The 57,671-nt window shown below is 48.8% G+C and carries 56 protein-coding genes and 2 riboswitches (2 of these 58 only partly in view); of the genes, 31 read left to right on the top strand and 25 right to left on the bottom strand.

Going from position 1 to position 57,671, the window contains the following annotated elements:
- The 5 genes in view from QMA13_RS35425 to QMA13_RS35405 are tightly spaced (at most 5 nt apart) and all read left to right on the top strand, a layout consistent with a single transcriptional unit that may run on beyond the window.
- Positions 1-775, top strand: the 3' portion of a protein-coding gene (locus QMA13_RS35425; protein WP_282938451.1) for an electron transfer flavoprotein subunit beta/FixA family protein. Its footprint begins 56 nt before the window's first position; only the last 775 of its 831 coding nucleotides appear in the window; its start codon lies off the left edge, out of view; it ends in the stop codon at positions 773-775.
- Entirely contained in the window at positions 772-1,806 is a 1,035-nt protein-coding gene (locus QMA13_RS35420; RefSeq protein WP_282938449.1) for an electron transfer flavoprotein subunit alpha/FixB family protein, read from the top strand. The genes QMA13_RS35425 and QMA13_RS35420 overlap by 4 nt, the downstream gene beginning before the upstream one ends.
- Positions 1,790-3,085 carry an FAD-dependent oxidoreductase gene (locus QMA13_RS35415; protein WP_282938447.1) on the top strand — a complete coding sequence of 432 codons (1,296 nt, stop codon included), beginning with the start codon at positions 1,790-1,792 and terminating at the stop codon, positions 3,083-3,085. The genes QMA13_RS35420 and QMA13_RS35415 overlap by 17 nt, the downstream gene beginning before the upstream one ends.
- Complete coding sequence (locus tag QMA13_RS35410) at positions 3,085-3,381, top strand: ferredoxin family protein (RefSeq protein WP_442952377.1); 297 nt, start codon at positions 3,085-3,087, stop codon at positions 3,379-3,381. Before QMA13_RS35415 ends, QMA13_RS35410 begins: the two co-directional genes overlap by 1 nt.
- A 5-nt stretch (positions 3,382-3,386) precedes the next feature.
- Positions 3,387-3,536: a hypothetical protein gene (locus tag QMA13_RS35405; RefSeq protein ID WP_282938444.1), complete on the top strand. Its 150-nt coding sequence runs from the start codon at positions 3,387-3,389 to the stop codon at positions 3,534-3,536.
- Between the two features lie 106 nt (positions 3,537-3,642).
- Here the strand turns inward: QMA13_RS35405 and QMA13_RS35400 are convergent, their stop codons facing one another.
- The 4 genes from QMA13_RS35400 to QMA13_RS35385 are packed head-to-tail and all read right to left on the bottom strand — an operon-like array spanning position 3,643 to position 5,372.
- Entirely contained in the window at positions 3,643-4,176 is a 534-nt protein-coding gene (locus QMA13_RS35400) for a GNAT family N-acetyltransferase (protein WP_282938442.1), read from the bottom strand.
- A gap of 32 nt (positions 4,177-4,208) precedes the next feature.
- On the bottom strand, positions 4,209-4,667 hold the full coding sequence (locus QMA13_RS35395; RefSeq protein WP_282938440.1) for a GNAT family N-acetyltransferase: 459 nt from the start codon (positions 4,665-4,667) through the stop codon (positions 4,209-4,211).
- Between the two features lie 32 nt (positions 4,668-4,699).
- A complete protein-coding gene (locus QMA13_RS35390; RefSeq protein ID WP_282938438.1) occupies positions 4,700-5,149 on the bottom strand; it encodes an aminoacyl-tRNA deacylase in 450 nt (149 codons plus the stop codon).
- A gap of 28 nt (positions 5,150-5,177) precedes the next feature.
- The gene (locus tag QMA13_RS35385; RefSeq protein ID WP_282938437.1) at positions 5,178-5,372 is read right to left on the bottom strand and encodes a DUF6199 family natural product biosynthesis protein; all 195 of its coding nucleotides are present in this window, start codon (positions 5,370-5,372) and stop codon (positions 5,178-5,180) included.
- A 297-nt stretch (positions 5,373-5,669) separates the two neighbouring features.
- Positions 5,670-5,769, top strand: a riboswitch (purine riboswitch).
- Between the two features lie 179 nt (positions 5,770-5,948).
- On the opposite strand from QMA13_RS35385, the gene QMA13_RS35380 reads away from it, so the two are divergent.
- From QMA13_RS35380 to QMA13_RS35365, 4 genes are all read left to right on the top strand, one after another.
- On the top strand, positions 5,949-7,385 hold the full coding sequence (locus QMA13_RS35380) for an NAD(P)/FAD-dependent oxidoreductase (protein WP_282938436.1): 1,437 nt from the start codon (positions 5,949-5,951) through the stop codon (positions 7,383-7,385).
- 352 nt (positions 7,386-7,737) lie between these two features.
- Positions 7,738-8,865, top strand: coding sequence for a hypothetical protein (locus tag QMA13_RS35375; protein WP_282938435.1), 1,128 nt, complete (start codon positions 7,738-7,740; stop codon positions 8,863-8,865).
- Positions 8,831-9,568, top strand: a complete 738-nt coding sequence (locus QMA13_RS35370; RefSeq protein WP_282938433.1) for a glycosyltransferase — start codon at positions 8,831-8,833, stop codon at positions 9,566-9,568. Before QMA13_RS35375 ends, QMA13_RS35370 begins: the two co-directional genes overlap by 35 nt.
- A complete protein-coding gene (locus QMA13_RS35365; protein WP_282938431.1) occupies positions 9,565-10,680 on the top strand; it encodes a glycosyltransferase family 4 protein in 1,116 nt (371 codons plus the stop codon). Before QMA13_RS35370 ends, QMA13_RS35365 begins: the two co-directional genes overlap by 4 nt.
- Positions 10,681-10,686: 6 nt before the next feature.
- Here QMA13_RS35365 and QMA13_RS35360 read toward each other — a convergent pair whose 3' ends face one another.
- The 4 genes from QMA13_RS35360 to QMA13_RS35345 all read right to left on the bottom strand — a co-directional run bounded on the left by QMA13_RS35360 (position 10,687) and on the right by QMA13_RS35345 (position 17,122).
- On the bottom strand, positions 10,687-12,606 hold the full coding sequence (locus QMA13_RS35360; RefSeq protein ID WP_282938429.1) for a glycosyltransferase family 2 protein: 1,920 nt from the start codon (positions 12,604-12,606) through the stop codon (positions 10,687-10,689).
- A gap of 8 nt (positions 12,607-12,614) precedes the next feature.
- Positions 12,615-14,183, bottom strand: coding sequence for a glycosyltransferase (locus QMA13_RS35355; RefSeq protein ID WP_282938427.1), 1,569 nt, complete (start codon positions 14,181-14,183; stop codon positions 12,615-12,617).
- Complete coding sequence (locus QMA13_RS35350; protein WP_282938425.1) at positions 14,140-16,176, bottom strand: glycosyltransferase; 2,037 nt, start codon at positions 16,174-16,176, stop codon at positions 14,140-14,142. The genes QMA13_RS35355 and QMA13_RS35350 overlap by 44 nt, the downstream gene beginning before the upstream one ends.
- A gap of 79 nt (positions 16,177-16,255) precedes the next feature.
- A complete protein-coding gene (locus QMA13_RS35345; protein ID WP_282938424.1) occupies positions 16,256-17,122 on the bottom strand; it encodes a DUF6385 domain-containing protein in 867 nt (288 codons plus the stop codon).
- Here QMA13_RS35345 and QMA13_RS35340 point away from each other — a divergent pair.
- Positions 17,109-17,573 (top strand): hypothetical protein, encoded by a 465-nt coding sequence (locus QMA13_RS35340; protein ID WP_282938422.1) that lies wholly within the window; start codon positions 17,109-17,111, stop codon positions 17,571-17,573. The two genes, QMA13_RS35345 and QMA13_RS35340, sit on opposite strands and share 14 nt — an antisense overlap.
- A gap of 42 nt (positions 17,574-17,615) precedes the next feature.
- Here the strand turns inward: QMA13_RS35340 and QMA13_RS35335 are convergent, their stop codons facing one another.
- Positions 17,616-18,269 (bottom strand): DUF6385 domain-containing protein, encoded by a 654-nt coding sequence (locus QMA13_RS35335; RefSeq protein WP_282938420.1) that lies wholly within the window; start codon positions 18,267-18,269, stop codon positions 17,616-17,618.
- Between the two features lie 275 nt (positions 18,270-18,544).
- Here QMA13_RS35335 and QMA13_RS35330 point away from each other — a divergent pair, with 275 nt between their 5' ends.
- Together QMA13_RS35330 and QMA13_RS35325 are read left to right on the top strand one after the other, a co-directional pair.
- On the top strand, positions 18,545-19,075 hold the full coding sequence (locus QMA13_RS35330) for a hypothetical protein (protein WP_282938419.1): 531 nt from the start codon (positions 18,545-18,547) through the stop codon (positions 19,073-19,075).
- 25 nt (positions 19,076-19,100) lie between these two features.
- Positions 19,101-19,682 carry a hypothetical protein gene (locus tag QMA13_RS35325; RefSeq protein WP_282938418.1) on the top strand — a complete coding sequence of 194 codons (582 nt, stop codon included), beginning with the start codon at positions 19,101-19,103 and terminating at the stop codon, positions 19,680-19,682.
- A 95-nt stretch (positions 19,683-19,777) separates the two neighbouring features.
- Here QMA13_RS35325 and QMA13_RS35320 read toward each other — a convergent pair whose 3' ends face one another.
- From QMA13_RS35320 to QMA13_RS35305, 4 genes are all read right to left on the bottom strand, one after another.
- The gene (locus QMA13_RS35320) at positions 19,778-20,245 is read right to left on the bottom strand and encodes a hypothetical protein (RefSeq protein WP_282938417.1); all 468 of its coding nucleotides are present in this window, start codon (positions 20,243-20,245) and stop codon (positions 19,778-19,780) included.
- A gap of 142 nt (positions 20,246-20,387) precedes the next feature.
- Positions 20,388-20,565, bottom strand: a riboswitch (cyclic di-AMP (ydaO/yuaA leader).
- Between the two features lie 160 nt (positions 20,566-20,725).
- Positions 20,726-22,600 (bottom strand): ABC transporter ATP-binding protein, encoded by a 1,875-nt coding sequence (locus tag QMA13_RS35315; RefSeq protein WP_481858080.1) that lies wholly within the window; start codon positions 22,598-22,600, stop codon positions 20,726-20,728.
- Positions 22,593-24,359 (bottom strand): ABC transporter ATP-binding protein, encoded by a 1,767-nt coding sequence (locus QMA13_RS35310; RefSeq protein ID WP_282938415.1) that lies wholly within the window; start codon positions 24,357-24,359, stop codon positions 22,593-22,595. Before QMA13_RS35310 ends, QMA13_RS35315 begins: the two co-directional genes overlap by 8 nt.
- 29 nt (positions 24,360-24,388) lie before the next feature.
- The gene (locus QMA13_RS35305; protein WP_481858267.1) at positions 24,389-24,805 is read right to left on the bottom strand and encodes a MarR family transcriptional regulator; all 417 of its coding nucleotides are present in this window, start codon (positions 24,803-24,805) and stop codon (positions 24,389-24,391) included.
- A gap of 313 nt (positions 24,806-25,118) precedes the next feature.
- On the opposite strand from QMA13_RS35305, the gene QMA13_RS35300 reads away from it, so the two are divergent.
- Positions 25,119-25,544, top strand: coding sequence for an Rrf2 family transcriptional regulator (locus tag QMA13_RS35300; protein ID WP_282938413.1), 426 nt, complete (start codon positions 25,119-25,121; stop codon positions 25,542-25,544).
- 134 nt (positions 25,545-25,678) lie between these two features.
- On the opposite strand, the gene QMA13_RS35295 is transcribed toward QMA13_RS35300, so the two are convergent.
- Entirely contained in the window at positions 25,679-26,236 is a 558-nt protein-coding gene (locus QMA13_RS35295) for a GNAT family N-acetyltransferase (RefSeq protein WP_282938411.1), read from the bottom strand.
- A gap of 156 nt (positions 26,237-26,392) precedes the next feature.
- On the opposite strand from QMA13_RS35295, the gene QMA13_RS35290 reads away from it, so the two are divergent.
- The 9 genes from QMA13_RS35290 (at position 26,393) to QMA13_RS35250 (ending at position 35,180) form a co-directional block, all read left to right on the top strand.
- Positions 26,393-27,424 (top strand): LLM class flavin-dependent oxidoreductase, encoded by a 1,032-nt coding sequence (locus QMA13_RS35290; protein ID WP_282943694.1) that lies wholly within the window; start codon positions 26,393-26,395, stop codon positions 27,422-27,424.
- A gap of 10 nt (positions 27,425-27,434) precedes the next feature.
- Entirely contained in the window at positions 27,435-27,755 is a 321-nt protein-coding gene (locus tag QMA13_RS35285; RefSeq protein WP_282938409.1) for a hypothetical protein, read from the top strand.
- Positions 27,756-28,041: 286 nt separating this feature from the next.
- Entirely contained in the window at positions 28,042-29,586 is a 1,545-nt protein-coding gene (locus tag QMA13_RS35280; RefSeq protein WP_282938407.1) for a glutathione ABC transporter substrate-binding protein, read from the top strand.
- Between the two features lie 141 nt (positions 29,587-29,727).
- Entirely contained in the window at positions 29,728-30,648 is a 921-nt protein-coding gene (gene nikB / locus QMA13_RS35275) for a nickel ABC transporter permease (protein WP_282938406.1), read from the top strand.
- 138 nt (positions 30,649-30,786) lie between these two features.
- A complete protein-coding gene (nikC, locus tag QMA13_RS35270) occupies positions 30,787-31,689 on the top strand; it encodes a nickel transporter permease (protein ID WP_282938405.1) in 903 nt (300 codons plus the stop codon).
- Between the two features lie 42 nt (positions 31,690-31,731).
- On the top strand, positions 31,732-32,730 hold the full coding sequence (locus QMA13_RS35265) for an ABC transporter ATP-binding protein (protein ID WP_282938403.1): 999 nt from the start codon (positions 31,732-31,734) through the stop codon (positions 32,728-32,730).
- Positions 32,711-33,676, top strand: coding sequence for an ABC transporter ATP-binding protein (locus QMA13_RS35260; RefSeq protein WP_282938401.1), 966 nt, complete (start codon positions 32,711-32,713; stop codon positions 33,674-33,676). The genes QMA13_RS35265 and QMA13_RS35260 overlap by 20 nt, the downstream gene beginning before the upstream one ends.
- An 80-nt stretch (positions 33,677-33,756) precedes the next feature.
- Complete coding sequence (locus QMA13_RS35255) at positions 33,757-33,894, top strand: hypothetical protein (RefSeq protein WP_282938400.1); 138 nt, start codon at positions 33,757-33,759, stop codon at positions 33,892-33,894.
- A gap of 83 nt (positions 33,895-33,977) precedes the next feature.
- The gene (locus QMA13_RS35250; RefSeq protein WP_282938399.1) at positions 33,978-35,180 is read left to right on the top strand and encodes a M20 family metallopeptidase; all 1,203 of its coding nucleotides are present in this window, start codon (positions 33,978-33,980) and stop codon (positions 35,178-35,180) included.
- 150 nt (positions 35,181-35,330) lie between these two features.
- Here QMA13_RS35250 and QMA13_RS35245 read toward each other — a convergent pair whose 3' ends face one another.
- From QMA13_RS35245 to QMA13_RS35235, 3 genes are all read right to left on the bottom strand, one after another.
- Positions 35,331-35,531, bottom strand: a complete 201-nt coding sequence (locus QMA13_RS35245; protein ID WP_282938398.1) for a hypothetical protein — start codon at positions 35,529-35,531, stop codon at positions 35,331-35,333.
- Positions 35,532-35,572: 41 nt separating this feature from the next.
- The gene (locus tag QMA13_RS35240) at positions 35,573-36,472 is read right to left on the bottom strand and encodes a LysR family transcriptional regulator (RefSeq protein WP_282938397.1); all 900 of its coding nucleotides are present in this window, start codon (positions 36,470-36,472) and stop codon (positions 35,573-35,575) included.
- Between the two features lie 118 nt (positions 36,473-36,590).
- Positions 36,591-38,417 (bottom strand): sulfatase family protein, encoded by a 1,827-nt coding sequence (locus QMA13_RS35235; RefSeq protein WP_282938396.1) that lies wholly within the window; start codon positions 38,415-38,417, stop codon positions 36,591-36,593.
- Positions 38,418-38,580: 163 nt separating this feature from the next.
- Here QMA13_RS35235 and QMA13_RS35230 point away from each other — a divergent pair, with 163 nt between their 5' ends.
- The 3 genes from QMA13_RS35230 to QMA13_RS35220 all read left to right on the top strand — a co-directional run bounded on the left by QMA13_RS35230 (position 38,581) and on the right by QMA13_RS35220 (position 40,754).
- Positions 38,581-39,555: an aldo/keto reductase gene (locus QMA13_RS35230; protein WP_282938394.1), complete on the top strand. Its 975-nt coding sequence runs from the start codon at positions 38,581-38,583 to the stop codon at positions 39,553-39,555.
- A gap of 200 nt (positions 39,556-39,755) precedes the next feature.
- Positions 39,756-40,205: a MarR family winged helix-turn-helix transcriptional regulator gene (locus QMA13_RS35225; RefSeq protein WP_282938392.1), complete on the top strand. Its 450-nt coding sequence runs from the start codon at positions 39,756-39,758 to the stop codon at positions 40,203-40,205.
- A gap of 3 nt (positions 40,206-40,208) precedes the next feature.
- Positions 40,209-40,754 (top strand): glutathione peroxidase, encoded by a 546-nt coding sequence (locus QMA13_RS35220; RefSeq protein ID WP_282938391.1) that lies wholly within the window; start codon positions 40,209-40,211, stop codon positions 40,752-40,754.
- A gap of 93 nt (positions 40,755-40,847) precedes the next feature.
- On the opposite strand, the gene QMA13_RS35215 is transcribed toward QMA13_RS35220, so the two are convergent.
- From QMA13_RS35215 to QMA13_RS35195, 5 genes are read right to left on the bottom strand one after another with little or no spacing between them, the layout of a single operon-like run.
- Positions 40,848-41,957 carry a Ger(x)C family spore germination protein gene (locus QMA13_RS35215; RefSeq protein ID WP_282938390.1) on the bottom strand — a complete coding sequence of 370 codons (1,110 nt, stop codon included), beginning with the start codon at positions 41,955-41,957 and terminating at the stop codon, positions 40,848-40,850.
- The gene (locus QMA13_RS35210; RefSeq protein WP_282938389.1) at positions 41,957-43,054 is read right to left on the bottom strand and encodes a GerAB/ArcD/ProY family transporter; all 1,098 of its coding nucleotides are present in this window, start codon (positions 43,052-43,054) and stop codon (positions 41,957-41,959) included. Before QMA13_RS35210 ends, QMA13_RS35215 begins: the two co-directional genes overlap by 1 nt.
- A gap of 40 nt (positions 43,055-43,094) precedes the next feature.
- Positions 43,095-44,213 (bottom strand): Ger(x)C family spore germination protein, encoded by a 1,119-nt coding sequence (locus QMA13_RS35205; RefSeq protein ID WP_282938387.1) that lies wholly within the window; start codon positions 44,211-44,213, stop codon positions 43,095-43,097.
- The gene (locus QMA13_RS35200; protein ID WP_282938386.1) at positions 44,210-45,310 is read right to left on the bottom strand and encodes a GerAB/ArcD/ProY family transporter; all 1,101 of its coding nucleotides are present in this window, start codon (positions 45,308-45,310) and stop codon (positions 44,210-44,212) included. The genes QMA13_RS35205 and QMA13_RS35200 overlap by 4 nt, the downstream gene beginning before the upstream one ends.
- Entirely contained in the window at positions 45,307-46,848 is a 1,542-nt protein-coding gene (locus QMA13_RS35195; RefSeq protein ID WP_481858266.1) for a spore germination protein, read from the bottom strand. Before QMA13_RS35195 ends, QMA13_RS35200 begins: the two co-directional genes overlap by 4 nt.
- Positions 46,849-47,058: 210 nt before the next feature.
- On the opposite strand from QMA13_RS35195, the gene QMA13_RS35190 reads away from it, so the two are divergent.
- Together QMA13_RS35190 and QMA13_RS35185 are read left to right on the top strand one after the other, a co-directional pair.
- The gene (locus QMA13_RS35190) at positions 47,059-48,858 is read left to right on the top strand and encodes a sensor histidine kinase (RefSeq protein WP_282938384.1); all 1,800 of its coding nucleotides are present in this window, start codon (positions 47,059-47,061) and stop codon (positions 48,856-48,858) included.
- Complete coding sequence (locus QMA13_RS35185; protein WP_282938383.1) at positions 48,824-50,446, top strand: response regulator; 1,623 nt, start codon at positions 48,824-48,826, stop codon at positions 50,444-50,446. The genes QMA13_RS35190 and QMA13_RS35185 overlap by 35 nt, the downstream gene beginning before the upstream one ends.
- A gap of 250 nt (positions 50,447-50,696) precedes the next feature.
- On the opposite strand, the gene QMA13_RS35180 is transcribed toward QMA13_RS35185, so the two are convergent.
- A complete protein-coding gene (locus tag QMA13_RS35180; protein ID WP_282938382.1) occupies positions 50,697-51,824 on the bottom strand; it encodes an FtsW/RodA/SpoVE family cell cycle protein in 1,128 nt (375 codons plus the stop codon).
- Between the two features lie 208 nt (positions 51,825-52,032).
- Here QMA13_RS35180 and murI point away from each other — a divergent pair, with 208 nt between their 5' ends.
- Positions 52,033-52,800 carry a glutamate racemase gene (murI, locus tag QMA13_RS35175; RefSeq protein ID WP_282938380.1) on the top strand — a complete coding sequence of 256 codons (768 nt, stop codon included), beginning with the start codon at positions 52,033-52,035 and terminating at the stop codon, positions 52,798-52,800.
- Between the two features lie 95 nt (positions 52,801-52,895).
- Here murI and QMA13_RS35170 read toward each other — a convergent pair whose 3' ends face one another.
- Positions 52,896-53,255: a group I truncated hemoglobin gene (locus QMA13_RS35170; RefSeq protein WP_282938378.1), complete on the bottom strand. Its 360-nt coding sequence runs from the start codon at positions 53,253-53,255 to the stop codon at positions 52,896-52,898.
- Between the two features lie 308 nt (positions 53,256-53,563).
- On the opposite strand from QMA13_RS35170, the gene QMA13_RS35165 reads away from it, so the two are divergent.
- The 3 genes from QMA13_RS35165 (at position 53,564) to QMA13_RS35155 (ending at position 56,942) form a co-directional block, all read left to right on the top strand.
- A complete protein-coding gene (locus QMA13_RS35165; protein WP_282938376.1) occupies positions 53,564-54,922 on the top strand; it encodes an ABC transporter substrate-binding protein in 1,359 nt (452 codons plus the stop codon).
- A gap of 217 nt (positions 54,923-55,139) precedes the next feature.
- On the top strand, positions 55,140-56,039 hold the full coding sequence (locus QMA13_RS35160) for a carbohydrate ABC transporter permease (RefSeq protein ID WP_282938374.1): 900 nt from the start codon (positions 55,140-55,142) through the stop codon (positions 56,037-56,039).
- Between the two features lie 21 nt (positions 56,040-56,060).
- Complete coding sequence (locus QMA13_RS35155) at positions 56,061-56,942, top strand: carbohydrate ABC transporter permease (protein ID WP_282938373.1); 882 nt, start codon at positions 56,061-56,063, stop codon at positions 56,940-56,942.
- Positions 56,943-56,973: 31 nt separating this feature from the next.
- Here the strand turns inward: QMA13_RS35155 and QMA13_RS35150 are convergent, their stop codons facing one another.
- Positions 56,974-57,671, bottom strand: the final stretch of a protein-coding gene (locus tag QMA13_RS35150) for a HAMP domain-containing sensor histidine kinase (protein ID WP_349254190.1). It continues 721 nt past the right edge of the window; only the last 698 of its 1,419 coding nucleotides appear in the window; its start codon lies beyond the right edge, outside the window — the gene reads right to left on this strand; its stop codon occupies positions 56,974-56,976.

The following is a 57,671-nucleotide window of genomic DNA, read 5'->3' as shown; positions in this document are numbered from 1 at the left end:
GAACCCGAAGACGAACACGATGGATCGGGCCAGTGCCCCGGCGATTTTGAATCCGTATGATGCGCACGCGGTTGAAGAGGCGGTCCGCCTCAAGCAACGGTACGGAGGCACGGTTTCCGTTCTCACGATGGGCCCTCCCCCTGCGGTGAAGGCCATCAAACGCTGCATTGAAATCGGAGCGGACGAGGGGTACCTGATTACGGACCGAGCGTTCGCTGGAGCGGATACGCTGGCAACGAGCTACTCGCTCACCAAAGCGTTGGAGAAAATTGCCAAAACTCAGCCGATCGACCTGGTTATCTGCGGCAAGATGACGATTGACGGGGATACCGGACAGGTAGGGCCGGGCATTGCCCGAAGACTGGACATCCCGCCCCTTACCTCAGTGAACAAAGTGGTGGAGGTCAGCAAGGAGCAGGGCCACATTATCATTCACCGCAAGCTGGAGGACGGTTACGAGGTGATCCAATCGACGCTGCCCTGCCTGTTGTCGGTAGAAAAGGATATCAATGAGGTGCCCTATTCGCCCCTCCCCAACGTTATTAAGGCGGCGCGTTATCAGCCTCATATATGGTCCGTCAACGACTTGGAGGAGGTCGACCGTACCCAATTGGGCTTGAAAGGCTCGCCGACTATCGTCTCCTCGGTATGGGCACCGCAGAAGCCGCAGGGAGGCGACATTTTGCAGGGAACTTCGAACGAACAGGTAGAACGACTGCTCGGCATTTTGCTGGAGCGCAAAGAATTGTTCCAGGCTGGGGGTGGAGCGTCGTGAGTTTTGAAGATTACCGCGGCGTGTGGGTGTTCATAGAGGAGAAGGATGGCGCGATTGCTCCGGTTTCGCTGGAGCTTCTGGGAGCAGGCAGACGTCTGGCCGATAAGCGGGGAACAGAACTGGCGGGGATCCTAATCGGGGATAACGTGACGCAGCTGACCGCAACGGCTTTTGAATACGGGGCCGATACGATGTACGTATATGATGCGCCTATTTTCAAGCATTACCGTACGGAGACGTTTATGAAGGCCTTGCTCGATTGTACGCAAAAGTATAAGCCTGAGATTATTTTGTACGGTGCTACTTCCACGGGCAAAGATCTCGCGAGTGCGGTCGCAACCGACTTGCCTACAGGGCTGACGGCGGACACAACCATTCTGGATGTGGAGGAGGATACCGGCTTGCTGCTCGCCAGCCGCCCAGCGTTTGGCGGCAATATTATGGCGACGATTTTGTGTAAGAAGTACCGTCCTCAGATGGCAACAGTCCGTCCGAAAGTCATGAAAGCGTTGCCTAGAGAAGCCGGTCGTACCGGCAAGCTGATAGAGGAAGCGATTGCCCTCAAGGAAGAGGATGTGCGCACCAAGGTATTAGAGATTGTCCGGGAGACGACCCACAAGGTACGTATCGACGAAGCTGACATCATCGTGGCAGGTGGCAAAGGGCTAGGCAGTCCGAGCGGCTTCCAGCTCATTCATCAGCTCGCCGAGACGCTAGGAGCTGCTGTTGGCGCCAGCAGGGATGTCGTTGAGGCGGGATGGATTGAGCATCATCATCAGGTAGGGCAGACAGGTGTCACCGTGACGCCCAAAATATATTTTGCCATAGGGATATCAGGAGCCATTCAGCATATTGTTGGGATGCAGAACTCCGGCTTAATCATTGCCATCAATAAAGATCCGTCCGCTGCAATATTCCAGTCATGCCATTACGGCATTGTAGGCGACGCGTTCGAGATCGTTCCGCTCTTGATCGAGCAGTTCACAAAGGCACTGGGCAGAAAGGAAGACGGCTATGTCCGAAAAGTTTGAATGTATCGTCGTCGGGGCCGGGCCTGCGGGAATTGCCTGCGCATATGAGCTGGCCAAGGCAGGGGTTGATGTGCTGCTGCTGGAGCGAGGTGAATATCCCGGCTCCAAGAACGTAATGGGGGGCGTCCTATACCGCAAGATGATGGAGGACGTCATCCCTGAATTTTATAAAGAAGCGCCTCTCGAGCGCCCTATCGTAGAACAGCGCTTTATGATGCTGGATAAGGAATCCGCCGTCACTTTCGGGTACAAAGGGATGGAGTGGGGACGCGAGCCTTACAACAATTTTACCGTACTGAGGGCCAAATTCGACCAATGGTTCGCCCAAAAGGCAGTCGAGCAAGGAGCTTTGCTCATCAATGAGACGGTAGCGTTGGAGTGCATCATGGAGGATGGGCGAGTCGTAGGCGTTCGCACGGACCGTCCGGACGGAGATTTGTACGCGGATGTCGTTGTGCTGGCAGATGGCGTCAATTCGCTGCTCGCCAAGTCACTTGGATTTCACAAGGAATTTAAACCAGATGAAGTGGCGCTGGCGACAATGGAGATCATTAAACTGGATCGCAAAATCATTGAGGACCGTTTCAACCTGGAGGAAGGTCAAGGCTGCACGATCGAGCTGTTTGGCGACGCAACGAAGGGGATTTTGGGTACGGGCTTCCTGTATACGAATAAAGATACGCTCAGCATAGGCGTTGGCACACTACTGTCCGGGCTCATCAAGCATAAAATAAAACCATATGAACTGCTAGAATACGTCAAGCAGCATCCGATGATACGTCCTTACCTGCAAGGAGGCGAATCGCAGGAGTATTTGGCCCATCTCATCCCGGAGGGCGGCTATTATTCGATGCCGAAGGTGGTCGGTAATGGGGTTCTTGTCGTGGGTGATGCGGCACAGCTTGTGAATGCCATTCATCGGGAAGGCTCTAACATGGCGATGACATCCGGGCGCTTGGCGGCAGAGACGATTGTGATGGCCAAACAAGCGGGCAATTTCTCCGAAGCTATGCTGGATCATTATCGGCAGCGGTTGATGGAGAGCTTCGTTGGTGAGGATTTGAAAAAATATAAGGATTCGACGCATCATTTTGATAAATTTCCGCAATATTTCGACCAGTACATCCCGATGATGAACCGTGCGGCGAGCCAAATGTTCACGGTCGACGGCACCTCGAAGCGGGAGAAGCAAAAGAAAATATGGCGTGACATCGGCACGGTCAAGCAAAAGCTGAAAATAGCGCGGGATATGTACCGGGCATGGAAGGTGATAAAGTAATGAGCGATCAAGCGAAAGGCCAGTCCATCGAAGAAAAGCAGTATCTTCTGCGCTTTAACGCGGATACCAAATCTCATCTTACCGTCTTGGATGCGGATACCTGTCTAACAAAATGTCCAGATAAAATTTGCACGATCTTTTGCCCGGCGGAAGTGTACAAATGGGAGGATATCCGGATGCATGTGGGCTATGAGGGCTGTCATGAGTGCGGCAGCTGCCGTATCGGCTGTCCTCATCAAAATATTAAATGGGAATACCCGAAAGGTGGTCACGGAATCGTTTTTAGACTGGGGTGATCCTTATGTTTGAGGTTGGAGATCGGGTTGTGTTTAAGCTGGATGGAACCCGTGGCGTTATTATGGAGGCAGAGCAGGGCTTTTATCACATCATATGGGAGGATCATTTCAGCAGCTGGGAGAAGGAAGAGACTCTTGAGAAGGTGAAGGATTAGTTCTCACCGTACTATGCAAGATCAAGGGGCCATTCCAACGGTAGATGACTACTGGAGGAGGCCCTTTGCTATTGAATGGTACGCAGCCGCCCATCCAGATGCTGTACTATAGGGACTTGACCAAACTTACACGTATAACAGAGTCCCAAATGGGCCCGCGTCGCACTTCCGTATAGCCAAGCTTTTTATTAAGCTCGATGACATGATCATACTGTGTGTGAGTATAGATAAGATCAATCCCCCGTTCACGTGCTTCCTCTTCGAGCTGCTGCTTCAGCTTGGTGGCCAATCCCAGCCGTCTATACTCAGGCTCTACCCACAGGTTAAAAATCTCTATGAACCGCCCGTCTTCTTGAAACAAACTTCGCTCCAGCTCGTGGTATATGGTTTTCCAGGGATACTCTTGATCCCGATTGGCTATGGAATATACAATAGCCGCAATTTGCCTCTTTGAAGCTTCCTCTTCAAAGATCCAGGCTCCGCGACTAGGGTCGGAGACGAATTTGGCTATTTTCTCACGATGCTGAGTCTTTTCCTCAGAGGTCATTTCCACCTCAGGAAGGATGGCGGCTTCATCCATTAGATCGGTTCGGACCAAATAATCCAGATCGGCCGGTACAGCTTTTCGTAAACGTATCAACGAGTTCATCCACCTTAACAAGACTTGGTTGGTTATAATGCTTTGGTCATCACGACACTGTCGCCTTCGAACCGGTTCTGTTCGTACCCCTTGGACTGATAAAAGCCGACCGCATCCGCCCAATGAGCTAATGTTTTGAGCATAATGCCGGAGTAGCCCTGACGCGTGGCTTCCTCTTCTAATGCTTTTATAATTCGGCTTGCATAGCCGTGCCTTCGATAAGTCTTCTTAACCGACATGCGTACGATTCTTCCTGTATGATCATCATAGGGGATCAATGCTCCGCAGCATACGGCTTCATTTTCGACACATCCTACTAAAAAGACATGCCCTTGATTCGTATAATGGTCGATGATGTTATGAAGATCAGGATTTAGAGAGGTATCCAGGAACCCAAAATGCTCCGCTAAGCCATCAAGCACGAATTGCTTAACTTGGTCTTGATTCTGTTCGGAAATCGGTTCGATTCTTAGTGTACCTGTAGTTTCCATAGGTGCTCCTTCTTATAGCTCATTCAGTCTATTCAGCGATCATAGGCTATAATATGGTTCAATTTTTCTATATCTTGGGGTCCTATTTTTAAAGTGCTTGTAACTGCTCCGGTACCTCCGTAGACATAAGGATAACGATGAAGGCGTCTGTCAATGATAGTGGGCAAGCCATGGCCTATTAAAGGGACGCTTCCTACCGAGTATCCGGTAGCTTCTTCTACCTCTAGGGGCTTGGCAAGTTTTAGTTCCTCACATTGCAATAGTTGCTTGATTACGTCAAAATCAATCTTCCCATAGTCCCCAGACATAATAAAAGCATACATTGTCGTTCCGGACTTCAGTATCAATGTCGGTGCTGTTTGCCCGATCTCAATTCCAAAAAACGCAGCTCCTTCTTGAGCGGATCGAATTGGTTCGTTGTGGTCAATGATTTCGTAGTTGATCTGATGCTCCTCAAGAAGATGGATTAAATCGTCGTCCATAGTTGTTTGCTCCTGTTCCTGTTTATGTTCACAAGTTCAAAGCAATGATTCCCGCAATGCCAGCCAGAGAAAGCATGATCCCTCCAAAACGAGTGGATACAATGTACAAGTCTGAAGGTTCCGTCGCATCATTGGATTTCCAACTCTCGGTTATTATCCAAACAATAGAAGGCTTGCTTATCATTAGCACACCTAACAGCATAAGAATGACCGAAATAACCATCGAGGAAACCTCCCTTCACCAAAACATTGAATCATAGCTTAGCTCACTCCTGTACCACATGAGATACGTCATAAAATATTCGTGAAGTAAGTCGCTATTCCCTTTTTACTGGAAAAATAAATACAAACATATACTATTTCTTTATTTGTAAAAATAATTAATGTTCGGATTTTTCTCTATATAAAATGATATATTAAATTTATTAACTGGACTTAAGCACTAAATACGAATAAATAAGCTATATCCCCTTGACATATGTAGTGATTTACTTTACCATTCGTAGTGGCAATAGAATATGACATAGGTTGAGTAACTGTTCGTATATCTTCGGCAATACGGGTCGAGGGTCTCTACAAGGAACCGATAATTCCTGACTACGAGTGGGCGGGTTTTCCGCATCCATTCGAGGGTCGGGATTTTTTTATGCGCAGCTGAGCAAATGGATCCCACAAGGATAGCGGATGTTTCCCCAAGAGAATAGAGGTTGGTCAGATGGCATGCTTCACTTTTTTGGGGGATTAGGTATGCCCGCAAAGGCTGGCATAATTTTTCTTAAACTTTGGAGGGACAAAGAAGATGAGCAAACGTTACGACGTCATTATTGTTGGAGCCGGACCGGCGGGGATTTTTGCCGCGTATGAATTGTTGTTGAAAGCATCCCATTTGAAAGTGTTATTAATTGATAAAGGACACGATATCGACAGCCGGCGCTGTCCGATATTGGAAGAGAAAATAAAGCTGTGCCCGCCTGCGGCAGGCAAAAAGGAGTTTGCTGGTTGTCTTCCTGCCTGTTCCATCACCGCCGGTTTTGGTGGAGCAGGAGCCTATAGTGACGGCAAGTTTAACATTACTACGGAGTTCGGCGGATGGCTCACGGAATATTTGCCTCCTTCGCAGGTGCTGGATCTGATCAAATATGTGGATGGAATCAATCTAGAGCATGGTGCTCCTGATACGATTACCGATCCGATGACAGAGGTTGTTCGTTCTATCGAGCAGCGTGGCTATGCGGCGGGCTTGAAGCTGCTTCGTGCGCAGGTGCGCCATTTGGGTACGGAGAAAAACTTGCAAATCCTGCAATCGATCAACCAATACTTGAAGCAGCATATCGACATGATGTATAAGACCGAAGTGGCTGATATCTTGACGGTGAAGGATAACGGAGCCTATCGAGCCGTTGGGGTGGCGTTAAAGAATGGCGAAGAAATCGAGGCGGATTACGTTGTTATCGTACCAGGAAGAGACGGATCTGCTTGGCTGACCGACATTTTGAAAAAACGCCGGATTAAAATGTTCAACAACCAGGTTGATGTTGGGGTTCGAGTGGAAACGTCCGATGTCGTCATGCGTGAGATTAATGAGCATTTGTATGAAGGCAAATTTATATATAACACCTCGGTAGGAACTCGCGTCCGTACCTTTTGCAGCAATCCGTCGGGGCATGTTGTTGTTGAGAATCACAGCGGTGTGATGGCTGCTAACGGTCACGCTTACAAGGACCCTGCGCTCGGGTCTACCAATACGAACTTTGCTCTGCTAGTGTCACACCGATTCACGGAACCGTTCGATAAGCCTAACGAGTATGCGAGAGAAATATGCAAACGGGCTAACGATCTGTCCAGTGGAGGCGTCATTGTTCAGAAGTACGGAGACATCATTCGCGGACGTCGCTCTACAGAAGGGCGTATTAAGGAAGGATTTCTTGAGCCGACGCTCAAAGAAGCTGTGCCTGGAGATTTGGGACTGGTGCTGCCTTACAACACGATGAAGAGCTTGATCGAAATGGTCGAAGCATTGGATAAGGTAACCCCTGGGATTGCCTCAGAGCATACGTTGTTTTACGGTGTAGAGGCTAAATTTTATTCGGCCAGACCGAAGCTGAACCTGCATTTAGAGAGTGAAATTGCAGGCTTGTACTGCGGAGGCGATGGTGCCGGTGTAACAAGGGGATTGGCTCAAGCGGGTGCGGCCGGTGTATGGATTGCCCGTTCGATCGTGGAACGTAAAGGATGATAATAATTAAAGTAGAGTGAAGGATTAAAGAGTCGGAAACCTGCCATGGCGGGATTTCGGCTCTTTTTAACATTTTAGAATTTATAAATTTCGGGGCACCCCGCAAAGTACCTGAACCAGCTTCGAAGGCAAGGCCCCACAAAGTGGCCACTTTGTGGGGTTATTTTAGCTATCCGTAGATTTTCTTAAAAAGCCGTTACACCCACAATAGGTGACTTACCCAAGCAAAATGCCCTGCTGCTCAATATGATGGAGAGAGTGGATTTTACAAAGAGGGGGAATTGGCCTGAAATACGTCATTTACAGCCATAAGGACTGGGCATCATTCCCGTTTAAGCCTTACATCGAGCGCTTGCCTGACTGTGAACGTACGTTCTTTGTCGGCGCTATCAGCAAGGAGGAGCAGGAGCAATACGCAATAGAGCCAATCCCGCTTGAAGACCTCTCTTACCTTGAAAAGAATGAGTATGTGGCCCTAGTTACATCCCCATTTATGCTGCCTTATGTCCATCGCATTCTTCCACATAAAATGATTGCTTTATTGGAGCGAAATCAAGAAGAGGAAAGCTCCGGCTTTCATACGAAGTTCAATGCGCTGCTGGCAGCGCAAGCTCAATTAATTGGAAGCAACTCCGAGAAAGTCTATTTGGAGCAGTGCTTCCGCCACGAGAATGTACTGTATTTGCCTAATGAGGCACAGGAGACGAAAGTGTGGGAGGAAGCCGTACGGGCTCTTAACCGTGACGAACCGACTGTACCTTGGAAGCATCTGCAGTGGGAATCACGAGCCACTTATTACAGGAAATTGCACAAGCAGTGGGGAGAGCACGAAACGGTATGCTACTTGCTCGCTTCGTACCTCTATTTATTGGAACAGCCGTCCGCCAAGCATTTTTTGGCTGTATCGTTCGAACAAATGATGTTAAAGGATCATCCGGATTGTCTACGCAGCCATTTCCGGTTTTTTTCAGCAATCGAGGCACAAGCCGGAAATCTGGACCACGCGATTCGTATCTACGCTATTACGGCGTTTAACGAGGAGGAAAAGCGCAGCGTACAAACGTTATACGAGCTGCTGGATAAAGGCAAGCTGGATTTCATTCAAGCCGAAATCTTTCGTCTTAATGATGATTTCCATTCCGCAATTCGTACGCTGCAACAAGCTTCAGGAGATTCGGATGCCGACCATTTCATCTTGTCCGACTATCTTCTTGCGTTCCGATGGGAAGAGGCCCTGCGTCTGCTCGATCGAATTGGAGTTCCGGCAGATGAACGGCATTTAGCCGATATGCTTCGTGGCACTATCCAGCTTATCCGTGGCGGACGCCATAAGGCTGTACAATCCTTTCTTCGCGGCGCGGTAAGCGACTGGAGGGCGTTAAACAGCATTGCCGAAGTGGAGCAATGGGATCAAGCGACGCGTAGTGTATTGGGGGGATTGTACGATGATTCACGAGCCGATTCGCAAAACGACGGGTAACCGGTTAATGGCGATTATGCAGGTGCGAAATGAAGCGGACCGCCACTTGGAAGCAGTGCTTCAAGAGCTGAGTCAGTTTGTGGACGATATTGTTATCGTCGATGATGCTAGCACGGATGATACGGTGAAGCTGTGTAAGGCGTTTCCTAAAGTGACCAGACTTATTGAACTTGGACAGTCCAAATTTCACAAGGAATGGGAGCTTCGCTCGTTATTGTGGAATGCGGCTTGTTCGATGAAGCCGGATTGGCTGCTGGCGGTTGATGCAGATGAGTTTTATGAAGAGACGGCGAAAATGTGGATGCGGACGATCATCGATCATGATCAATATGATTGGGTAGGGTTTCGTTTCTTTGACTTCTGGGGTGGGACGACACATTATCGTGACGATATGCATTGGCAAATTCATCGGCGGCATACGCGGACACTTGTTCGATATATTCCGGAATATCACTACTTCTTTCCCAAAATGGATCATCATGTGCCGCGGCTGCCCCTTACGTATGCGGCGCTGCCCGGTTTTTTAACGGAGCTTAGAGTCAAGCATTATGGATGGGCCGTCTCTGACGAGGAGCTGAAGCGCAAATACTTGCGTTACATGGAGCGAGATCCGCTTGGAAAGTGGGGAGATCTGGAGCAGTACCATTCGATATTGGACCCGAATCCGAATTTGGTAGCTTGGAAGGAGGAGGAGGATACATGACACGAGAAATCGGTATTCTTACGCATAGCTTTGCGGATGCCTATAATGGAAAAACGGACAAAATATATGGCGGTGGTCTGGAAAGGTATCTTTATGACCTCTCGTTCCTTATCCGGGAGCTGGGCTGCCAGCCTGTAGTTCACCAATTATCGGGGATCGGATCGTTTCACCAAGAGGTGGAGGGCATTCGGATTATTGGCTACGATTCCAGTAAAGAGGGTCTCGTCGACGTGTTTAACCGGATGGGCTCTAAGGCGGAAGGCAAGCTGATTTATGCCAGTTTTATATGGCAGCCGATTATCTATAAACCCGGGAGCCTAGGCATCTGCCATGGCATTAATTGGGATAGTCCGATGTTCCCTCCGGAACATAAGGCCGGCATAGCACAGTACATCCAGAATGCTCTCCGGCATTTGAACCGGATTATTACCGTCGATTCTCATTTTTTAACCTATTGTCGGGCAGTCTGTTCCTTCACCGACCCTGAACAGATCGTTCTTCTTCCCAATGCCGTTGACACTAAGGAATATGTTCCAGCTGGTCACATAAAGGAAAATCCCGACTCCTTACACATCTTATATCCAAGAAGAATCAGCATTGAACGAGGGATCGTACCTATGATGCTTGCCGCGGACAGGCTGCTTGAAGCCTATCCGCACGTTACTATTGAATTTGCCGGCGAGGTGATAGACGGCAATCTCATGACGATGGCGTTTCTGTTATGGCTGGATAGTCACCCTCACAAGGGAAGAATTCGCCATCAAGCCTATACCTTCCATCAGATGGCAGAAGCTTACCGACAGGCCGATATAGCTGTTATCCCGACAATTTTCTCGGAAGGAACGTCTTATTCCTGTCTGGAAGCGTTGAGCTGCGGCCTGCCAGTCGTTAGCGGGAATGTAGGGGGACTCAACGATCTAATTATCGACGGGTTTAATGGAATGCTCGTGACGCCAACTGAAGAACGGATATTTACGGCGGTCAGCGTCTTAATCGAGAATAAGGGGCTTCGTGAAAGACTCGGTACTAACGCACGTGCAACGGCGTTAGCTTTCGATAAGTCGATTTGGAGAGCGAAGTGGAGTGAGATTCTAAGCGAATTCATCTCTTGATGACTTTCAGCGAAAAGAGAAGCTTCGGAAATAGATTCGAAAGTCAGACCATTCTATCGCAAGGCTGCCGTAATAGGAAGCTTTAGCCAACTGCAAGCTAGCTTCTCCTATATGAGCAGCAGGGCTGGTTGGTGAGCTGCTATGTGATGCAGGTAAGTCGAGAAAGGTGCCGCACGATTGAGCCAGAAGCGTGAAAATGAACTTCTCCGCCGTATTCGGGAAGCGGCTCTGGTGTGCTTTGGAGAAGTCATTTTCGTAGAGGCGGCACCATTCTTTTTTTATGCCTGACGGAGCCTTCAGCAAGCCGCACAAGAGGGATGGCGGAATGGTTCCGAGCTCCATGCGGCCGTTGGCATGCCGATACAGCCGAAGCACGGACTCCCAGGCTCCGACCTGAACGAGGATTTGGAGGATGGACTGCCAGTCGGAGAATGAAGAGTCGGCTGGCTCACAGCCTTCCATGATGAGTTGAACGAGATAGAGGGAATCATGGCTGCAGATTTGTTCTGCCACGTGCCGTGCTTGGGACGCATCCTGTCTTTTCCATGCAGCAGCCCATAAGTATCGGACAAGCATCGGGTCGCCGGGAGTTGAACGAAGCATGTCGTAGAGCTTAGAGCATGCGACTTCATCCTTATCCTCTTGGAAGAGGCGCATGACGTCGAGCAGAGGAGGAATCACCGTGCTATTGTAAGGAGATTTCAATAATACATATTGAACGATTTCTGTCGATCGTGCATTCAAGGCAGAAGGGATAAGGATAGTCAGAAGCTCTGAGTTCAGTGCTTGAGGGTAACGCAGCAGCAGCCCGATCAGGCGGATGGGCCGATTGTCCAGCAATAGGAACGGAACCAGCTCCGTCCATGCGGGGAGATAATCGGGCCGACACGACAGGGCCGATTCATAGTGCCGCAGCGCTTCTTGGAACCGGAGCAGCCTCTCGCAAACACGTGCAGCAGAGCAATGCGTCCGGTAGGTTCCGCAGCCGGAGGTTGTCGTATAAGCTGCGGACACATCGCCGCAGCTAAGCGCCGTGTTTAATAATTCTAATGCCTCTGTAGCCTTGCCCTGCTTCATAAGAATGCTTGCCTTGAGGTCGTAGAGGTCACTGAAATCGGCATAATGGGCTAGGCCTGCATCGATGATTTGGCACGCTTGCTCGTTTTGACCGAGCAAGTAGAGGGAGCAGGCTGCTTTGATGTACAGATCCGACCCATAGCCGTTGCTTGGGCTTATCTCATTTAGTAACGGGAGTAGAAGTGCGGCGGCTTCCGCATATTGCTCGGCTTGAAAATACTCCGTGCCGAGCGCATAACGAAGCAAAACATCCTCGGGAGCTTCTGCTAAAGCCTCCTCCAGGATGGACAGATTGCGGAGGTGCTTGTCTTTACGCTTGATTTCCGATTGCAAATACCCATAGTGAGCAAGAGTTAGGCTGGAAAAGGCGATCGGCGACCCTGGCAGCTCTTGAATGCTTTGGGCCGCTTCTTCATGAATTCTGCCTCGGAAGCGAATGCGCGGATCGTTGCGAAACAAACGGCAGACGCTATCCGTGACAAATTCACGGCTGGCTGGATCACCTACATAGCTTACCATCTGAATGTAATAGCCGAAGACTTCGCTGTTAGACAGCAAGGGGAGCATAGCTGAGCAGCTCCAGCCCACTGCTTCCTCGTCGGCGTCAAGAACGAGAATCCATGAGCTGGTGGCTTGTGCCAGAACGGTATTGCGGGCTTGGGCAAAGTTATCCTCCCAAGCGACCGGAACGATCCGGGCTCCAAATCTCCGGGCGATGTCCATACTACCGTCGTCGGAGCCGGTATCGCCTATAATAATTTCGCAAACGAGATCGCGAATGGAAGTCAGACATCTTTCCAGATGCTGCACTTCATTTTTGACGATCATGCACAGGGATAGATCCAGCATAGGAATATTCAGGCCTCCTCCATTTCGATCTTGGGGAGTGGAAGGTTGCGTCTGACCTGCCGATAGATGACACAGCGTGGAAGGAACTGAGAGAGACGGTTCAAATGGATGTCGGCCAAGGCCAGCAGCGTCCTGCTTTTCCGGTATGCCTTGTAAGCAGATTCTTCATCAGCTAAGGATGTGGAAGACCAGCTCCGCAGCAGCCCTAAAGCTTCTCCCGTTCTTTCATCACAATAGGCATTTAGGATCCTCGTAGAGGTTTCGTCGATACCGGTGGATGTTAGGCTCGCATGCAGAGAATCGTAGGCTCTGAACGCTTTGTCCTCCGCTTGGCTCATGGAAGCCAGCAATGTATTTGCGGTTTGGACACAGTTCTCATCCAGCAAAGCTTTAACTACAACGGTGATGGCTTCAGGCGATTTTGGGAGCAACGTCCCAGATAGCAGCGTCGTAAGTTCATTTTCCCGTTGAGTCAGTCTTAGGATACGGATCAGTCTTAATAAAGGAGTCGTCCAGGCCCTATTGTGGTGAAGTGCTTCCTCATACCAGTGAATCGCGTCCTGGTCTTCTTCAAGCTCCTCACAAATTTGCCCCAAAGCGAAGGCGGTTAAATACGTTCCGGATCCCGAATCGGTATGGTACTGCACAGGGGGAGCCCCTTTCTGCATAGCTAGCAGCAGCACGTCCTTGGCCTCCTGCTTCCTGCATACGGCATACAGTACAGTCCCTTTCGTATGGTATAAATCCGTATAGTCGGGATATTGCGCTATTCCCTGCTCGCAAGTGCCAATAGCTTCCTCATATTCTCCAAGCTCCAGACAGCAGCGGCTCTCGTATTTGTATATCAAATGGCGATAGCTCGCTCCCAAGTCGCTTAAGGCGAGCGATTGACGAAGATGGATTAAGGCAGAGCGCCAATCGCGCATGCGCATGTATTCGACTGCAACGTTATAGTGGTGAAACGGGTCGTCGGGATTTTCGCTTAAAGCCTGCTCAAGCAGCTTCAGGTTGCGGCGTATTTTGTCTTTGCTTGCGACAACAGACCCAGCATAGCCGTAATGATGTACCTTGACCGTGGTGATATGAAACGCGGCATGGGGTTTCCGTTCCAGAATGGATAGGGCAATCTGCTCGTGTATGGCACCTTGAAAGCGATATTCCGGACGGTGTCGAAACATACGTACGATGGGGTTCACCGTCGCTACAGGAGAGCTGTCAGTTTCGCCGGAATGGTTGTGAACTTGGAGGAAAAATGCCTCGAATTCTAGATGCCCTGCGCAGATCTTCAATTGCGCCTTGTCCTCAGAGGCCAATTCCTCGTCGGCATCGAGAAATAAAATCCAGGTGCCTCTTGCCTTACAGAGGCCGGCGTTCCGGGCTGCAGAGAAGTTTCCACTCCAGGGGAAGGAAGTCACTTTGGCGCCAAAGCTTCTGGCGATAGCAACGGTGTCGTCGGTCGAACCGGTGTCGATAATAATGATTTCATCTGCTACTCCTCGAACACTCCTTAGACAGCGAGGAAGGGAGGAGGCCTCATTCTTTACTATCATGCACAAGGAGATGACGGGTTGCTTCATTTCGAACCCTCCTTCGGTATCCTGTCCATTCGGTATGCCATCCTGTTCGATTCAGCAGCAAGATACTCCCGTCGATTTTGGCCAAATCGTCGGCAAACAGCTGGCGGTCTTGCGATTTAGCAGCGGCTTGTCGCAAATTATCGCCAGCAAGCTGCAGATAACAAAGAGAAGCAGCGGTTCTCGCTTTCGGATCGTCCGGCTGCGTGGCGAGCGCCCCTTCGAATAGCTCGGCTGCTTGAAAGTAATGCCCTTTATCGAACAAGATTTCGCCGATCATGAACGTTCCCTCCTCATCCAATCGCTGCTCATGCAGCATGGCGATGAACAGCTCGGCTGCCTGGTCCGTACATCCTAGCCGGTAAAGCTCCTTAGCGTACACTAGCTCGCAGTCGTCGGACCACGCAGTCAACAGCTCGGCTGTCTGCAAGCATTGAAGGTAAACGGCTTGACGGATCAGACTGCAGGCTAGTTTGGATAAGTGCTGCGTGTCCTCGTCGTTGTCGCTCAGTCCCCCTAGCTGAAGATACCGATCGAGCTGATGGAGCGATTCGCACAGTCGCTCGGGTATGTCCCTTAGAGCCGTCTCCTGCAGGTGACCATGAAGCTGCCGTTGGCAAATATAAAGAAGCTGCGCTGCCTGTTCCTGATCCTCATCGGATGAGAAGGCGTCCTTGGTTAACAAGGACTCAGCCTCCGCATACAGGCCGGATTGAATAAGAGCCATAGCATATTGCATTCGTATCGCTTTATCCTCAAGCATATGGGACGGTATGGAGGCTATCAGCTCTTGAAATGCCCCGATTTGGTATAAGACGTCGGCTATAGTGGAGTATTGTGAAGAGGCTTGAGGTTGAACAAGCGTCTGCAATAAGGAGGATATTTCCGGGTCGGCCACGTTCAACTGCCGAAAGGCCTCGGCTATACCTAGTAGTGCGGGATGGTAAGTGCGATGCTCTTGGATTGCTTGGTAAAACGATTTGGCTGCAGCCTCATATCGGCCTAATCGGGCTGCAATTTCTCCGATTTTGTAGAAGGAGCGGTAGCCGCTTATCCCTGCTTCTGTCACATATCGGTCATTCTGGAACGTTGTAGCATTGTGGAATGATTCTAGCGAAGCATCGAGCTGACCTTGCATTTCCAAAGTTTGACCTAACCAAAAATGCAGATCCGCATAGTCTGGATACGTTCGGATCTCTTGGCGTAGGAGCATTTCTGACGGGATGGCTTCCTGACGTTCGATCCTTATCTTAACTAAATCGCGAACCAGCGTTGGCCGGAACGACGCCGAATTAGCAGCATGAACGAGAGCTTTGCTCATATATTCGACGGCCTCCTCCAGCCGACCGCTCTGACAGCAAGTAATCCCCATATGGTATAAATAAAATGGATGGCTAGGCTGTTCGGCTAAGCCCTTTTTCAATATAGCTTCGTTTCTTGCCACTTTGTTCTTGCTGCTCATTTGCTGGGGCAAATACCCGAGATGAAGAAGATGCAGGGGAGCGTCCTGAATAGACGCTATTCCGCACTTATCGATGATTGAGGGCCCAATATCTTCGTGGATTGCTCCATGAAAGGCGAAGCCTTTCCTGTTTTGGAATATTCGCACTGCTCTATGAAACAGCCTATCCTCAAGGGTTGCACCCAGTACATTCTCGATCAGCACCGTAAAGGCTTCGGTGTTCTTCGTATCTTGAAGGAGTGTTCTGACAGCCTCTATCCCTCCAACGAGTCGTTCATCTGCATCGATATAAATAATCCAATCAGTTGTGGCATGCAGGAGAGCTTCATTTCTGGATGCTGCAAAAGAATGCGTCCATTCTGTATAAATGACTTTGGCTCCATAAGCTTTAGCTATTTCGTCGGACCCGTCAACGGACCCGGTATCTACTATTATCAGTTCATCTGCGTCTTTGACGCTCTCCAGACAATCGGGAAGAAGCTCTGCTTCATTTTTGATAATGATATGGACTCCGATCAACCTAGTATCCATCATCCTTCGGCCTCCTGAAAAAAGAGCACATGGATGCCCATGTACTCTTTGGGGATAACACAGTATATTTTTGGCCGACAGGTTATGTTCCTTGGGCATTGAAATAGACGTTGATGGTGGAAGGGCTGCCTGGGACCGCCGATTGATAGGATAGTCGGGTATACTTCAGGAACCTTGCTGCTACAACCACATCCGTTGCGCCTGCAGCTACGGGGTTATCCCCTGTCGTATCTACGAAATAATTTGTTCCATCCGCACTAATTTCCACCCGTGTGTTAATAGCATTCGCACCACTGTTGAAAATGAAGAAAGAATAGACGCCCAGTACTCCTGTGGTAATAGCTGGTAAAGGGGTATAGGTATTGCCTGTCGTGATGCCAAGGGTTGATTGTTCGATGAAGCTCTTTTGGGATATCGACGTCACGCTGCTCAATGTACCTGCGGTTACGGTGGCCCCAAGCAAACTGGTAATCGTACCGTTCAGAATATTGGTAATCGTCCCAGCGGAGGTCAAAGTACCAGCAGTGATGGTAGCGCCGAGCACGCTGGTGATCGTGCCGTTCAGAATGTTGGTAATGGTCCCAGCGGAGGTCAAAGTGCCGGCAGTGATGGTAGCTCCAAGTACGCTGGTGATCGTGCCGTTTAGAATGTTGGTAATCGTCCCAGCGGAAGTCAAAGTACCGGCAGTGATGGTAGCGCCAAGTACACTGGTGATCGTACCGTTCAGAATGTCGGTGATGGTCCCTGCGGAGGTCAGAGTACCGGCAGTGATCGTGGCACCAAGAACACTGGTGATCGTACCATTCAGAATGTCGGTGATGGTCCCGGCGGAGGTCAGAGTACCGGCAGTAATAGTAGCGCCGAGCACGCTGGTAATTGTGCCGTTAAGAATATTGGTAATGGTCCCGGCAGAAGTCAAAGTACCGGCAGTGATCGTGGCACCAAGCACGCTGGTAATCGTACCGTTCAGAATGTCGGTGATGGTCCCTGCGGAGGTCAGAGTACCGGCAGTGATCGTGGCACCAAGAACACTGGTGATCGTACCATTCAAAATGTCGGTGATGGTCCCTGCGGAAGTCAAAGTACCGGCGGTGATGGTAGCGCCGAGCACGCTGGTAATCGTACCGTTCAGAATGTCGGTGATGGTCCCTGCGGAGGTCAGAGTACCGGCGGTGATAGTAGCACCGAGCACGCTGGTAATCGTACCGTTCAGAATGTTGGAAATCGTCCCAGCGGAGGTCAAAGTACCGGAAGTGATGGTAGCGCCGAGCACGCTGGAGAGCGTACCGTCCAGTATGATGGGAGTCAGATTTCCGTTGGTATCCGTTGCTATGGAGTGTGGATTACCTGTACTGTCATTACCGAAAATTAACGTTCGTAGATTATCCGGATCGCTTTGAAACACAGTATAGTTCGGCATAAAATCACCTCTCAATAATAGATTAGCTTCCTATAGTTTGGGATTGAAAGTAAACATCTACCTGAGTAGGAACGGTTCCCTTTTCGGTTGAAATGGATAGTCTAGTCCATTTTAAAAACCGATTGGGTACGAAAACCCGCACAGAGTTCGGCTGCACTACATCTTGCTGGTCCAACGAAAAGTCCGAAGAATTCGGACTTATTTCTGTTCGAACTATAGCAGGAGACGTTCCGCGATTGATGACGGCATACGACATGACTGTCTTAGTCGTCGTGTCCTGGAGCGGAAGATCCGTAAACTGGTCGGACACCTGCAGGTTCAGGAATGCTTCTTCTTCGAACACAATATTTGAAGAATTGGGACTTACGATAATCCGTCCTTCATGGTCCGTAAGAACAGGAATAATCTGTGTGCTATCCGTTCCGAAAATTTGCACGCTGTCCTTTTGGGCATTCAAATCCCGTATATCAAGCTTATCTGCAATAACTGTGACCGGTCTCTTAATTTTGCGAACAGTAACCGTGCAGTCGCAAGGGCAAGGCGGCTTCTTACGTTTACACCGGTGGTGGCAGTGCGGCTGTACTTTTTTGCAGCATTTTTTCTTAGGAGTGCAATGCTTTTTGGGGGCTTTTTTCTTTTTTTTAAAGCAATGACGCTTTGTTTTTTGGACTAGCATCGAATGCTCACCCCCTCTCCCCCAAATGTGCCATCGCGGCAAAATGTCGCCTATCTTTTTTCTTGCAAAAATACATTTGACGTCTCTATAAGTATATTTGGAGCCGTATTGCGTTGATTGGACAAATAACATGATAGGCTTCAAAGTAATGAAAGATCATCATAGTTCCTATCAACGTTGAGGACAAGAAAGCATATATTAAAACGGAGTACCCTGAAACGGGAATTGGGTAGTGAAGGAATGAGTCGAAAATGATGTAGTGGAGGTACGGAATTATGCCGAACTATTATGTTTTTGATCAGACGACCAACCCGCTTTATATTGAGCAGGTTAATCCGTATACATTTCCGGGTGTTGATGGCTCGCCGGAAGGAAGCGCCAGTATGGCGGGATCTTTGTATATAGCCAATTTCTCGTCAAGTATTACGTCCGCGCAAAATTTAATATTACAAGTAACCAATCCGGTAGGGAGCGGTAAAACCATGTATGTTTCCCGTGTATACGGGAGCTCTTCTATTGCTGGTGCTACGGCTACGCTGCAGAAGAACGGAACGGTCACCGGATCAGCAGTTACACCCCTTAATCTTAATTTCGGCAGCTCCAATACAAGCGTCATGACAGCGAGAGGTGCTGCCGGAACGGTAACGGGAAGTCCGGTATCATTTTTAATGCTGATTTTGCCTTCAGGGCCGTTTAGTCTATCGTTCACAGGAAGTATTATTGTTCCGACCGGGAACTCATTGACGATTTCTGTAGGGCTGGGCGCAGCAACGGCATCTGCTGTAGTTAGCTGGTGGGAATACTAAAGAGAAGAGGAGGGGGGAGTACCCTATGCCGAACAAAAATGTGTTTAACACTCTCAATAACCCGGTATTTACCGAGTCCGTCAATACCTATCAAGCCCCGGGTATCGTCTCTCCGCCGGAAAGCGGAGCGAGCAAGGCAGGCAGCTTATTTTCGATTACCGGATCCGCTTCAGCGTTAGTCGTTCTTAGCCTCATCTCGGCGGTTATTACGCTAAAAATCACGAATCCGGCAGCAAGCGGTAAAACCGTCTACGTTTCCCGAATCGGAATTAGTATCGGCGGCTCCTCTTTGTTATCCGCACTTTCCGGAAGTTCTACTTTTTTAAGCGGCGGCACCTTAACATCTCCCACTACCTTGACCCCTACTAATAACAACTTCAATAGCAGCAGCACTAGTGTTATGACCGCACAATCCTCTACTTCTGCACCGACGGGTGGAACAACATTTACAACGATTCAGATGGCGCCCGGAGTATTTGCCCAAGACTATGTCGGCTCTATTATCGTCCCCCCAGGCAGCTCGTTAACTGTGAGTGTCACATCATCCAGCTCATCTGTTGGCTTAACCATTACGTCGAGCGCCAATATCACCTGGTGGGAAGCCTAGTCGCCAAATACAAAAAAAGACATCAGGCATATAACCCGATGTCTTAGTCTTGCTTCTATATTTAGGATTGCGGATATTCAATAGGAATGCTTAGTTCATAGAAAGGAAAAATAACGATCGGAATGATCGATCAAAAAGGAGCGTTCGAGCCCATTACATATTTCACTCTGCCGAGAGAGGAAGCAGCCACTTTGACATTGAGAGGCCAGCTCGGTAAGTGAAGCTCTGCCTATCGTATATCTTTGTGTCCCCCATTCCGAATGATGCTGCTGAACAAATTGAATTGCATCTGTCACGGAAGCACCCTTTAATTTGCCGAAAACGGAAACCCATTTTATAAAATCAAACCGTGGCTCTTCAACAGGCATCCCACACAGTCCCCAGCCATTTCGCCCGGTGCTAGAGACTTTCAGCAGACAAGCGGCGGTATCTTGGGCATTGGAGGGACCTTGAATCATTTGGTGTGCGAGCCGATCAAGCTGGAACAGTTCAATGGATACGATTTGGGAACCTATGATCTGAGAAAGCTGCAGATCTACTTCGATTTCGGTGGACTGGGGCATAAACGAAATACACTCCTTTTTGTTCAAGTCACAATCAAGCAGAGGTGCTTGATATTGAAAAAGCCCCGAATAGAGAGACTCTATTCGTGGGCTTTGGAGCCACAGGGGATCTTTACCCGCCATGCGGCAGCACGAAACTTTAGCATTCTCTCAAAGCGCTGACGAGGTTAGCTGTCGGATTCGGGCTTGAGAGAGCCCTACCCGGACTTTAACGAAAAGTCCAGGATTCACCCCGAGAAAGCATCCCCCAATTAACACACGGATGGATGATTCCGATGGTTCCCCCGTTTTCCCTTAGGGAAATTAAGCGATTATGTAAAGCATATGAGGTTATTGAACCGTATCATACGCCGAAGAGCATTGAATGTAAAATGCGGCTAAACGGGTTTAAAGTCGATTTTGGCTTTAGTATCGTTGTGAAAACGGAATCATTGGGCATTATCTTTGACTTTCGCTGCCGCCCTATATGCAGAGTAGGTTTTAGCCCACCCGCTTAAATTGGCTGTTGTACAGGTCGTGGTAGAAGCCCTTCTGATCCAATAATTGCTGATGTGTACCTCTTTCGATAATTTCGCCTCCGTTGATGACGAGAATTTGGTCGGCCTCGCGAATCGTACTTAACCTATGAGCAATCACGAAGCTGGTGCGCCCCTTCATCAAGGAATTCATAGCTTCTTGAATGTGCATTTCGGTGCGGGTATCGACGCTGCTGGTCGCTTCGTCTAGGATCAGAATGGCCGGATCGGCAAGTATGGCTCTTGCAATCGTAATGAGCTGCCGCTGTCCTTGACTCAGGTTGCTGCCTTCTGCCGAGAGTATGGTATCATAGCCTTGCGGCAGCTTCCGTATGAAGGTATCGGCATTCGCCAGCTTAGCCGCTGATTCAATCTCTTCGTTGGTGGCATCCAATTTCCCGTAACGGATGTTCTCACGTATCGTGTCAGCGAATAGGTAAGCATCCTGCAGCACGATGCCAAGCTGCTGACGCAGATGGTCCTTGTCGAGATTCCTGATCGGCTCGCCGTCTATCGTAATTGTCCCCTCTTGAATATCATAGAAGCGGGTAAGAAGATTGATAATCGTCGTTTTGCCTGCTCCAGTAGGGCCTACCAGAGCTATTGTGTCACCCGGCTTTGCGGTCAGCGACACATGCTTTAGGACAGGTACATCCTCTTTGTAACGGAATGACACATCATCCAGGATAACCTCGCCCTTGACGTGCTGCAGCTCTTTGCGGCTCGACGGCTCCTCGTATTCGGTCTTGGTATCCATAATCTCAAACACTCGTTCAGCGCCGGCAACGCCGGATTGAATCATATTGAATTGGTTGGCCAACTCATTAATAGGTCTGCCGAACTGTTTGGAATAGTTCAGGAAGCTTACGATAATTCCGATTGTCGTCATATCGTTAAGCGCCATCCATCCGCCTACCGCAGCCATTAAAGCAAAGCTAATATTGTTAAGTACGTTCATGATGGGGCCGATCATTCCACTGAAAATTTGCGCTTTGGACCCCGCGGCCCGAAGCTTTCCATTGATGACGTTAAAGTCCTGGATCGCTTTTTCTTCCCGGCGGAATGATTTAACGACCTTCTGCCCGGAAATCGTTTCCTCGATAAACCCGTTGATTTCCCCGAGATATTTTTGCTGTCCGGAGAAATAGTTGCGGGTATTCTTAGAGATTTTTCCAGTGATGAACATGACCAGCGGGATGGTGATCAGACTGAGCAGGGTCAGCCAAACATTCAGCTTCAGCATGAAAATCAAGGCACCGACCACCGTGATGACACTGGAAATGAGCTGCGTAACGCTCTGATTTAACGTGTTGGACACGTTCTCGATATCGTTGGTGGTCCGGCTCATCAGTTCACCGTGGGTTTTGCTGTCGAAAAACTGGAGTGGCAGCTTCTGAATCTTCCTGAACATATCTTCACGCAGCTCCCGTACTGTACGTTGGGATACTCCAGTCATGACATAAGCCTGAATCCAGGACATGACAGCGCTGAATACATACACTCCGAGAAGAGCCGCACACAGCCAGATCAGGCCGCTGTAATTGCGTGGAATAATATATTCGTCGATCGACATTCCGATCAAATAAGGACCTATTAACGCCAAACCGGAGCTGAGCGCGGTCAGAATGAACACGGAAATCAATCCAACTCGCTGCCGGCTTAAGTATTGCCACATTCTATGTAGAGTGGCTTTAGTGTTTTTGGGACGTACCTTGGCCATCATTCCCCTTGGTCCGCCTGGACCTCCGCCCATAGGACCTCCCATACCCATAGGATGGCCCATCGGTCTCATTGCGCCGCTATTATGTTCTTGCCGCTCGCTGCGGTTCAGTTCAGCCATGTGCAACGGCCCCCTTTCCTAACTGGGAGTTGTAAATGTCCTGGTACTCGGGACTGGTCTGGATCAGTTGCTGATGCGTGCCCTCGGCCACGATTCGTCCTTCTTCAAGCACGAGGATTTTATCTGCTTCAAGAACAGATGAAATGCGTTGGGCGATGACAAAGCAGGTGCTTTCACGCATCAACGACTTGATCGCCGCCTGGATCCGGGATTCGGTGCCGAGGTCAACGGCACTGGTGCTGTCGTCCAGGATGAGAATCGATGGCCGTACCAGCAGTGCGCGCGCAATGGAGATCCGCTGCTTTTGCCCGCCTGACAGGTTGACGCCTCTCTGTCCCAGCTCGGTATCATAGCCTTCCGGCATACTCATAATGAAATCATGTGCTTGAGCCGCCTTTGCTGCTGCTTCAACCTCCTCCTGCGATGCATCCGGTCTGCCGAAACGAATGTTGTCCCGAATCGTCCCTGTAAACAGGATAGCCTGTTGAAGCACCATGCCGACTTGGTTGCGAAGGTGATCCAGCGACATTTGGCGGATGTCGATGCCGTCAATCAGTACATTCCCCTTTGTTGTGTCGTATAGCCGGGGGATCAAGTTCACCAGCGATGATTTGCCGGAGCCCGTTGCTCCGAGAATCGCCACAGTCTGCCCAGGCTCTGCCCTAAAATGGATGTCCTTGAGCACAAGATCCTTTTGCTCGGAGAAGGAATCCTTGTGAGTCGAATCTTCACCATTGTAAGCGAACGATACGTGCTCGAACGTAACCTCACCCGCTCTAACAGTCCGGCTTACGGTATGGCCGTCGTCCGTAATTTCGGATTGAACCTCCATCACCTCGTTAATGCGGTCTGCCGAAGCTTTGGCCCGCGAGACGAACATCAGCATCATGCCAACCATCAAAAGCGAGAACAGCACCTGAGTAACATAGTTGACAAAAGCGATTAAATCGCCGACGGGAAGCGAGCCCTCCCAAGTAAGATTGCCTCCATACCATAGAACGGCTACGATGCTTGCGTTCAAGATCAGAGTCATGACGGGCATATTCAAAGCGACGATCCGGGTAGCCTTCATCGCTATTTCAGTGTAATCGTTGTTGACGGAACGGAATCTTTTGTTCTCGTAATCGGAACGGACAAACGCTTTGACAACCCGAATGCCCGCCAAGTTTTCCTGCAGGACATTGTTTACGGAATCGAGCTTGCTCTGCACCTTGGAAAACAGAGGAAAGGCGAAGCGGATCAGCAAATATAGCACCAAGAATAAAATCGGAATAACAACCGCCAAAATAGCGGCCAAGCGATAGCTGATGGTGACTGCCATGATTAAGCTACCGATGGCCAAGAAAGGGGCTCTAACCAAAATACGCATCGTCATCTGCACCAAGTTTTGCATTTGAACCACATCATTCGTGAGCCGAGTCACAAGCGAGCCAGCTTTAAATTGGTCCAGGTTGCGAAAAGAAAACGATTGCACTTTTTGAAACAGCTCTTTTCGTACATCGGCTCCGAAGTTCTGGGATGCAAGGCTGGAGAACAGCGTACAACCCAATCCTCCTATAAGTCCGATGAGGGTGAAGCCGATCATGAGAGCGCCTGTTTTTTGAATGTGAAGCAGGTCTTTTTGCATGATGCCTTCGTTCACGATGCTCGCCATCAGCTTCGGCTGGAGCAAGTCCATGTACACCTCAACGAGCATTAAGAGTGGAGCTAATAAGGCCGATTTCCAGTAAGGCTTTAAATACCGAAATAATTTCCACACAAATTTGCACCTCACTAATATTTTGTCGACTAAACGTTTTTCTCCATCTTTTTCAAGTTATCTTGCAGATGCAGCAGAAAGCGGCGGAGCAGCAGCTTCTCTTCCGTGGTGAAATCTTCAAACGAGCTGACCTCCAAGGACTGCATCGTTTCTTTAACTGCTTGGATCGCTTGCTTTCCTTGCTCTGTCAAGAACACTCTGGAGATGCGTTGATCTCGCTCATCCGGTTTGCGCTTTACAAGCCCGGTCTTCTCCATGCGGGTTAGCATCACCGTTAGGGTAGCAGGTTGGATGCGCAGCTTTTTGGCAAGCTCCTTCTGGCTTTGTCCGTCTTCTTCCGAGAGACGGAACAAAAGAGGAGGTTGCCCTGGATACACTTCGATTCCTTGCTCCTGAAGCAGCAGATGAAGGGTATGCCGGTGAAGCCTCATCACGTGGGACATCATATGAGTAAGAGACTCTGATGGGTTGGGATGCAAGGCGTACCCTCCTTTTTATTATTTAGGCGACTAATTCAAATTGTAAAACAGTGGAAGAAGTCAGTCAACTGAAAATATGCTTAAAATGGAGTAGGTGTAAACTAATGCAGCTTGAAATTCGTTATGGGAGTTTGTATGGAACGGAGAAATGGAGGGAGTGAGATTAATAAATGTAACAACAATAATTACAGGTTAAAGAATAACGCAACATATGATAAAATACATATACCAGAGCATGAAGCCCTGGCGGTTTATTGAAACATAGAAGAGGTGAGGCCAGATGACTATAAGCAGCCGATTTGCTGTTGCTATACACATATTATCTTTACTGGAAATCAACAAGGATGGACGGAACACGTCCGATTATATTGCTGGCAGCGTGAATACGAACCCTGTGGTCATTAGGCGAATTATGAGCATGCTGAATAAAGCAGGGCTTGTTATCACGAATCCGGGCGTAGCGGGTGCAGTATTAGCGCGGCCGATGGATCAGATTACTTTGCTGGAAGTGTATCGTGCCGTTCAAGCCGATCATCAGGAGGAGTTGTTCTCGGTGCATGAGAATCCTAATCCTCAATGTGCGGTAGGCCGCAATATTCAAGGAGCTCTGGAGATGACGTTCTCGCAAGCGCAGAAGGCTATGGAGGATGAACTTAGTAAGGTGACTTTGGAGCAAATTGTGCATCAGATGACGGAAGAATCGTAGGTCGGACGCTGCCTTTTATAATGGAGGGTAAATGAAGAGTCTTCATTATGTCACGCAAGAAACCCGTTCCCAAGCATTCAGGGAACGGGTTTCTTGACGTTGGATCTCCGAAATCTAGTTCTAGGTGAACGGGCTTAAAGCTGTTTAATCATATGAAAATAAGTATGCTTGTTAATCTCTGTTTCCTTATCCGCAGAGTAGCCCAACTTCTTATATAAAGCGCAAGCTTTCTCGTTATATTGCTCGACGTTCAAGGCTATCTTATTGTAGCCGAGCTGCCGTCCGTGCTCTTCTGCTGCGCCAATCAGCTCTGTTCCAAAGCCGCGCCCTCCCCATTCAGGGAACACGGCAAGAGCGTCGATATAATATTCATCTTCATCGGCTTCCTTATCCAGAGTCAGGCTCGGATCGTTCTTAATGAGACGCAGCTGCTCGAGAATCGGGCTGTCTATCTTTTCGGCTTGTGAGCCGTGGTAGCACAAAATCATACCGGCCACTTCGCTGTCCACCACTTTTACCAATAGATTAGTAAAGCTAAACCGATTTCCCTCTGTTTGAAAAAAGTGAGTTAATCGTTCCAGCACTTCTTGCTCTGTTTCTGCTCCCATTAATTGATATCCAATATCTTTGATCGCCTGGTGTATTAATCTTACGGCTGCAGGAGCGTCCGTCGGTTGAGCGAGTCGTATCATATTCATGCCTCCGGTTTGTTAAGTAGTCTGTAAGAATATCCCATCGGATTACAGCGGTTATTCGTCTTTCAAAAGCTACTTTTATTGTATACTATAAAAGAAAATATCGGAAATAATGACAAAGCTGTACGCAGTTTAATCGAAGACTAGCTTAATATCGAAGGAGGGAAATTAGTGCGGTTAAGCGTATTGGACCAGTCTCCCATTGCGGAGGACAGCAATGCTTCCGAAGCTTTGGCCCTCACGGGGAGGCTGGCACAGGAGACGGAGAGGCTCGGGTATACCCGGTTTTGGGTATCGGAGCATCATTCTACGATGAGCCTGGCTGGCTCTAGCCCCGAAGTGCTCATCAGCCATTTAGCGGCCCGGACTTCAACAATCCGTATCGGCTCGGGCGGGGTCATGCTGCCACATTACAGTGCTTACAAGATTGCGGAAAATTTTCGTTTGCTGGAAGCGTTGTATCCTGGTCGGATCGACCTTGGAATCGGGCGAGCGCCGGGAGGAATGCCTCTCTCGACCAGAGCGCTTCAGGAGGGCAAGGCCTCCGCATTGGATAAATATCCGGAGCAAATCAAGGATTTGATCGACTATCTTCATGATTCGCTTCCGGATACGCATGCTCACGCTGGCTTGCGTGCTACGCCAGTTGTGGATACATCGCCCGAGCTGTGGCTTCTCGGCTCGAGCGGGGAGAGTGCCCGATTGGCCGCCAAATACGGGGCAGGGTTCTCATTCGCGCAATTTATAAATGGCTATGGCGGGGCAGACGAAATGCGGGGCTACCAGCGTCAGTTTCTACCGTCCGTGCTCGGAGATAAGCCGAAATCGCTGCTAGCGGTCTTCGTGATTTGTGCGGAAACGGAAGAGGAAGCCAACAAGACGGCTTCCAGCCTGGATTTAAGACTGCTGCTGTTTGAGAAAGGGCGCAGCTCCGTGATAGGCACGCCTTCCGTAGAAAAAGCGCAGCGTTATCCGTATACTCCTTATGATCTGAATCGGATCGAGGATAACCGGAAGCGGATGATTGTAGGCACGCCTGGGCAGGTGAAGGCGAAACTGCTGCTTTTGGCTGAGCAGTATCGAACCGAGGAGCTGATGGTTGTTACGATCACCTATGATTTTGAAGCCAAGCTGCGGTCGTACCGACTGCTTGCAGAAGCTTTTGACCTTCAGGCCCGTCCTTAACAGGAGTGGAATGAATCCATTAAGCGAGAAGGAAGAGATGGTATTGTCAGTCAGCAGAGAAACGCTCAGCGAGCAGCTGAAGCAATCGATAAGCGAATGCAGACAGGATGCGGACTTACCCTTTTGGGGAGAGGTATTCTCTGTCATTCAGCAAATGAAAAAAATACCTTCCGATCAAGTGCCGCTGTACGAGATTCATCCGATCGGAGCGGTATTCTATGATGCGGACAAACGCCGGTTTATTGTCAAAATACCCGATATGGACATCATCATGAAAGACGCAGAGCTGGCAGACGCTATTGTAAAGCAGGGGTTATTTCACCCCAAGTAGACGTCAAAAACGCAAAGGCAGAGCGGCTGCTCTGCCTATTTGCCGTATGCGGAAAACGTCCATCATAGAATTATTTGAAGATAACAATAAAATTTATAAATTGTACAATAGGATGAACGCGCTGGTAGAATAAAGCCCAAGGATAATAGGTTACAGCGTCTCTCAAGGACATATGTACCCCAACAGGCATCAAAAAGATAGCGCTATCTTTTGCTGTATCGAACGGTATGGCGAGCATTAGAGCAGTATCTAGCAGGTTAGAACAGACAAAGGGGGAGTTCGTTTAATGAAGAAGGTATCTTTAGTCATCATGGCGTCACTACTGCTTATTTTATCCGCCTGTAGCGGCGGGAAGACCGAGCAGGCCGCATCAGGAGGAAGCTCAGAACCCAAAGATTTGGTGCTTGCACTAGGTTCCGAGCCAGTGAGTCTGGATCCACAGGATGCAACAGACGGCATCTCATACGATGCTACGGAGTTAATTTATGATAAACTGGTTACTTTTGATAAAGACATGAAGCTGGTACCGCAGCTGGCTAAAGAATGGACGACGTCGGACGACGGCAAGAAAATGACGTTCAAGCTGCAGCAGGGTGCGAAGTTCCAAGATGGGACTCCGGTCAATGCGGAAGCGGTCAAAGCAAGCTTCGAGCGCATTTTGAACAAAGACAACAAGCTGGCGCGCTATTCGTTGTTTGCCGAATTCGTAGATAAAGTAGCGGCAGACAGTGAATATCAGGTGTCTTTCGATCTGAAATTCCCTTACGCTCCTGCATTGTCTACCTTTGCTCATCCATCCGGTGCGATTGTAAGCATTAAGGGCGTACAGGATAAAGGCAAAAACTTTAACAAGCAGCCTGTAGGCTCTGGTCCTTATCAATTGAAGGATTGGGTATCCGGCGACAAGCTTGTGCTGGTTCCGAATAATGAATATTGGGGCGAGAAGCCGAAGCTGAAATCTATTACAATCAAGCCGATTAAAGAAAACGCTGCGCGTGCTCTGATGCTGGAAACTGGTGAGGCTGATGTTATCGCACCTGTGCCTGCGACCGATATCGAGCGTCTTAAAGGCAACGATAAAGTCAATGTAACCGTATACCCGAGCAACCGGAACCTGTATATCGGTATGAATACGCAAAAAGCGCCGTTCCAAGATGTAAAAGTACGTCAAGCGCTTAACTATGCCGTCGATAAAGATACCATTGTTAAGAAAATTTTGCTGGGTCAAGCGCAAGTATCACAAGCTGCGATCTCTGAGCTGACTTGGGGCTACTCTCCTGCTGGGGCTTATCCTTACGATCCGGAAAAAGCGAAAAAGCTGTTGGCGGAAGCTGGCGTTCAGCCGGGTACGACCATCAAGCTCTGGACTCCGGAAGGCCGCTACTTGATGGACCGTCAAATTGCCGAGTTCGTTCAAGCCAATCTGGAAGCTATCGGCTTTAAAGTGGAATTCCGTAAATGGGAATGGGGCGCTTATACCCAAGCTTACCGTGACCCGAAATCCGGCTTTGACTTGTTCCTAGTGAGCTGGGCCGTACCGAGCAATGATGCGGATGCAGGCTTAAGACCATTGTTCCAAACAAAAGGCGCGAACAACTACACGCTGTTGTCCGATCCTAAGATCGATGAGCTGTTGGATAAAGGTATGAAAACCGTCAATGCGGATGAGCGCAAAAAAATCTATGCCGATGCATTGAAGAACATCAAAGAGCAAGCTCCATGGATTTTCTTGATGGAAATGAAGCAGCCTGTCGGCGTACGTAAAAACGTTGAAGGCGTAGTGAGCTTGAATACTGAGTTGGTCGATCTGCGTCACGCTGTAAAAAAATAATTACAAGGCAGGGGATGGCGTGTCCATCCCCTTTCTAAACATGATAGAAAGTATACATTTTGGGGTTCCCCGCAAAGTACCTGAATTAGCATCGAAGCCAAGGCATCACTTTGTGGGGTTATCTTAGTCAGGAGGCGCCAAGTGGTTAGTTATATAGTCAAACGTGTGCTGCAAATGATCCCGACGCTTATTGGCGTATCTATTATAGCTTTCATTCTTATCCATGCGGTTCCCGGTGATCCGGCGCAAATGATTGCGGGTCACGAGGCTTCGGAGCAGGATGTGCAAGCCATCCGTGAGCGTCTTGGTCTGGATCAGCCTTTGTATGTGCAATACGGTACGTATGTAGGCAACTTGCTCAAGGGAGATTTGGGTACGTCGCTTCGTTCCAGCCGTCCAGTGGTAGAGGAGATTATGACGCGTTTTCCTACAACCATCATGCTGACGGTAATGGCCGTTGTCATTATGGTGGTCATTGGACTGTTCGCAGGGATCGTCTCCGCCACCAAGCCTAACAGCACGGTAGACAACACGACGATGATGATCTCATTGTTCGGGATTTCGATGCCGGTATTTTGGCTGGGTATTATGCTGATTTTAATATTTTCCTATTATTTACATTTACTGCCGTCCGGAGGCAACGACAGCTTCAAATATTTCATCCTTCCTTCACTCGCGCTTGGCTTATCGTCTTCGGCCATCCTGGCTCGGTTGACCCGCTCAAGCATGCTGGAAGTCATCAACCAAGATTTTGTCCGTACGGCTCGTGCCAAAGGGGTTAAGGAGAAATTTGTTGTTTATAAGCATGCTCTGAAAAATGCATTGATTCCCGTCGTTACGATTGTCGGCTTGGAATTCGGTCATTTGCTGGGCGGAGCGGTTTTAACGGAAACGGTATTTTCGATGAATGGGCTCGGACGGTTTATTATCCAATCGATTCAATTCCGTGACTATCCTGCCATCCAAGGCAGTGTCCTGTTCGTTGCGGCGATTTTCGTTATCGTGAACTTAATTGTCGACCTGTCCTACGGGCTTATTGATCCTAGAGTGAAATACGAGTAAACGAGAAGGTTTTAAAAACTCGCTTGAATGCGTGATTTCAAGTCGAGCTGCTACTGCAATTCGGTCTATAACTTCCTAGTAAAGTGAGTTTTTAAAACATCCTCTATAAGCAGACTTCCTAGAAAGGAGCTTAATCAGATGCAGGCAAAAGCTGCGATTCAACCGTTAGAAGAAAAAGCACCGGAAGCGTCCTACACGTATCGTTCCCCATGGAAAATGATGCTCAGCCGGTTTAAGAAAAATAAGCGTGCTTTAGTCGGGCTCGGCATGGTCGTTATTTTTATCGTGGTCGCCTTGTTCGCGCCTTGGATAGCTCCATACGACCCTTTTAAACAAGATATGCAGGTTATGCTGGAAAGTCCAAGCTCCCACCACTGGTTCGGAACGGATGAATTTGGCCGGGACTTGTTGTCCCGTATTATTTACGGAGCGCAAATCTCGTTAATGATCGGGATCGTAGGGGTGTTCATCGCCGTTATTTTCGGCGTAGCCTTGGGTACGGTAGCCGGCTATTTCGGTGGCTGGCTGGATTCGGCGATCATGAGAATTATGGATATTTTCATGGCGTTTCCAAGCTTTCTGTTGGCTCTCGCTATCGTGAGCGTGCTCGGACCGGGCATGGTGAATGTGATGATCGCCATCGGGATATTCTCCGTACCGACATTCGCACGGATTTCCCGAAGCGCCGTTATCTCCATTAAGCACAAGGAATTTGTAGAAGCGACCAAAGCGATGGGCGGGACGAATGCCCGCATCATTTTCAAACATATTATACCGAACAGTATTGCGCCGATTATCGTGTTGTCCACGCTGCGGATGGCTACGGCGATTTTGACCGCATCGGGACTGAGCTTCCTCGGGATGGGGGCGCAGCCTCCGACACCGGAATGGGGCGCTATGCTCAGCTCAGGAAGAGAATATTTGCGTACCGCCCCGCACGTGAGCACGGTGCCCGGTTTGGCGATCATGTTCATGGTGCTAGGCTTTAACATGCTGGGAGACGGCTTGCGGGATGCGCTGGATCCGAAGATGAAGCTGTAATGAATAACAAAGACCTGCATCCGCAAACGGGGAGGGAGAGCATTGAAGAGCACATTGTTTGAAATTAAAGGGCTCAAAACTTATTTTTACACCGAAGAAGGCGTCGTTCCCGCGGTAGACGGGGTTGATATTACGATACATGAAGGGGAAACAGTAGGCATCGTTGGCGAATCGGGCTGCGGCAAAAGCGTAACCTCGCTTACAGCGATGCGGCTGACCCCGGGGAAGATCGTCGAAGGCTCTATTACCTTTGACGGCAAAGATTTGCTGGCAATGAACGAGCAGCAAATGCGCGAAATTCGTGGCAATGAGATGGCGATGATTTTTCAGGAGCCGATGACGTCGCTCAACCCGGTATTTACCGTCGGTCAACAGATCGGCGAAGCGGTAGAAATTCATCAAAAGCTGGATCGAAAAGCAGCCAAAGCAAAAGCGGTAGATATGCTCAAGCTGGTTGGCATTCCGCGTCCGGAGCAGATCGTGGATGAATATCCGCATCAATTGTCCGGTGGTATGAGGCAGCGTGTGATGATCGCCATGGCGATGGCGTGCAACCCTAAGCTGCTTATTGCCGATGAACCAACGACGGCTCTGGACGTGACGATTCAGGCTCAGATCCTCGATCTGATGCGTGATCTGAAAGCGAAGCATAACACCGCTATTATGATGATTACTCATGACTTGGGCGTCGTGGCGGAAATGTGTGACCGGGTAATCGTCATGTATGCAGGCAAAGTGGTCGAGGAAGCGGATGTCGTTACCTTGTTCACCAAGCCGCTGCATCCGTATACGCAGGGCTTGATGAAATCCGTTCCGCGTCTGGATTCCGAGGAGAAGCGATTGTACTCCATTCGCGGCAACGTACCTATTCCGGGCAGCTTACGCGGCGGCTGTACATTTGCTCCGCGTTGCGATTTTGCTACGGACCAATGCAGGGTCAGCGTGCCTGAGCTGATTCAGGTTGAAGAGGGGCATTTCAGCTGCTGCTGGCTCTATCAGTCCGATAAGGAGGGAGCAGCACATGAAAAAGCCGCTTATTGAGGTTAAGAACCTTACGAAATATTTTCCGATCAAAAAAGGGCTGCTTGGCCGGACTGTGAACCATGTCAAGGCCGTTGACGGCGTCAGCTTTACTCTATATAAAGGCGAGACGCTCGGTCTTGTAGGCGAGAGCGGCTGCGGCAAGTCTACCACAGGCAGAACCCTGCTCCAACTGCTGGAGCCGACCTCGGGGGAAGTCATTTATGAGGGGACGAATTTGGTTGGGATGAAGCCGAGCGAGCTTCGCAAGCATCGCCGTGATCTGCAGATTATTTTTCAGGACCCGTACGCATCACTTGATCCCCGGCTCACCGTAGGCGATATTATCGCCGAGCCGTTGGAGATTCACCAGCTGTACCAAGGCAAGGAAAAAGAAAAGCGGATCGACGAGCTGCTGAATGTGGTTGGTTTGAACAGCTATCATGCCAAGCGCTATGCGCATGAGTTCAGCGGCGGACAGCGTCAGCGGATCGGGATAGCTCGGGCCTTGGCCCTCAATCCGAAGTTAATTGTGGCTGACGAACCGGTATCCGCACTTGATGTATCCATCCAATCTCAGGTCATTAACCTGATGCAGGATCTGCAGGAGCAGTTCCAGCTCACCTATCTGTTCATCGCTCATGACTTGAGCGTAGTGAAGCATATCAGCGACCGGGTGGGCGTCATGTATTTGGGTAGAATGGTAGAGCTTGCAGATAAAAATGAGCTGTATGCGAATCCGCTACATCCTTACACACAGGCGCTGCTGTCCGCGGTACCGAGCCCTAATCCGTTGGAGAAACGGGAGAGAATCGTGCTGCAGGGCGATGTGCCAAGCCCGGCTAATCCGCCGCAGGGCTGCACATTCCATCCGAGATGCAGCGCATGCATGGACATTTGCCGTACGGAGCGGCCTGCGATGCACAATATCGACGGTCACTATGTTGCTTGTCATTTATATAAATAATTGGTTATGGATGTAGGGTACGTTCGAGATGCCTCATTAGAAGAAGGGTTCATTTCACGTTGGTCGGTCGGGACATCACGATGAGCGTCAGCCTGTTCGTGAATATCGACCCCATGAGGCGTCCCGTACAGTTTATTGAATTCACGAAGCTAGGCATTTATGGCAGCTCCCATAGGATGATGGATGACAATAGTGTGGAAGCAGCCGATGTGATTTAGCAATTGGCTGCAAAATAAACACCTCTACCGGTAATACAAAGCTATACAGGCTATACAGGGTAGAAATGCAGGAGGTAGAGAGCATGGCACAAACAGGAAAGCAAGCCCTTTATGAAGAGGTCGAATCTTTTCGTGAAACAATGATTTCGATGAATGATTTCATACATGATAACCCAGAACTAGGGAACGTAGAATTCAAGGCGTCGGAGCTATTAATGCGCACCTTGAGGGAGAATGGGTTCATTATTGAGACCCCGATTCTCGGTCTGGCAACGGCATTTATCGCAACTTATGAAAATAAACCGGGAGGCCCAATTATCGGCCTGCTATGTGAATATGATGCGTTGGAAGGTCTTGGCCACGCCTGTGGACATAATCTGCAAGGGCCGTCGATTGTGGGTGCAGCGGTTGCCCTGTCCAAGCATATGGGCGATGCGCCTGCTACCATCCGGGTCTATGGTACTCCGGCGGAGGAAACAACCAGCGCCAAGCTGCCCATGGCCAAAGAGGGACTCTTCGACGACCTGGATGTCGCTTTAATGATGCACGGAGGCGACCGCACGACGGTAGACGGCAAATCGCTGGCATTGAATATGGTGGACTTTATATTCCAAGGCAAGTCGGCTCATGCGGCTGTAGCGCCTGAGCAGGGTATTAGTGCCTTGGATGCGGTGCTGATGACGTTCAATGGCATCGAATACTTGCGGGAGCATGTGCGCACGGATGTGCGCATCCACGGCGTTATCACTGATGGAGGCAAGGCCGCCAACGTAGTGCCGGACCGGGCGACAGCCCAGTTCTACATCCGCGCAGCGGATCGTCCATATCTCGACACGGTGGTCGAGCGGGTGTACAATGTGGCCCGCGGAGCTGCTCTGGCGACTGGCGCCGAGCTGACCATCAACGAGCTCAAGCTGCTCGATAATAAGATCAACGTGGACAGCTTGAACCGCATCATGCTGGATAACGCAGCAGAGGCCGGTGCGAGCAATATTACGCCGCCTCGTATCAATACGGGATCGACTGATTTCAGCACCGTGACGTATCGGGTTCCGGGAGCCTGCGTCCGCGTGTGGTTCGTACCGTTCGGGACATCGAGCCACACGAAGGAATGGGTCCAAGCGGGCACGAGTCCGGAGGGCCATGCGGCCATCGTCACAGCTGCTAAAACCGTTGCCGCAACGGCCTATGACCTGATCACACAGCCTGAGCTGTTAAGACAGGTGAAGGATGAATTTGCGAGGAATAAAGAAACAGCGGGCAGCCGGATCGCGGCGTCCAGCTAAATTTGCAAAAGAAGACCGAAGGAACGGCTCACAGGAGCATCGTTTCTTCGGTCTTTTGTTGGTTTATAGGGTTACAGGTGGAGCTGCGGAGGCTAAGCTTTAGTGCTGAAAAACAGCGCTAAGGTCTGTGAATCTTCGCTTGAAGCTGCATTAACGCCGATAAACCGCGTTAAATGAGCCGAATAAGCCTACTGGTGTGTCCGGCGCCAGCTTAGTGCCGAAAAAAAGCGCTAAAGGCCAAGAAGCTGAGCAGTCAGCGGCTATAACGCTGGAAAACCGCGTTAAATCAGGCTGGTCATTCACATATGGCATAAGAAATCCGCACCCGATCCAGTGTACACCTAAGATCACGGATCCTCCGCAGGTGTATCTTGCCTTCACGAGGCACATTACTACCCTTGATACACCGAACGCACGTAGTGAACGAATTTGTTCACAGAGGACAGATCCATAGCTGATTCGCGGTAGATCATCCATGTCTTCCTTAGCAGCAGCTCCCCGTTCTGTTTCACCAAGTCCATAGTGTGAAATTCATCATCCTCGGTCAAACAAATGCGAGGAATAATCGCATAGCCGAGGCCATGCTTAACAAGCTCCTTGCACGTCTCGAAGCTGTCTACCTGCATCGTTATAATAGGCGGTACAGTGAACCGGTCCTGCCACCAATTCTCGATGGACTTGCTGAGAAACGAGTCCGTTTTATATTTAATCTTATCCTTTTTCGCGCCGAGCTGATAATGGATTCGTGGAAGCAGCGGCAGCTTATCGATTTCGATAGGGTGATTGGAAATAATACATATCGGCTCTTCGTTGATAAGAAACTTCTGCTCGATCCAGTGATAATCGCCGCGTATGATGGCAAGATGGACATCGTCATCCTGGAGCAGCTGAAAAATATCCGAGCTTAGTCCGGTACGAAGATTTACCTGCACATGCGGATGCAAGTCTACAAAATGCTTCATGATCGCAGGAAGCTTATATAGGGCGAAGTTACTGGAGGCACCGATTTTTAATGAGCCTCTGACGTCGATATCCTGCAGATTGGCAAGCTGCTCCTTTGTTTTGCGCAGCTCGAACTGCATTTTTTTGGCATAATGGACCAGATGCTCGCCTTCCGCTGTGAATTGAATCTTTTTTCCGCTTCGCGTGAACACTTTAATGCCGAATTCCAGTTCAATCTGCTGAAGACGATAAGTTAAGGCTGGTTGAGAGATGAAAAGCCGTTCGGCGGCTTTCGTTATGTTTTGTTCCTCGTAAATGGACTCTAGAAGAGTCCAGTCTTGTTCGTTCAATGGAATGCGTCCCCTTCCAGAACATATTGTTCCTATTATATCAGAAAAGGGGGAGGGGTGCTTGGATTACGTGTTGGGAGCTTGCAGCATGTTTACAGAAGGCCCCTTCTTAAATCCTTCAGCAGTCGGGCATACCGGGGACAGGACCACTGCTTGGAGTCAGGCGCTTGGACGCACATTGCTCCACAAGCATGACCGAGAGAATACGTTGAATCCTCCGGCTTTCGTCCGTAGCATAGGCAGAGATGGCCAAGTTCCGCTGCTCCAATGGATCGACGGACAAATTGTATAATTCATATTCGTCATGTACAGGTGATGTTTTGGTAAAAGTAACACAGCTCGAGCTTGTGAAGGATCCAGGGTTGATGGGCATACCTGGAGGGTGATGCGGCTTAGTGCAGGTTTTAGTCACATCCTTTTTCCCTGGATCGCTCCAAAATTGCGGATTGTCGAAGTAGCGGGAATATTTCCACAGCTCATTGCGCGTCCCGTTTGCCAAGACGGCGATTACCGTCTCTACATGATTCGGCTGAACGACGGAGATGTAGGGTACTCCGAATAAGTTCGTTTGATGAAGTCCGCGCGTAATATCGTCATCCGTCATGTAATAGACAGGTTCATTGCTTCGGTCTGGAACGCCAGTACCGAGAATAAGGGCGGACAGGTCGCGGCCCACGAGAGGATGCACTTCATTATGTGTGTTCCTTAGCTGCTTCTGCAGGCTTGCTGCATCCGCTCCAGCGAGTCCGAGCAGAGTGGGCAGCACATCCACGTGACTTGTCAGCATCTCGACGGTGTAATGCTTATCAAATAGAAGTGGGCTATGGACAAGGAAGGGGACGTGGACTGTTTCCTCATAGGCCTGATACCATTTCTGAAACAAACCTCCATGGGCCCCTAGCATATCTCCATGGTCCGAGGTGAAGATGACGATCGTCTCTTCATAGAAGGACGATGCCTGAAGGGCCTGCAATACTTTGAGCATTTCCTGATCCGCCTTCTTTTGCAAGGAATAATAAAGACGTCGGTAGTGGGACGTATCCTTGGTAGGCTGGAAAGCATGCTGATAGACTTCCTTATAACTGCGCTGGGCTCTAGGCTTTGTATCCAGCGGCTCATCCGCTGTTGGAGCAGGCGGAACGTAAGGGAGTGTCGGATCGACATCAAAGTTAAATTGCGGAGCAAGCCGCGACAGCTCCCCATACAGACTAATGTCATGAGGATTGACGAAGGATGACACGATAAGCCAAGGAGCCACTGTGTCCTGCGGGTCCATAGTGCGCTCAGCATCAAGCGCCTGGATGAGCTCAACGGACTCCTGAGCATAGATGGGGTCTCGGCCGCTCACACCGAATGCTGCCGATGAGCCTGAATTGTACGGATTACTATGAGTCGGCTCGGGCCCGACCCAGCCGTGAAAGCCAAAGCCCGCCAGCCGGTCCGCTCCAAGATAGTCATCGACCTTCAGCGGATCGGGGATTCCATTGCTCTCGAAGTAGCTCGCCAGTGAAGTTTTCGTGCCAGGAATGATCAGGTCTGCTTGCGAAACATGCCATTTTCCTCTTAAATATGTGCGATAACCCAGCTGTTTGAAGTAATCGCCTATTGTCGGGACGGTGTTCGGGTCCAGCCAGAACGTGTCTGCATCAAAGTCACCCTTGGCAATGCCAGGGGTCTGGCTCACTCCATGGAGTGATGGATACTGGCCTGTAAAAAAAGTGGCCCTGCTGGGAGAGCAGGCGGTGCTGCCGATATAATGGCGCTTGAATTCAAGTGCGTTCTTACGAAGGAGCTCTTGTGCGATCAGATTATTTTTACGCCAAACTCGCAGCTCTTCGTTATCATAGACCATAGGGTACCGTTCTTGATCTACGATAAAGATGAGGATGTTAGGCTTGTTTTTGAAAGAATTTAGGGGTGTTGGTTGTTCCTTTGCCGCAGCCATACAAACCACTCCTATTGTTCGATTGAGTGTTCTTGTATAAGAAATGCAATTTCGAGCTAATCATTCCCAAATGGTAGAATGACATCATTGAATGATTCCAAATCGTATCTACCGTACAGGTCATGCAACAACTTATATTATGTTGAGAAAAGGAGAACATGACATGCAATTTAGACGCTTAGGAAATAGCGGCTTGAAAGTTTCCGCTCTGGGGTTAGGGACTAATGCCTTCGGCAAACGTGCTGATCAAGAAACCTCCATGCAAATTATTCATCATGCATTGGATAACGGGATCAATTTCATCGATACGGCCAATATTTACGCCCAGTCTGAGTCGGAAAGAATCATTGGCCTGGCGCTGGCAGGCAAACGTCATGAAGTGGTTCTGGCAACAAAGGCTGGCCTGGTCCGCGGACCGGGACCTAATGAGCGCGGGTCGTCTCGCTATCATCTGCAGCAGGAATTGGAGAACAGTCTGCGCCGGCTGAAGACGGATTATGTGGATTTGTACCAAATCCATACGTTTGATCCGGATACGCCTCTCGAGGAAACGCTCCGGGCTCTGGACGATATGGTTCGCTCAGGGAAAGTGCGTTATATCGGTGCATCTAACTATGCGGCATGGGAGCTTATGAAGGCGCTCGGCATCAGCGAGCGGCTGGGACTAAATCGATTTGTTTCCACACAAATCAGCTATTCTTTGGCTGACCGGACGCCAGAGCAGGAGCTTGTACCTCTCTGCCTGGATCAAGGGGTCGGTATCATTCCTTATTTTCCTTTGGCAGGGGGAATTCTTACGGGGAAATACAGCTCTCCTGATGCTGCGCCTCCAGGATCACGCGCAGACACTGATCCGAACTTCAGCCGTTTTCTAAGTGAAGACAAAATTGCACTTGGCAGAAGAGTGGAGCAGCTGGCTGGGGAAGCGGGCTGCTCCCCGAGCGCACTATCGCTTGCTTGGCTCATCCAGCAGCCGGTCGTATCGACGGTCATCGTAGGGGCGACACGAGTGGAGCAGGTAGCCGCCAATTTGATGAGCTTGTCGGTAAATATGGCTCCAGACCATTTGAAAGAAATGGATTCCATCAGCGAATCGTTTCGCTATGGAGCTCCATTTGCTTTGTATCGGCTGCCTTAATATACCGCCGAAGCAGTTACGGTATTGCTTCGTTGGATGAATTTTAAATTATTCTATTTGAAAGTCCGACATCTTGGGGTGCCGGACTTTTGTATACAATTCATGGAGAACAAGTATTGACCAAAACGAAAGAGTGTGTTAAATTGTGAGTAATTCAATTGTACACAATTTAATTATGCGAAATCAAGTTGGAGGTGCGGATGAAAAAGGATGAATGGTTGAAGCTGGATAATCAGCTGTGTTTTGCCGTATATGCATGCTCCAAAGAAATTACGAGGCTGTATCGGCCTCTTCTGGATGAGCTGGGTCTGACTTATACGCAGTATGTAACCTTACTGGCTCTGTGGGAATCGGATGACGTAACGGTGAAAGACCTGGGCAGCCGTCTTTATTTAGATTCCGGCACCTTGACGCCGCTGTTAAAGCGATTGGAGCAGATGGATCTTATCCGTCGGGTTCGCGACAGCAAGGATGAACGCCAGGTAAGGATATGCCTCACGGAGCAGGGAGCGAAGCTGAAAGAGCAGGCTTACGATATCCCGAGCCAGTTATTTTGCCAAATGGGTATTGAAAAGGAAGAAGCGGCTGAGTGGCGCGAGAAGTTAACGGCACTCCTGCATACAATCCATCAAATGAAAACGGAGGAATGAATCATGTCTATTTATCATATTTCCGCAGAAACACTGCAAGGGCAAGAGATACAGCTGGAGCAATACAAGGGCAAAGTTCTTCTTATTGTTAACACAGCTAGTAAATGCGGCTTTACGCCTCAATATACCGACCTGCAAAAGCTTCATGAACGCTATAGCGCTCAAGGCTTGGAAATTCTAGGCTTCCCATGCAATCAATTTAATGAACAGGAGCCCGGCAGCAGCGAAGAGGTACAGTCGTTTTGCCAAATCAATTATGGCGTACAATTTCAATTGTTTGAAAAAACGGATGTTCGAGGCCATGACGCTCACCCAGTATTCCGCTATTTGACGGAACAGGCGCCTTTCGAGGGGTTTGACCTGAGCAATGCCAGCGGACGACTGCTGCATGCCTTTCTGCAGGAAAAGCAGCCTGAATTGCTAGTAGGCGACGAGATCAAATGGAATTTCACCAAATTTCTCGTGGATCGCAACGGCAACGTGGTAGGACGGTTTGAGCCGGCCGTGGAACCTATGGACATGGAACCGAGCATTGAAGCTCTGCTGTAACCGCTGGACTTTACGATGATAAGAAGACTGCCTGGACGATTCGCTGATCGTCTGGCAGTCTTTTTGCATGCAGGAGATTGGAAAGGGATGCTCTTACGGAACGGGCCCAAGCTTTGTTATTTCGGTCTGGAAGGTAACCCGGATCACCGAGCGGGCCAGCGCCTCGCCCCAGTGATCCTGCACTTCTTTCCACTGCGCATTATGATAAGCTCTTGCATGCAAGCCGAGCCCGATCGGGTCGATTTGGGCTTTTTGGAACTTCGCGATCAGGCTGAGGCACTCCTTCTCCAGCTCTTCGTTAATGATCTTCTCAAGCTTCGGTGAAGACAGCACTGTAAAACGCGGAAACTGCTTCTCCACTAGGCTGAAGCTGATTCGAACGATAATATCGAACTCGAACCGGCCTTCATTGTAAGCACTGTTCACTTGAAGCTTAAGCTTCTCAGGCAAAATGGTCAGCTTCTTTTTTATCATCCCGCCATCCGGCTGCTTTTGCGGAATACTGACCGTCATCGATAGATCTTCCTTGGTTTTGCGCTGTAAAATTTGCAGCAGTGTGTTCTCCTGCCTCGTGATCAACGACACATATTTCCCCTGTTCGTTAAGCAGTGCAGTACCTTTGACTTCAATATCGTTTACTTTCTTGATTTCGGAGATAGAGGGCGTAGTCCCTCTCTCGTACATTTGGCGATGAAGCTCCTGCAGCGTGGTTTTGACCGTGATGTTTCTTTCGTTAGCCGTATCAATAAGCTTGGACAAATGCTCTGGCAGACTTGGCTTGTCTTTAGGATGGAAGTGAATGACCTCCGAGATGGGTCCATCTACCGCAACGACTCTTGCGTTAACTGTGAATTTGGTATCTCGAAACGCAACGTCCAGCAGAGGAAACCAGTCCGCTTGCTGCAGCAAGCGTTTGCCAAGCAGCAGCACTTGTACTTTCCCACGAACGGTCAATGCTGTCGTCAGTCCATCCAATTTTTTCTCAGATTGGACTGTGGTCGATGAGGTGACCTCATTCTCCTCGTCTTTTCTCTTCGCTTCTTTATTAAACACAGGGCTCGACAGATAATAGACCAACCGGTCATTTTCATCCAAATCGATCCCCATCATAAGTCCTATCGACATATCCTCAAGATCCAGACGATCATTGCATCCTGGAAGAATGGCTAATAGGGCAATCCATAGACAAAGAAGTCGCTTCATTAGTTTCTCCTCCGCTTAAGCAGTCGGTGGCCTCCGATGTAAAGCCATAAACCGACGGGAAGCGCAAAGGAAATCAGCACTCCCGCATTGCCGAGAATCTGCTGCCACTGATCATTCTTATCAAACGAGAGCTTGAACCCTATAGTCGCTGCAATCGTCAGAAGCAAGAACACGATAAGATGAAGGTGATGATTCTGTTTACCGAACAACTGACTGCTGCAGAATACAGCCCAGAACATATAAGGCATCCAGGTGGTAGAAATAATGAATAAGTAAAAAGCTAGAAAGACGATCTCCAGCCGTTCCAGAAAGCTTAATTCGACGACCTTCAATATATTGAGCGTAGGTTCATTAAATTGCAAAATGCCCTCAGGACTGAAGAAGACGAAGCAGCAGATCGTCACGAACAGAAATACAAGCATAGACAAAGTGTTCGCGATTACGATCCCTAGGGCGGCAGATTCCTTTTTCTGTAAAAAAGGATATAGAAAAAAGGCAGTTTCGAACCCAAGAAATGAGTAGATCGTAAACGAAGCGGTATGCAGGATAGGGGCCCAACCGTCCTTGACCAGCGGCAGCAGATATTCCCAATGAGCATCCTTCAGCGGAACCAAATAAAATAGAGGCATCCACAAGGAGATATAGAACACAAGCTCGGAATATCTGCCCTGAATGCGAAGACCGTTGCGAACAACGAGATAAGTGGGAATGCAGAAAAGAATCATCAGGGTATAGTCCGCCGTCTGAGGCAGGATCCATGAGCTGATGAACAGAATAGCACGGCTTATGACGGTATAAGCCAAAAATCCGAAATAGAACGCAAACAGCAAGCTGAAGACTTTTCCCGCCCATACCCCGAAATATCGCGGCAGCAAGTCGATTAATGTATCCTCCGGATGATTCTTCATCACTTGAACGAGAAAGAGGCTGGCTATGACGGATATGACCCATCCGATAATGATGGCCATCCAGCCGTCGGTCCCTGCAGTTGCGGCCAACTGACGAGGCAGCTGAAGGATGCCTATTCCGATCTGGGAACCGTGAATGAGGAGGGTGTACTGCATGAACGTAATATTGTTGTAGGCATATTTCTTCACCTCATAGCCACCCCCCGATCTTTTATCGATGTGCTGGACCTTAATTGATGGGACCGGAACCTTTGATCTTCACTCCAACAGTGACTTTAACATCGGCCTTGGACCACGCTTCGTGCCAGTGATTTTTAACCTCAGACCATGCTTTATATTGGTAAGCTCTCGCCCATACGCCGTAGCCTACGGGATCGGCCTTATGCTTCTGCATGTTTTTGATGAGCGTTTGCAGTTGAATTTGCATCTGATCCTGAATCATTTGCTCCAGCTGGTGGCCTTCTGTTCTCATGTTATAAGGAAACAGCCGCTCCGTCAGCGAAATGGTCATATTCACATGCGTCCGGAACCGAAAGCGCCCCTGTTCATAAGTTGTTTTCGTTTTGGTGGAGAGATGCTGAATGATGAAGCTCAGCTTGTTCTGATCGTAGAAATCCGTCTTTTCGCCTACCGGAACGGAGAGAGTCAAAGACTGTTCTCCATGCTTATGCTCCTGTAAAATACGCAGCAGCGTCGTTTGTTGGAGGTTGAGCGAATCGGCGTACTTTCCGTCTTTTTGCAGCAGCGTTGTTCCTATAAGCTGAAGTTCCTTATCCTTTTTTATTTCCGAGATGAAAGGAGTCATTCCCCTGTCGGTCATTTGCCGATGCAAATCCAATAAGTTCGTGCTAACCGTTATATTGCGCCGATGGTTCTCCTCGATGAGCCGGGTAATATAGACAGGAAGCAATGGCTTGTCCTTAGGGGAAAAATGGATAATGTCCGAGACGGAGCCATCTACGGCCACGATCTTCGGAGATAAGCTATTCTTGGCATCACGGTAAAACGTATCAAATAGAGGGAACCAATCCCCTCTTTGCAAAAGGCGTTGACTGAGCAGGATGAGCTGTACTTTTCCGTCCACGCTTAAGGCGGTGACCATAGCGTCGAATACTTCTCTGGCTTCGTGAAACGTTGAGGCCTTTACCCCGAATTCCTCTTCCTTATCCTTGGCTTCCTTGTTAAATACAGGACTTGATTCGTAGAACACCAGATTGTTATTGCGGTCCACATCGATTCCAAGGATAAGCACTACGGTCAGATCCTCCAGGTTGTGCCGATCTCTGCAGCCGGAGAGGAGAAGTGTGAGCAAGATAACCCCTGTCAGAACCTGTGCGCGTCTCATCATGTGCGACTCCTCCCATGAACCAATTCTTTCCCTCGTATGTACAACCACAAAAGGACCGGCATCGCAAAGGCATACACCAGACCTGCCCCAGTCAGCAAATGAAACCAATCTTCCAACTGATTCGCTGAGGGATCGAGGAAATAAGCCAACACTACAATACAGGCCAACAAGACCAGCACATGATTTTGATGATCCTGTTTTCCGAGGAGCCAGCTTGTGCAAAAGACGGTGTTGTACATAAGAACGACCCATGTGGCGGAAATAACGAATAGATAGCCGGACAAAAAAACAAGCTCCAGCCGTTCCACGAAACGAAATTCTACGACCTTCAGCAGGTCCAAGGTGGGCTGATGATATTGAGTGATTTCATCAGGACTGAAAAAGGCAAAGCAGGATAGCGCCGTCATTAAAAAAAGAATCATGGACATCGTATTGGCAATTGTAATGCCTAAGACCGCTGACTGCTTTTTTTTCAGAAACGGATATAAAATCAGTGCGGAGTCAAAGCCAAGAAAGGAATATACGGTTACCAAGGTAGCTTGGAATAAGGGACTCCATCCTTCTCCGAGAAGCGGCAGCAGGTGCAGCGGGTGTCCATCCTTCAATGGAGCCAACAAGAAGACGGCCATAGGAATCGTCAGGAAAAAGACGAGCTCGTTATACCTTCCTATAATCCGAATTCCGTTGCGGGTAATGAGATAAGTCGGAATCGAGAACAAAATCATTAAAATAAATAGCGGTGTTTGGGGAAGCATCCACTCCTGGATCATCAAGCCCGTAGCTATAATGCAGGTCAAGCTTGAAAAGGCGTAAAACACCGCCATCAATGCGGCTCCGATTCTACCGATCGTTTTGCCAAAGTAATGAACCAGCAAATCGGGCAGTGTTCCGTTCGGATATCTTTTCATAACCGAGATGATGAAGAGGCTGGCGGCTACGGAGCTCGCCCAGCCCAACAGGAGCGGTACCCATCCGCTGACCCCGGCCTTCTCCGCCAAATGGCGGGGCAGAGCTAACTGCCCGATTCCGAGCTGAGAGCCGTGAATGAGAAAAATATATTGCATCAGAGTGATTTCGTTGTACTGATACTTCTTCATTTGCCGTCACCTCTTGGGTGATTGGAGCCCTGCCGTTTATCCTGGAGAGGTCTTGCGCTGACCGGGCGCTTATTCATTTTCCATATTGGCAGCCGGACAAACGTGTCTTTCCAGTCGGCGAAACGCATAGGTGCCACTGGGCTGCCATAAGGCGTACCGAGTGATTCGAGTGAAATCAGATGAGCGATGAGGGTCATTAACCCGATGACGATTCCTACGATACCGAACATAGAAGCGATAATCATCATAGGAAAACGGATAAGACGAATGGCAGAGGCCATATCATAGTTCGGAATAATAAAGGAAGCGATTGCTGTTGCCGCTACCACGATAACCATGACATTGCTCACTATGCCTGCTTGAACCGCCGCTTGACCTATAACGATACCCCCTACGATACCCACAGTTTGTCCGATCGGTGTTGGTAAGCGAATACCAGCCTCCCGCAGCATTTCCAATGTAATTTCCATCAGAAGGGCTTCGACAATAGGAGGGAAGGGCACGCGTTCCCTTGATTCCCCGATCGATAAAATCAGCTTTATCGGGATAACCTCATAATTAAATGAGATCGCTGCGATATAGAGGGCCGGGAGAAAGGCAGCCACAATAAAACCAACAAAACGCAATAATCGAATAAACGTGGCGATGAGCCAACGTGTACTATAATCGTCCAGACTCTGGAAAAATGACGTGAACGTCGCAGGGCCAATCAGAACGCTGGGAGAGCGATCGACAACGACAGCGAACCTTCCTTGCAATATTTGAGATGCCGCAGCATCCGGCCGCTCCGTCGACAAAAATTGAGGGAACGGGGAATAGGGATTGTCTTCAATAAATCCTTCCAGTTCCCCTGTGTTCAATATCGCATCGACATCCAGCCGCCCGATTCGGTCTTCCAGCTCCTTTAGGACGTCGGGATGAGCGACATCGGCTAAATAAAGGATGGACACTTTTGTTTTGCCTCTTCGACCTACCGTAAGCTCCCTCATTTTGAGCTCCCGATTCGGAATGTACCGGCGAATCATGGCGATATTCTGAGTGCCTGTTTCTACAAAGCCCTGATGGGCGCCCTTCAGAGAAGACTCGATCTGCGGATCTTCGATGGATCGCTGCGGCCAGCCTTGGGTGTCGAAGGTCTGTACCTCGGATTGCCCCTCTGTAAAAAGAACGCTGTAGCCTTGGAAGATAGCCAACTCGACGTCTTCCCAGCGCTTCAGCTTCATAATATATCCGATGGTTACGGAGGACGATGAATCGGAACTGCCGTTGGTGGTACCGTTCTGAAGCGGACGGAGCACGTTATTGTTGATAGAGTTTTTGTCGTTAAGACCGTTCAAGTATACAAGTGCTGCCTCATGCCCTGTAGATTGGATGGTCAGGTGCCGTATGACAAGATCGGGGGCCAGACTGAAGAGAGTGCTTAATTCCGCTATGTTAGCCGCAAGCGAGGTGTTGACCATGCCTGATAGCTTCTCCTGCGCTTGGTGTGGCGGTGCAGGTTGGTGCGTTTTCCATTTAAACCAGTGAAGAAAGCTCATAGTCATCCCATTCCGATCCTTCATTTATTGTTTAATATGGCATAAGATGAAAAAATTATGCGGAAAGGGCTCATAACAGAGAGCTTATCTTGTTTGACTGCCTCCCTCCATTTTTTTGAAATCGGACACGAGCGTGGTATGATTTATAGCATAAACTCGGTCTCATGAGTCGTATGGGGCTGGAACGGTCGTAAGAAGGGATCGAGCATCATGTTTCGTTATTTATTGAATAAATATCCATTTAAGCACCGTTTGCGTATCGCTTTTGTTCTGATGATTATTTTGTCGGTCATGACCGTCGGCTGGACAACCTACTATATTTCGGCCAACGTTGTGCAAAACAATGCATTGAAGCTAAGCCAGGATACATTGAACAAATCATCGCAAGCTTTTGACGAGAAGCTGAACCATGTCGCGCTATCTTTGATGACGCTGGTTATTAGCAGCTCCTACGAACAGACAATGAGAGACGTCATAACGGGAGACCAATCTAGCTACTTTGCCCATTATGCTGCGCTGCAAACGCCGTTTATGCAATTGAAGCTGAACGAACCGCTGCTGCACTCCGTTTTGCTGACTACGCCGATAGGGGATTTTTATCCTGCGGATGCGCCAAGACAGACTCAGAATGGCTTTGTCGGCACGCCAATGTACGATAGAATTCATGAGGAGCGCCATGCCATTTGGATAGAAGGGCATAAGGACACCTTTTTTGCGGGGGAAGTTCCTGTCCTTTCTTTGGTGATCAATGCGATTGCCAGCTTCCCGGTTCCTAACTCTTATATTATTGTGAATCTGAGAGAAGATGGCCTTCTTCACTTTCTAACGGATAATATTAACGAATGGCGTGAAGGTGTTACGATTATGAAAGAGGATGGAACATCGGTGTTCATGCAAAGGCCGTATCAATACGGTGATATGCTGAAAGAACCTGAGTTCCGGGAGCGAATCGGCTCCCAATTGCAAGGGGCATTCGACTTTGATTTCCACGGCGATACGTATCTGGTGAACTTCGTCAAATCTTCGGTTGATCCCAGCTGGACTTACATTAGCGTTAAGCCAACCGATGAGCTTATGAGCCAGGCGAATGGGATCAAGTGGACAACACTCCTTGTAATGGTCATTTGTATCATCATCGGTTTTCTCGTATCCAACGGACTTAGCACGCTGCTCGCCAATCCGCTGACCAAGCTTCAGAAGCTAATGCGGCGCGCGGGAGATAACGATCTGGGCGTACGTTTCGAAACTGGCGGTAATGACGAGGTGGCCCAGGTAGGTAAGCAGTTTAACCGGATGCTGGAGCAGATCGCGCAGCTGATTGAGGCGAACCAGCGTGTGGAAAAAGATAAGCACAGGGCGGAGATCAAGGCGCTGCAGGCGCAGATCGACCCGCATTTTCTATACAATACGTTAAACACGATTTACTGGAAAACGCAGCTGAAGAAATCTGAAGAGGTCGGTCAGATGGTGATGGCGTTATCGCGGCTGTTCCAGCTCGGTCTCAACAACGGCAAAGAACTGACAACAATCAAGAAAGAATTGTTGCACGTGGAGCAATATTTGTCGCTTCAACAAAGATGCTACGAGAATTTGTTTGAATTTCGGATCGAGGCTCCGCAAGAAGAGGATATTCAGCAGCATTCGATATTGAAGGTACTCCTGCAGCCGCTGGTAGAGAACTCCATTTTACACGGATTTAAGAACAAGCAGGATGGGGGCCTCATTATTGTAAGGTTGGAGCCCGTTGAAGACCGCTTGGTATTTACTATTCAGGATAACGGTCACGGTATGGATGCCGATACGCTTCAATCACTCCGTCAAGCTGCCGAATCGTCGGATAGCTATGCCCTTCACAATATTGTCGAACGGCTGCAGCTGTATTACGAGAATGAAGCGGGTATGACCATTGACAGTACCTTAGGGTCAGGGACCACGGTGACAGTGGTGCTGCCATGGTACAGAGGAGGGGAAGAGGATGGACTCGACGATGATCCGAATGATCGTCATTGATGATATTAAGGACGTTGTAGACGGCCTTGTGAACGGAATATCGTGGGAGCAGTATGGCATTGCCATTGCAGGAGCATGTCTGAATGGGGAAGATGGCTTGAAGCTTGCCTTGAAGGAGCAACCGGATATTATCGTTACCGATATTCGCATGCCGAAGATGGATGGACTGACGATGACGCGTTCCATTGTCCAAGCGCTGCCACAATGCAAAATCATATTGATCAGCGGCTTCAGCGATTTCGAATACGCTCAGGAAGCGATTCGTCTGGGGGCCTTCGATTTCGTCACGAAACCATTCTCGCTGGAGGACATTACCGAGACGGTACAGAAAGCGCGACTGGCCGTGCTTGAAGTGAAACGTCAGCAGTCGAATATTCGGGAGATGGAGCGGCGGGTGAAGGAAAGCTTGCCTGTATTGCGGCAGGAGTTCTTTAATCTGCTGATTCACCACAAGGCTCACGAGAACAAGATTCGTGAGCGATGGGACTTTCTCCAGATCGGGCTCGACCGGGAAAACTTCGTCGTAATGGTGCTTGAAATCGACCGGTTTCAGGAGATCAGCAAGGACTGGCCGGTAAGCGAAATTGAGCTGGTACGCTTTACATTGCAAAATATTTTGGAGGAAACGATCCACAATCACACGAAGGGTGTGATATTCCGGGACTCCGATGGTCGGTTCGTTGTTATATATAACGAGTATGATGAAGAAAGTCCGTCTGCGTTAGCAGAGCGCTGCTGTGATCATATTGCCCGTTATGCTAAATACACCGTATCAATTGGGGTAGGCAATCGTGCTGGCAAAATTCATGAGCTGCCGCTGTCCTATCAGCAGGCGACAACGGCGATGTCGTACCACTTTTATACCGGGGGTAATGGGGTTGTATGTTATGGTGACGTTATCGAGGACAACCAGCAGCTTCCCAAATATCCTGCAGATCGGGTACAAGATATCGCCTTCGCGCTGCAATCCGGCAACCGGGAGCGAACGCTCGGCATCCTTGAAGAAGTGTATGATGAACTGGTCCACTTTAAGCCGCGCCCGCAGCCGCGGTATCTCGCTTTGCTGCTTCACGGATTCGCGAATATGCTGGTGCGAATGCTGTTGGAAAAGCTGTCTTATGAGGATATTGAGCCGCTCGAGGAGCTGCTGCAGGAAATGGAGGCGAGCAGCGGGCGTACCGTTCACGATATTTATGGTCTGCTGAAGCAAATCTGCGAGCAGGGCTGCAGCATCGTGGAGGAGCGGAGCGCTTCGCAGGCGCATCTGGTCATTGAGCAGGCGATTGCCTATATCAGGCAGCATTTGTCGGCAGAGCTGACCGTAGCACACTGCGCTTCGCAGGTGCATCTGAGCGGCAGCTATTTCGCCAATTTGTTCAAGAAAGTGACCGGCATGAGCTTCAACCAATTTGTCACCGCCTTGCGGATGGATAAAGCGAAGGAAATGCTGCTGCAGAACCGACAGATTCAAGAAATTGCATCCGCGCTCGGGTATGAGGAGCGGCGGTACTTCAGTGACGTATTCAAGAAGGTTACGGGGATGACTCCTTCGGAGTTTCGTCAAAACGCAGGACTCTCTGAAACATAAAAAGCCCTCTTATCGCTAGAGGGCAGGCTTTAGAGAAAACCGGTCTTGCGTGAAATTTGCGATATAATTAGATGGGATTGTGGTTCGGAGGAGTTTACGTCCGCCTTTGAAAACCGTGAAAATACCACTAATTCAAATCAAATTCACGGGTTTCAACAGCGGCCGGAGTGGCACATTCCATCGGATTATACTAGCAATATTCAAGCTGTTTTTCTAAAGCTTCACAACTAAACGATCAGAGGGCTCCCAGTCAATCTCGATGAATGTGCGCACTAAGTATAAGACCAATAGAGAACATATTAATAATATTGGAAGTTCCCCCGTAACTGATAAAGGGGAGGGTAATCCCGGTCAGCGGCATCAGGCCCATGAGCATTCCGATGTTCTCAAAGATTTGGAACAGCATAACAGCCGATACTCCTACGGCAATAAATCCCGAAGTGTAATTGCCGCTAGAATTCAAGAATAACAGCTTGCTCAGCAGGATTAAATAGAGCGCGATCAGAATGGAGCACCCGATAAAGCCGAATTCTTCGCCAATAACAGCAAAGATGGAATCAGAATACGCGAATGGAATGCGTCCGCGGTTTTTCGAGCTGCCCTGCATAAAGCCTTCGCCGGTTAATTGTCCCGAGCCAATGGCGGTTATTGTTTTTTTGACATGATAGGTGGCGTCGTCCGAAGCTTGATCCGGCATTAAATAGGTATCGATGCGCTCTGACCAATGTCCGAGCTTTTTGTCCAGCAAAAATTGCTCTATCGGCTCATGATAGTGAACATAGCTGTATACGAAGGCGGTTAAGGAAGCCGCTATGAGCATGATCAGCAGAAGCATATGCTTGTATTTCAAATTTCCCATCCAAAGCATAGCGAAGAGAATAACAAGATAAATAATGGCATTTCCCAAATCCGGCTGGATCAGAACAAGAGCAAAAGGTACAAAGGTCATGAGAGCCATGGGAACTACATCGCGTATAATTCTTAAGTGATCGTAGTTTTTTTGCTCAAGCAGCTTTACCATAGCTAAGATCAGAACGATTTTCATCAATTCGGCAGGCTGAAAGTTAAATCCGAATGGCAGCTCGAACCAGCCCGAGGCTCCATGAATTTCGCTGCCCAGCTTATATACGGCAATCAATAGAAGCAGGGCTACACCATAGATGTAATACGAAATGTTCACGATCAAGCGGTAATCCCAAATGGCTGTCACTATCAAAACGAAGAAACCGATACCGTAATTGATCATATTTTTTATATAAAGATTGTGGTACTGTTCATCATAGGTCGTTGCACTCTTTATTAATAAAGTACTAATAATCATGAACAAAAACAGAAGGATTAGAACGTTGTAATCCAGTTTTTTTATATTTCGAATCATGGTACAGCAGTTCTCCTTATAGCTTCGTGCGTTTAACCAGCGATCTCCTTATAAAGGAATTTATTAGTGTGGAGCGGTTTACTCAGTGTAACATATTATGAAGCGATTATACATTTTTCCGTGAGACGGCTGTGGTACTAGTAGAAAAGATAGCTGAGCCGCAGTAAAATAATAAAAACGAACATAAAGATAGAAAAGAGTGAATGTGTTGAAAATCGGCATTTTTGACTCGGGTATCGGCGGGATAACCGTACTTCACCAGGCATTGAAGCAGCTGCCTAATGAAGATTATATTTACTATGCAGACACCTTGAACGTTCCGTATGGCGAGAAGCCGAAGGAGGAAGTGAAGGGGTATATATTTGAAGCGGTCGATTTTATTGCCCGGCAGGGAGTAAAAGCTGTCGTTATCGCTTGCAATACGGCGACGAGTGTGGCGGTGGAGGATTTGCGCGCCAAATACGCTTTTCCGGTTCTCGGTATTGAGCCTGCTGTGAAGCCGGCCGTGCAAGCGAGCGAGGCAATGGGCAAAAGAGTGCTGGTTCTGGCTACTTCGTTGACGCTTAAGGAGAAGAAGTTTCATGATCTGGTAGACCGCATCGATAGCCATGCTATCGTAGATAAGCTGCCACTGCCTAACCTGGTTCAGTTCGCAGAGCGATATGAATTCCATGAAGAGGCTGTCACACGCTATTTAGAGGACCAACTATCTCCGTTCGACCTGAAGCAGTATGGAACTATCGTTCTGGGCTGCACGCATTTCCCTTTTTTTAAAGGAAGTCTTAGAAAATTATTTCCGGATGATGTCGTTTTGATGGATGGGAGCGTAGGCACAGTCAAAAACTTAAAACGAGTGCTCGAAGCAAGCAATCAGATCAACGAGGGTACGGGGCAGGTAACCTTCTATACTTCCAGCGTTAAAGTGGAGGATGGGGCATTATTGTCTAAATATCATCAGCTGTTGGAAATGCTTTAAGTGATAGTATCCAGTAATATATGCGGTCGGTCATAAATAAAAGCCCTGAGATGCCCATTTCCCTGTGAAGGAGCGGCAAGAAGGGCTTTTTCGTTTTACTTGTAAAGGATATTGTCCTTTAACGTGGCTACGTGGGTTAATACCTCATCGATTTTAGCTTCCTCCACTCCGAAATGGGAGAGCGCGTCATGAAGATGCGTGGCTACAGCATTAAAATGCTCTGGCTGGAGATTCATCCCCTCGTGAGCTTTTTCCATGGATTTGCCGGAATATTGATTAGGTCCTCCAAGAGCAAAGCTAATAAATTTCGCTTGATGCCTCCGCTGCTTCTCCATATCCGTTTTGGAAAAGAAGAAATTAATGGAATCATCGGCCAAAATTCGCTTATAAAATTCGTCTACGACTTTTGAAATGGCCGCTTCTCCGCCTAATTGTTCGTAAAGAGTGGATGTCACTAATCAGTACCTCCCGTATTAATTAATACTTATATGTACCTTTACACTATAGCATCTTTTTCCAATCGAATGAAATTCTTGATGCAGTCTGTAATATAGGATGTCCGCGCTTTATACCATTTATCATAATTTTTTCATAGGTTTTAACCATTCAAAACGTGGGTCCAACTTAGAGGGGGAAAAATGTTTGTAGGACCATCGTCGGATTTTATCCCTTTGTCGTCGTTTCACCGCACTCCATTTTCGACAAAAATCGCATATTCTAGATACATAAGAGAAACCTAAGTTTTGAACAGGAGGGTTACATTATGGTAAAAAAATCAATGGCAGCTCTGCTTTGCTTGTCTTTAGCTTTTACGGCTGCAGCCTGTGGAAATAAAGAGGACGGCGCTAATGCTGGAGGAGCAAGCAGTGGTGGTAAAACCAAACTGACATTCTGGACAGCTGACCGTCATGATGCCGATTATATTAAAGGTCTTGTAGAGAAATTCAACGCGGATAACCAAGATATCGAAGTGGAAATGAGCGTTATGTCGGAGAACTATGTTCAATCCGTCGATCTTGCTTACGCAAGCGGACAAGCTCCAGACATTCTTAATGCTAAATTCGATTTCGTGAACATGGCTCGTAAGGGTTATTTTGAGCCGCTTGATTCGTTCATGAAGGACGATATGAAAAAACGCTTTGAAAGCACATTGAGAGACAGCGCGAACACGTACGATGGCAAGATCTATACATTGCCGAACTACGGTACAACGATTCGCTTAGTGTATAACCAAGAATTGTTCGAAAAAGCGGGCATTGCTAATCCGCCAAAAACGCTTCAAGAAATGGTGGATGCAGCCAAAAAGATTACCGATATGGGTAAAAAAGACGGCATCTATGGATTTGCTGAGAACTTTAAGAACCCTACAGGTGCTATGGAGCGTTCCGTTCGTAACATTCTCGAAGTGAGCGGCTACGGCGTAGACGGCTTTAATTTCAAAACCGGTAAATACGACTTCGCAGGCTACAAAGAAGTGATCACTGCGCTCAAGCAAATGAAAGATAACGGCAGCATGCTGCCAGGCGTCGAATCGATGGATATTGACCCGCTGCGCGCACAATTCGCTGCAGGCAAAATTGGTATGTACTTGTCCTACTCTGCGGAAATCGGCGTTTACCAAACCCAATTCCCTACGAAAATCAAATGGGCTGCAGCCGATGTACCATCCATTGACGGCAATATCAAAGGCCTAAACGGAATGAACGGTGCACAATGGCTGTCCATTAGCAGCAGCTCCAAAAATAAAGAAGCGGCATGGAAGTTCATGAACTACATGTACAGCGAAGAAAACCTTGTGAAATATGCAGAAACAGGTCTGGGTATGCCAGTTCTTCAATCTGTTGCAGAAAAAATGAAAACTCCGGATATTTACGGCTACAAAGAATTTGTGCCTAATAAATCCGATGCTATCTGGCCTATCAAACCAAACGTGGATAGCTCACTGCAAGGTTTGAAATATGCGGATGCGTTCTGGAAATATGTATTGGACGGCAACGGCGATCTGGACAGCATCATTGCTGATTTGACCAAACGTTATAACGAGGCTCTTGATAAATCGGTGAAAGCCGGCGATGTGAAGGTAACTCCGGATCCGAACTTTGATCCAATGAAATTGAAGTAATGTAGGTTGTAACTCGTAAAATGATTCAGAGGCGGGACCTTATATTGATGGGTCCCCTTCTTTTTGCCAAAGCATTGTGAAAAGATGCTTACGAAGTAAGTTTCACTTTCAGTGAAACTCAGTCTATGCTTACGATGTTAGTTTCACCTTCAGTGAAACTCAGCTAACGCTTACGAAGTAAGTTTCGTCTTCGACGAAACTCTAAGGAGGGAACATTATGATAAAAAAATCCAGGCTGTTAGGAGTTTCATCTGTATTCGTACTCCCGAGTCTGCTCCTTACGCTAATTTTCTCCGTATATCCAATCGGCTGGGCTATCCGGTATATGTTTTACGATTATAAAGGCTACGGGAAAGAAGTTTTTATCGGTCTCGATAATTTCAAACAGCTGATGCATGACCAAATGTATTGGGATTCGGTATGGAACACCTTTATGTATGCGGGGGGCAAGCTGCTCATTACGCTGCCGCTGTCATTGATTCTCGCGGTTATTTTGAACCGGGCGATTCGCGGACGCCAATTTTTACGGGCTGTTTATTTCATGCCTACGGTTATCAGTTCCGCGGTTATGGCGGTTGTCTTCTTTATTGTATTTAACTCCTACAACGGTATTTTGAATAAAATGCTACTGAATCTTCACATCATCGGTCAGCCTATTGATTGGCTCGGCCAGAAGCACGCGATGCTTACGGTTATTCTGATCGCTGCGTGGGGTGCCTTCGGGAACTACATGCTCCTGTTCATCGCAGGCTTGCAGAGCATTCCAAATGATGTATACGAAAGTGCTTCATTGGATGGAGCCAACGAAGCTCAAAAGTTCTGGTACATTACGATTCCTATGCTCGGACCTGTACTGCAAATCATCATTATGTATGCCATTATCAACTCGCTGAAGGGTTATGAGAGCATCATGGTACTCACCGAGGGCGGGCCGGTTGGCAGGACGGAAGTTATGTTCTTGTACGTGTACAAGCTGTTCTTCCCAGTTTCCACTGGTTCAGGTGTACAGCCACAATTCGGTTACGGTAGTGCGGTAGGTTTCGTTACTGCTCTTATCGTCGGTGTTATTACAGCAGCATACTTCTACATTTCCAAACGCCTTAACAAGGTTTATTAATAGGGGAAGGGAGCGATTACTATGAATAGCGCGCCTGCAACCGTACACGCGGGGCAAAAAAGCCGTTCCAAGGCTAGCAAATATACAGGCCTTATCGTACTCTGGGCATTTTTGCTGATTGTCCTTGTCGTTACCGTGTTTCCAGTCATTATGGCGATTATCAACTCGTTTAAAACCAATATCGAAATTAACTTGGGCGATACCTTTCTTCCTAAGTCATGGCAGTTCAGCAACTACTTAAACGCTTGGCAAAAAGGGAATTTCAGCACCTTTACGTGGAACAGTTTATTTATCAGTATTGTGTCCACTATCGGTACGCTAATCGTCGCTTCCATGGCGGCTTTCGCGGCGAACCGGCTTCCTTTTCCAGGTAAAAAGCTGTTCGTGTTCATCCAATCCGCTACAATGTTTATCTCTATCGGTGCGGTTGTTCTTCGTCCGCAATACGATATCATGGTTTCCCTCGGCTTGAACAAAACGCTGTGGGGCGTTGTCATTATTCTTATTGCGGCTCATGCCTCTACCTTTTTCATTTTGCTCGGATTCTTTCAAGGGATTCCGAAAGAACTGGATGAAGCGGCGATGCTGGACGGCTGTGGATACTTCCGTATCTACTGGCGTATCGTACTGCCATTGGTTGCTCCAGGTCTTGGCGTATCGGCACTGTTTGCCTTCCGTCATGGCTGGAACGAGTATATCTTACCGCTCGTCTTCACGATGAGCTCGCCGAAGCTGCAGCCGTTGACCGTTGGTCTGGCGAATCTTCGCTACGGCACAGGCGATGCTGCACAGCTTAACCTGATGCTGGCAGGTGCTTGCTTGTCCATCCTGCCGATTCTGGTCGTGTACGCATTGGCGAATAAATCGTTTATGCAAATGTCCGCAGGTTCTTTGAAGGGCTAAGAATTCATACACAAAACGCTCTTTCCTAAACTCAGGAAAGAGCGTTTTTTTCTTGTTTGCTTACTTTGAGCGGAAGCTTGATGATGAAGGTGGTACCTTCACCAATCCGGCTTTGGACGGAGATGAAGCCTCGGTGCCGCTCGATGATATTATGGACGATGGAAAGTCCTAGCCCACTTCCTCCGTTTGAACGTTGGCGTGACTTATCGGCTTTGTAGAAGCGCTCGAATATGTGCTCCTGGTCCTCAGGCGATATACCAATGCCGGTATCGGAAATTCGGATGATGGCGCCGTTGTCCTGCTGGTTCAGATGAATTCCAATGGTGCCGCCCTCCGAAGTGAATTTGATGCTGTTATTAATCAGGTTCACCCATACTTGACTCATCATGTCTTCGTCCGCTTCTATGGTCAGCTCATCGAGGGACACGTCCATCTCGATGTTCTTGTCCAGCCATTGGGGCTCGCATGCAAGAACCAGCCTGCGCAGCTGTTTGTCCAGCCGATAAGGCTTGGGCTCGAAGGGGTGATGCTGCGACTCCAGGGAGGTTAGCTTCAGCAGGTTATCGCTCAGCTTCGACAGACGTGTACTTTCCGTTTCGATGATATGAAGATAATGCCTGCGTTCGTCGACACTTAGCCGGTCATTGTGGAGCGCACGCGCGAACCCCGTGATGGACGTAAGGGGAGATTGAATTTCATGGGAGACGTTCGAAATGAACTCCTGCCTCA

Source organism: Paenibacillus sp. RC67 (genome assembly GCF_030020805.1).
GTDB lineage: Bacteria > Bacillota > Bacilli > Paenibacillales > NBRC-103111 > Paenibacillus_S.
Note: the sequence above shows the minus strand (reverse complement) of the source record. Positions and strands in the feature narration are given on the sequence as shown.

What these genes read in the sequence shown, in the direction of transcription:
- QMA13_RS35260 (WP_282938401.1), top strand. Translation starts at nt 32,711, where the DNA reads ATGAAAAAGCCGCTTATTGAGGTTAAGAACCTTACGAAATATTTTCCG.
- QMA13_RS35250 (WP_282938399.1), top strand. Translation starts at nt 33,978, where the DNA reads ATGGCACAAACAGGAAAGCAAGCCCTTTATGAAGAGGTCGAATCTTTT.
- QMA13_RS35405 (WP_282938444.1), top strand. Translation starts at nt 3,387, where the DNA reads ATGTTTGAGGTTGGAGATCGGGTTGTGTTTAAGCTGGATGGAACCCGT.
- QMA13_RS35380 (WP_282938436.1), top strand. Translation starts at nt 5,949, where the DNA reads ATGAGCAAACGTTACGACGTCATTATTGTTGGAGCCGGACCGGCGGGG.
- QMA13_RS35155 (WP_282938373.1), top strand. Translation starts at nt 56,061, where the DNA reads ATGAATAGCGCGCCTGCAACCGTACACGCGGGGCAAAAAAGCCGTTCC.
- QMA13_RS35415 (WP_282938447.1), top strand. Translation starts at nt 1,790, where the DNA reads ATGTCCGAAAAGTTTGAATGTATCGTCGTCGGGGCCGGGCCTGCGGGA.
- QMA13_RS35255 (WP_282938400.1), top strand. Translation starts at nt 33,757, where the DNA reads ATGAGCGTCAGCCTGTTCGTGAATATCGACCCCATGAGGCGTCCCGTA.
- QMA13_RS35160 (WP_282938374.1), top strand. Translation starts at nt 55,140, where the DNA reads ATGATAAAAAAATCCAGGCTGTTAGGAGTTTCATCTGTATTCGTACTC.
- QMA13_RS35410 (WP_442952377.1), top strand. Translation starts at nt 3,085, where the DNA reads ATGAGCGATCAAGCGAAAGGCCAGTCCATCGAAGAAAAGCAGTATCTT.
- QMA13_RS35200 (WP_282938386.1), bottom strand. Translation starts at nt 45,310, where the DNA reads ATGAAGAAGTATCAGTACAACGAAATCACTCTGATGCAATATATTTTT.
- QMA13_RS35300 (WP_282938413.1), top strand. Translation starts at nt 25,119, where the DNA reads ATGACTATAAGCAGCCGATTTGCTGTTGCTATACACATATTATCTTTA.
- QMA13_RS35220 (WP_282938391.1), top strand. Translation starts at nt 40,209, where the DNA reads ATGTCTATTTATCATATTTCCGCAGAAACACTGCAAGGGCAAGAGATA.
- QMA13_RS35190 (WP_282938384.1), top strand. Translation starts at nt 47,059, where the DNA reads ATGTTTCGTTATTTATTGAATAAATATCCATTTAAGCACCGTTTGCGT.
- QMA13_RS35305 (WP_481858267.1), bottom strand. Translation starts at nt 24,805, where the DNA reads ATGATGTCCCACGTGATGAGGCTTCACCGGCATACCCTTCATCTGCTG.
- QMA13_RS35230 (WP_282938394.1), top strand. Translation starts at nt 38,581, where the DNA reads ATGCAATTTAGACGCTTAGGAAATAGCGGCTTGAAAGTTTCCGCTCTG.
- QMA13_RS35355 (WP_282938427.1), bottom strand. Translation starts at nt 14,183, where the DNA reads ATGAAGCAACCCGTCATCTCCTTGTGCATGATAGTAAAGAATGAGGCC.
- QMA13_RS35195 (WP_481858266.1), bottom strand. Translation starts at nt 46,848, where the DNA reads ATGAGCTTTCTTCACTGGTTTAAATGGAAAACGCACCAACCTGCACCG.
- QMA13_RS35205 (WP_282938387.1), bottom strand. Translation starts at nt 44,213, where the DNA reads ATGATGAGACGCGCACAGGTTCTGACAGGGGTTATCTTGCTCACACTT.
- QMA13_RS35285 (WP_282938409.1), top strand. Translation starts at nt 27,435, where the DNA reads ATGAATCCATTAAGCGAGAAGGAAGAGATGGTATTGTCAGTCAGCAGA.
- QMA13_RS35365 (WP_282938431.1), top strand. Translation starts at nt 9,565, where the DNA reads ATGACACGAGAAATCGGTATTCTTACGCATAGCTTTGCGGATGCCTAT.
- QMA13_RS35280 (WP_282938407.1), top strand. Translation starts at nt 28,042, where the DNA reads ATGAAGAAGGTATCTTTAGTCATCATGGCGTCACTACTGCTTATTTTA.
- QMA13_RS35330 (WP_282938419.1), top strand. Translation starts at nt 18,545, where the DNA reads ATGCCGAACTATTATGTTTTTGATCAGACGACCAACCCGCTTTATATT.
- QMA13_RS35350 (WP_282938425.1), bottom strand. Translation starts at nt 16,176, where the DNA reads ATGATGGATACTAGGTTGATCGGAGTCCATATCATTATCAAAAATGAA.
- QMA13_RS35320 (WP_282938417.1), bottom strand. Translation starts at nt 20,245, where the DNA reads ATGCCCCAGTCCACCGAAATCGAAGTAGATCTGCAGCTTTCTCAGATC.
- QMA13_RS35185 (WP_282938383.1), top strand. Translation starts at nt 48,824, where the DNA reads ATGGACTCGACGATGATCCGAATGATCGTCATTGATGATATTAAGGAC.
- QMA13_RS35215 (WP_282938390.1), bottom strand. Translation starts at nt 41,957, where the DNA reads ATGAAGCGACTTCTTTGTCTATGGATTGCCCTATTAGCCATTCTTCCA.
- QMA13_RS35295 (WP_282938411.1), bottom strand. Translation starts at nt 26,236, where the DNA reads ATGATACGACTCGCTCAACCGACGGACGCTCCTGCAGCCGTAAGATTA.
- QMA13_RS35180 (WP_282938382.1), bottom strand. Translation starts at nt 51,824, where the DNA reads ATGATTCGAAATATAAAAAAACTGGATTACAACGTTCTAATCCTTCTG.
- QMA13_RS35225 (WP_282938392.1), top strand. Translation starts at nt 39,756, where the DNA reads ATGAAAAAGGATGAATGGTTGAAGCTGGATAATCAGCTGTGTTTTGCC.
- QMA13_RS35390 (WP_282938438.1), bottom strand. Translation starts at nt 5,149, where the DNA reads ATGGACGACGATTTAATCCATCTTCTTGAGGAGCATCAGATCAACTAC.
- QMA13_RS35335 (WP_282938420.1), bottom strand. Translation starts at nt 18,269, where the DNA reads ATGCTAGTCCAAAAAACAAAGCGTCATTGCTTTAAAAAAAAGAAAAAA.
- QMA13_RS35395 (WP_282938440.1), bottom strand. Translation starts at nt 4,667, where the DNA reads ATGGAAACTACAGGTACACTAAGAATCGAACCGATTTCCGAACAGAAT.
- QMA13_RS35235 (WP_282938396.1), bottom strand. Translation starts at nt 38,417, where the DNA reads ATGGCTGCGGCAAAGGAACAACCAACACCCCTAAATTCTTTCAAAAAC.
- QMA13_RS35315 (WP_481858080.1), bottom strand. Translation starts at nt 22,600, where the DNA reads ATGGCTGAACTGAACCGCAGCGAGCGGCAAGAACATAATAGCGGCGCA.
- QMA13_RS35360 (WP_282938429.1), bottom strand. Translation starts at nt 12,606, where the DNA reads ATGCTGGATCTATCCCTGTGCATGATCGTCAAAAATGAAGTGCAGCAT.
- QMA13_RS35385 (WP_282938437.1), bottom strand. Translation starts at nt 5,372, where the DNA reads ATGGTTATTTCGGTCATTCTTATGCTGTTAGGTGTGCTAATGATAAGC.
- QMA13_RS35370 (WP_282938433.1), top strand. Translation starts at nt 8,831, where the DNA reads ATGATTCACGAGCCGATTCGCAAAACGACGGGTAACCGGTTAATGGCG.
- QMA13_RS35325 (WP_282938418.1), top strand. Translation starts at nt 19,101, where the DNA reads ATGCCGAACAAAAATGTGTTTAACACTCTCAATAACCCGGTATTTACC.
- QMA13_RS35165 (WP_282938376.1), top strand. Translation starts at nt 53,564, where the DNA reads ATGGTAAAAAAATCAATGGCAGCTCTGCTTTGCTTGTCTTTAGCTTTT.
- nikC (WP_282938405.1), top strand. Translation starts at nt 30,787, where the DNA reads ATGCAGGCAAAAGCTGCGATTCAACCGTTAGAAGAAAAAGCACCGGAA.